Source organism: Streptomyces sennicomposti, from assembly GCF_019890635.1.
In the GTDB taxonomy this organism is placed as follows: domain Bacteria; phylum Actinomycetota; class Actinomycetes; order Streptomycetales; family Streptomycetaceae; genus Streptomyces; species Streptomyces sennicomposti.
The window spans coordinates 57,672-114,153 of sequence record NZ_JAIOAB010000007.1 but is presented as its reverse complement, the minus strand read 5'-3'; the positions used below and the strand labels follow the sequence as shown (position 1 = coordinate 114,153).

Genomic DNA, 56,482 nt, shown 5'->3' with positions numbered 1-56,482 from the left:
ACCGGTTCGCCGTGCCGGTCGTCCAGGACCGGGACCCCGGTGCCGGCCGCCGTCAGCAGCGTCTGCAGGGCCTGGGCGAGGGGCTGGCCGACGGTGACGGGCGCGGGCGGCGCGGCCAGCGGCCCGATCGTCGCCGGGGCGGCGTCGGGCTGTTCCGCCAGCGCCTCGGCCACCGCCTGGGCGGTGACGACACCGACGTAGCCCCCGCCGCCGTCGACGACCGGGAGCGCGCCGTGGCCCGACCGGCTCAGCAGCTCGGCCGCGTCGGTCAGGGGTGTGGTCGCGGGCAGCGGCGAGGGCAGCGGCTCCATGACGCCGCCGACGTGCTGCGCGCCGATCCGCGCTCCGGGCGCGGGCCCGTCGAGGTCGATGCCGCGACGGCGCAGCTTGAGCGTGTAGATGGTGTCGCGGGACAGCAGCCGGCCGGTGGCGGTGGCCAGCACGATGGCCAGCATCAGCGGCAGGATGATCGAGTACTCGCCGGTGAGTTCGAAGAGGATGACCACCGCCGTGATGGGCGCGCGGGCCGCGCCCGCGAACACCGCGCCCATGCCGACCAGGGCGTAGGCGCCCACGGCGCCGGCCGAGCCGGGCAGCAGCTGGTGGACGCCGATGCCGTAGGCCGAGCCGAGCATCGCGCCGATGAACAGGCTGGGCGCGAAGACGCCGCCCGAACCGCCGATGCCGATGGTCAGGCTGGTGGCGAGCATCTTGCCGGCCAGCAGCAGGAGCAGGAAGCCGATCGCGTAACCGCCCTCGGTCGCCTTCTCCAGGACCGGGTAGCCGACGCCGTACATCTCGGGCAGCGCGAGCAGGACCAGGCCGAGCGCCAGCCCGCCGACCGCCGGGCGCAGCCACTCCGGACCGCGCCAGAGCCAGTCGCAGGCGTCCTCGACGAGGTACAGGAAACGCGCGAAGCCCGTCCCCACCACGGCGGCCACCACGCCGAGCAGGGCGAACAGGGCGTACTGCGTGAGGTGGGCGACATGGAAGTCGGGCAGCTCCAGGAAGGCCGCGTCACCGAAGGCGGCCCGCCCGATGACGCTCGCGGTGACGCTGGCCAGCACCGCCGCGCCGAACGCCTCCGCCGAGAACACGCCCAGGATCAGCTCCATGGCGAAGAAGACGCCGGCCAGCGGCGCGTTGAAGGTGGCCGCGATGCCGCCCGCCGCGCCGCACGCCACCAGGAGCTTCGTACGGCCCTCGGCGGCCCGCGTCACGCGGCCGAGCGTGGACCCGAGCGCCGAGCCGATCTGCACGATGGGGCCCTCGCGGCCCACCGAGCCGCCGGAGCCGATGGTCAGGGCCGAGGCGAGCGTCTTGACCACGGCCACCTTCGGGCTGATCCGGCCGCCGCGCTGCGCCACCGCGAGCATCACCTCGGGCACGCCGTGCCCGCGCGCCTCCTTGGCGAACCGGTTGACCAGCGGCCCGTACAGCAGGCCGCCCACCGCCGGGGCGAGGACGACGAAGTACGGCCCCAGCCAGGGCAGGTGCGGATGGGCCGCGCCCGGGGAGGCGGAGTAGTCGGCATGGCCGGAGAGCAGGCGGGTGAAGGTCTGGATGCACCAGCGGAAGACGATCGAGCCCGCGCCCGCCCCGGCGCCGACCACCACGGCCAGCGCCATCACGCCCCACGCCGCGTCGCGCACTCCCGCGAGGCGCGGCGCCCGGCCGAGGCTCTCCGTCGTCCCGTGGCCGGCCCCTCGCTCGCCGTCGGCCGTCACCGGTATGGCGCCCACTGTTTCCCCTTCCTCACTTTTGCATTATGCAAAATAGTACGGTGGGCGCCGCAGAGCGAGACCGCCCGCGTGCCGGACCGCCGGGCGGGCACTCGTCCGGCGAAGCGGCTCCCGTGATCCGTACGACCCCGTAGGTGCGTGTATGCAGCCCCACACCCGTCCGGCCGGCTGGATCGAGGCCCTCGGCTGGTTCAGCCTCGCCGTGGCCTTCGCCTGTGCCCTGGTCATCCTGATCGACGTCTTCGTGCTCGGCTTCCGGCAGAAGATGTGGATCATGAACCTGGTGTATCCGGTCACCGCCCTGTACTGGGGGCCGGTCGCCCTGTGGTTCTACTTCCGCCACGGCAGGCGCCAGTCGAGGCGCGCGGTGGAACGGGAGGGCATGCCGGACCCGGACGAGCTGCCGCGCTGGAACGTGATGTCGAAGGCCGTCAGCCACTGCGGAGCCGGCTGCACGCTCGGCGACATCGGCGCGGAGTGGCTGGTCTTCGCAGTCGGCCTCACCCTCGCCGGCAAGGCCCTGTACGCGGACTTCGCGCTGGACTTCGCGTTCGCCTGGGTGCTCGGCATCCTCTTCCAGTACTTCACCATCGTGCCGATGCGCCAGGTGAGCCGGGCCGAGGGCGTCCGGGCGGCGGTCAAGGCCGACACCCTGTCCATCGTGGCCTTCCAGATCGGCCTGTTCCTGGGCATGTGGCTCTACCAGGAAGTGATCTTCGCGCCGGGCCTGCCGAAGACCTCGGCCGCCTACTGGATGATGATGCAGCTCTCCATGGTCCTCGGCTTCTTCACCGCCTGGCCGGTCAACGCCTGGCTCGTGCGCATCGGGTGGAAGGAGCGGATGTAGCGGGTGTAGCGGATGCGAGGGCGCGGCGCCCGCGCACGTGACCGCCGGGTGACGGCAGGACGGCGGCGCCACCGATGGCGTACGCCGGGTCGCGCCGGGGAGGTCTCCGGGCGAGGCTCGCAACTGGTCGTGCCGGTTCAGGCGCCGGTTCCCGCACGCGCCCGCGAGGAGATCGAGATGCTCCGGAACACCGAGGCCCGTCCCCCGCTCCCGCCCGCCGGGGCCGTCGGCGCGGCGCACGGGAGCGCGGCCGGCCACGGCGGCGGGCCGCACGGCCGATGACCCATCCCGGCGCCCTCGTCCTGATCATGGCGGCCGCCGTCCTCGCGCCGGTCCTCGCCGAGGGGGCCGCCCGCCGGGTCCGTATCCCGCTGGTCATCTTCGAGATCGCCCTCGGCATCGTCCTCGGGCCCGCGGTCCTCGGCTGGGCGCACCCCGACGAGGTCATCGACACCCTGTCCGACCTGGGGCTGGCCATGCTGATCTTCATGGCGGGCTACGAGATCGACTTCGCGGCCGTCCGGGGCGCCGTCCTGCGCCGCGCCACGGCGGCCTGGCTGATCTCGCTCGCGGCCGGCATCGGCCTCGGTTTCCTGCTCGGCGGCGGCCAGACGTACCGGGCCTTCGTCATCGGCACCGCCCTGACCAGCACGGCGCTGGGCACCGTCCTGCCGATCCTGCGGGACGAAGGCGACCTGCACAGCCGCTTCGGCACGATGATGTCCGCCTTCGGGGCGGTGGGGGAGTTCGGGCCGGTCGTCGCGACGGCGCTCCTGCTCAGCGGGCGCAGGCCCGGCCTGTCGGCGGTCCTGCTGATCCTGTTCGCGGCGATCACCGCGGGCGCCGTCCTGTGGGCGCTGCGCAGCCGCCCGCCCTGGTTCACCCGGCTCGCCGAGAAGACCCTGCACAGCAGCGGACAGTTCGCGGTCCGCTTCGTCATGCTGATCCTGGCCGGCATGCTGGCCCTCGCGGAGGCGTTCGGCCTGGACATCCTGCTCGGCGCCTTCGCCGCCGGCGTCCTCACCCGGCTGGTGCTGCACGGGGCCTCGCCGGCGTACAGCGAAGAGATCTTCGGCAAGGTGGAGGCCCTCGGCTTCGGCTTCCTGGTGCCGCTGTTCTACGTGGTCACCGGCATCGAGTTCGACCTGCGCGCGCTGCTGCACGACGGGCGGGCCCTGCTGCTGGTGCCGGTCTTCCTGCTGCTGTTCCTGCTGGTGCGCGGCGGCCCGGTGCATCTCCTCGCGCCGCGCGGCCTGCGGGGCGGCGACCGTACGGCGCTCACCCTGTTCGCGTCGACCTGTCTGCCGCTCGTCGTGGCGATCACGACCATCGGAGTGGACCAGAAGGTCCTCGGCCGGGACGTGGCCGCGGCGCTGGTCGGCGCCGCGATGATCTCCGTGCTCGTCCTGCCGCTCGCGGCGCTGCGGCTGCGCACCGGCGGTCGCGGTGGGCGGCCGTCGCCGTCCGCGGCGGAGTCGGAGGCGTGGTGAGCGCCGCCGGACGCGCCCGGACCCACCGCGCCGACGCCCTGTGTCGCCGACGCCTGGTGTCAGGGACGGTGACGCCTTGAGTCAGGGACGTTGACGCCTTGTGTCAGGGACGTTCGGGTCCCCGGCCCGGGCCGTCCGGCCTCAGCGCGGTGCGGCGGGGTGCGGTGGACTGGAGGCCGGGCCGGGCGGACGGGACGCGAGGCGGCTGCCCGGAGCCCGGGGGTGCGTTCTACGCCTACCCGTCGGGGCAGCCGCTGTTCGGCATGGGCGCCGACGGCCGGACGCGCTCCGCGCACCGCGGCCCGCGGGAAGCCGTACGGTGAGACCACCGGGCGCACCAGGACGGCGCGCGGCACGTCCCGCGAGGCGGGCGCGAGCCGATGCCGGGCCGTGAGGAGCCCCTGCCGGGCCGAGGGAGAGCTGATCGATGAGGCGACGCAGCGTGGGCGATCTGATGACGCCCACCGCCGTGAGCGTGCGGCCGGGCACGCCGTTCAAGGAGATCGCACGCGTCCTCGACGAGTACGACATCACCGCCGTGGTCGTGGTCGACGACCAGGACCGGCCGGTCGGGGTGGTCTCCGAGGCCGATCTGCTGCGCAGACAGACCTCCGGCGGCCGGGGCAGCACCGCACGGGACCTGATGACGAGCCCGGCCGTGGTCGCCGAACCCGGCTGGCACGCGGTGCGGGCCGCGCGGACGATGGAACGGCACCACGTCAAGCGACTGCCCGTGGTGGACGGCGAGGGCCGGCTGATCGGCGTGGTCAGCCGCAGCGACCTGGTGCGGCTGTTCCTCCGCAGGGACCGCGCGATCCAGGAGGAGATCCTGGAGGACGTCCTCGTCAAGACCCTGGGGCTGCCGCCCTCGGCGCTGACGGTCGAGGTCGCCGAGGGGCGGGTGACGCTCAGCGGCACGGTGGAGCGCAAGAGCCTGATCACGGTCGCCGTACGCCTGTGCGACAGCGTCGACGGCGTGGTGGACGTGGTGAACCGGCTCGGTTTCGAGCGGGACGACGAGGAAGGCGGACGGGACGACGAGGAGGGGCGCGGCGGCCCGCACGAAGGCGGCCTCCGGGCGGCCCCGGGGCCGGGGCAGGCTCCGGGCGCGGCCGGCCCCGGCGGCCGGCGGCCGTGACGGGGTGCCCGGGTGACCTGTGCCGGCAGGGTGACTTGCGGCTGGATGACTTGCCGTTCGGGTGACCCGCCGCCTGGGTGAGCTGCGCCTGGATGACCCCTGCCGCCTGGATGACCGGCTGGCCGCGCGGTCTGCCGCCCGGGTGACCGGCTGGGCGTGTGGCCTGCCGGTCGGATGATCTGCCGTCCGGATCGTCTGTTGTCCGCGTGACCGGCCGTCTCTGGTCGCTTCCCGTTGCCCGGGGTCCACGCTGCCGGCTCCGCGCGACCGCGCCAGGCGGGGCGGGCCACGGGACGCCGCCGCCGTGCCTCCGGCCCGCGGCCCGCCGATCGGCGCTGCCGTGGACTTCGGTCCGCGCCCCTCGAGCGCCTCCCGCCTTCGGCTCGCGTCTCCCGAGCGCCGCCGCCGTGGCCTTCGGCTCGCGTCTCCCGAGCAACGCCATCGCGGCCTTCGGCCTGCGCCTCCCGAGCGCCGCCATCGCGGCCCCGGGCGCCGGATGGGCCGGTCGGTCCTCGGTGGGGACGTGCGGCCCCTGCCCGGCCGGTGCGGCGGAAGGGCATGCTCGTGACGGAGCCCGACCCGGCGGCCCGTCCGCCGGGTGGAGCGCCACGCGGCGGTACACGCGTACGGGAGTGTGAGGACGATGGACCTTCCCCTGGTAGTCGGTGTGGACGGCTCCGAGCCCGGCTACCGGGCCCTGGACTGGGCCGCCGACGAGGCCGCCCTGCGCGGCGCGCCCCTGCGGGTGGTGCACGGCTCGCTCTGGGAGCGCTACGAGGGCGCCGCGCTCGCCCGCAGCCTCGGCAGGCCGGACACGCGGGACCTGGCCGAGGAGATCGTCCGCGTCGGCGTCCACCGCGCCCGCGAGCGGCACCCCGAACTGCCGATCAGCCTCGCCGCGCTGCCCGAGGAACCGGAGTACGCGCTCGTCCGCGAGGGCAGGAACGCCTCCCTGCTGGTCGTGGGCAGCCGGGGCCGAAGCGGCGTGGTGGACCTGCTGCTCGGCTCGGTCGGCCTGTTCGTCGCCGGGCACGCCGACTGCCCGGTCGTCGTGATCCGCGGCAACCACGACAACCGCGCGCGTACGCCCGTGCACGGCCGGATCGTCGTCGGCGTCGGGGACCGGTCCGCCGCGGCGGTGCGGTTCGCGGCCGAGGAGGCGGCCCGGCGCGGCGCCGTCCTGCACGCCGTACGGGCCTGGCGGTGCCCCGCCCACGAGACCATCGACCATCCGCTGATCACCGGCGAGCCGGAGCGGGTCCACGAGGAACGGGCCGCGCAGGCGCTGGAGGCGGCGCTCGCCGACCTCCCGCCGGAGGCGAAGACCGAGCGCTCCACCGTCGAGGGGCCGGCCCGCCGGGTGCTGCTCGGAGCCGCCGAGGAGGCCGATCTGCTGGTCGTCGGCGTCCGGCGCCGCCCGGGACACTTCGGGCTCCAGCTCGGCCGCACCGCGCACACCGTCCTGCACCACTCGCCCTGCCCGGTCGCCGTGGTGCCCGAGCGCGACTGAGCGCCGCCACTCGGGACTGAGACCGGCACGCGGGGCTGAGCGCCGCCATGCGGGGGCTGAGCGCCGCCACGTCACCCCGCCCACGTCACCCCGCCGCGCGGCTCCGGTACGGCCGCCTGGCGGCGTCGTGGGTCTCGTACGAGGCTGAAGGGGCCCCGAGGGACGGCGCGCGAAGGAGGCGGACGCGGTGACGGAACCCCTGGTGGTCGGCGTGGACGGGTCCGAGGCGAGCCTCCAGGCGGTGGACTGGGCCGCCGCCGAGGCACTGCGGCACGACGCGCCGCTCCACCTGCTGCACGCGGCGGCGGGGGAGCACGCGGCGTCCGACGTCATCCGCACGGCGAGCGAACGGGCCGCGGCGAGCGCCCCCGGGGCGTTGCTGTCGAGCGAGGTCGTGCACGAGGACGCCGTCACCGCCCTCACCGGCGGCCACGGCGGCGTCCTCGCCCTGGTGGTGGGGGCCAGGGGACTCGGCGACGACCTCCCGGGCATGCTCCTCGGCTCGGTCGGCCTGGCCGTCGCGGCACGCGCCGACTGCCCGGTCGTCGTGGTGCGCGGCTCGGCGGAGCACCGGGCGGGGCGGTACGGGTGCGTCGTCGTCGGGGTGGGGGAGGCGGAGGACGGGGACAGCGACTCGGCGGTGCGGTTCGCGTTCCGCGAGGCCCGGGCACGCGGCTGCCGGCTGCTCGCCGTGCACGCGTGGAACCCCCGGCTCGCCGGCGCCCCGGCGCCCGAGGTGCCGCCCTGGTACGCCATGGAGGCCCATCGGCGCCCGCCCGCGCAGGTGCTCGAGGACGCGCTGCGCGGCCCGCTGGAGCGGTACCCCGGCCAGGAGGTGAGCCGCCTGGTGGTCGACGGGCCGGCCCGCCGGGCCCTGCTGGAGGCGGCCGCTCAGGCGGACCTCCTCGTCGTCGGCGCCCACCGGCGGACGTCCCTGCCGGGACTGCAACTCGGCCTGATCAACCATGCGTTGCTGCACCACGCGCCGTGCCCGGTCGCGGTCGTCCCGCAGGAGTGAGGCGCCGCTCCCGCGGGGGCGCCGGCGGACGCGTGCCGACCTACCGTCCCGCCCCGCCCCGTCCCGTCCGTCCCGCCCCGTCCGTCCCGTCCGTCCCGTACGGACGTGACGGGGCGGGACGGGGCAGGCCGTGCCTCAGCGCCGCTCGGCCGGGACGGCGATGTCCGTGCTGACGGAGACCACCCCGTCCACGCCCCTGCACAGCTGTTCGATCACCGGGACCAGGCTCCGGTCCGTCACGGACCCCGCGAGGGCGACCCGGCCGTCCGTCACCGTGACCGTGAGGTCGGCCGGTGACAGGCCGAGCGTGTGGACCAGGACGTCGCCGGCGATCTCCTCGCGGATCGCCTCGTCGCGCCTGAGGAAGACCCGCAGCAGGTCGGCCCGGCTGACGATGCCGACCAGGACGCCCGTCTCGTCGACCACGGGCAGCCGTTTGACGGTGTGGGCGTCCATCGTGCGCGCGGCCTCCACCACGCTCCACTCCGGGCGGGCGCACACCGGCGGCGCCGTCATCAGTTCCCCGGCGGTGGCCTCCTCGGACGCCTGGCCCAGGACGCCGTCCCGGCGGGGCTCGGCGAGCAGCCCGGCCGGGTCGGGGCGGCCCGCCACCGTGCGCAGCAGATCGGCCTCCGACACCAGCCCGACCGGGCGGCCGAGGTCGTCCACGACGGGGACGGCGGAGACGCCGTTGTCGGCCAGGGTGCGCACGAGGTCCTTGAACGAGGTGTCCCGCCGCACCCGGACCACGGCGTGGGTCATGAGGTCTTCGACCGTTCGGTGGTGCATCGTTGTCTCCTTGGCATCCGGGACCCGGCCGCGCGGCGTGACACGCCGGGTGTCCGCGGCCGGCCCCTCCGTCTCGGCCGGCTTCAGCCGGCCGGGTCGCGCTCCTCGTGCACGACGACGACCGGGCAGGCCGCGTGCTGCGCGCACCGCTGGCTCACCGAGCCGAGCATCGCCCGCGCGAAGCCGCCCCGGCCGCGGCGGCCCACGACGAGGACGTCCGCGCCCTGCGAGGCGCGGATCAGCACCTCCGACGGGTCGCCCTCGACCAGGTGCTCCCGCAGCTCGGCCGGACGCCCGGCGCCGAAGACGGCGTCCAGGCCCTGCGCGAAACGCTCCCGGGCGTTGTTCAGATCGAAGTCGGGATCGATCACCAGCCCGCTCCAGCTCAGCTCGGTCGGCGTGCTCCAGGCGTGGACCGCCTCCACGACGCCGTCCACCAGCCGCGCGTACCGCACCGCCCAGCGCAGCGCCGCGTAGGACGACGGCGAGCCGTCCACGCCGACGACCACCCGGGGATGCGCCTCGGACCCGGGGTGCCCCTCGGATCCCGGGTGCCCCTCAGAAGCCGTCATGACCGCCTCCGCTCGTACGCCACGGTTCTCACTCCCACGCCTTCCTCCCACGCTGCCCGTCCTCTCCGTGCCCCGCCAGCCGGCCTTGTCCCACGCGTCCCGCGTCAGCCGGTCTTCTGGTCCCACTTCGGGCCGACCAGGTCCCACTCCCGGCCCCACTGCTCGCAGCGGCGCCTGTCGAGCCGCCACCGGGCGAGGGCCGCCGTGCCGTAGGCCAGGCCGGCGAAGGACAGGGCGGCCGCACCGCCGTAGAGGCCGGCCTCGGCCCGCGCCGTGGCCGGCCCGGGCGGCTCGGTGGCGAGGACGCCCCGGCCGTCCTGCCACACCGTGACCGTCGCCCCGGCGGGCAGACCGCCCGGCACGAGGGTGCGCGCGGCGCGGTCCGTGCCGTCCGGTGCGGTCCAGCGGACCCGGGCCGACGTACGGGAGCCGTCGCCCGCGGTCGTCGTGCTCACGGGGGCGTCGGTGAGCAGGACGGCCTCGGCGGCGTGCCGGTCGGCGCGCTGCCGGGCGAACTCCTGGTCCGCCGCCCGTGCCGTCACCGTCCAGACGAGCGCGCCGCCGACCAGCATCAGCACCCACGTCACCAGCACGATCCACGCCTCGGCGAGATCCTCGGGGCGGCGCAGCGGACTGCGCCGCCACCGCCACAGCCACCGCCGCCCCGTGGTCCCCTCGCGCCCGGCGCTCCGCCCCCGGTCGTTCCGCTCGGCGCTCATCGGTCCTCACCTCCTTCGCCCCCTCCGCCCCCTCCCTTCCGACGGTGACAGGGGCGGCGGCGGAACCCCATGGGCCGGTCGGCCCCGCCCGCAGGGCCGTCAGGCGCCCCCGGCCCCCGCCCCAAGGGCCCGTCCGCCCGTCCGCCCTGCCGGTCCGGGGACTGTGGGCCGCCCCGGGCCACTGGGCCCCAGCCGCGGGCCGGTCGGCTCATGCGCGCGGCCGTGGCATCGCGTTCACTGGGACGTACAGAGGCGGACTGACGGCAGCCGGCGCGGCTGTCGGCCGAGGAGGCTTCGATGCCGACACGACAGCTCGACGTGGGGACGGTGACCGCGCTGGTCGCCGACGCCACCACCGCCCCCTCGATGCACAACGCGCAGCCCTGGCGGTTCCGCTACCTGACCGGCCCGCGCGTCCTGCGCCTGTACGCCGACCCGGAGCGCGCCATGCGCCGCACCGACCCGGGGAACCGGGCCCTGCACATCGGCTGCGGCGCGGCCCTGTTCAACCTGCGGGTCGCCGCCGCGCACGCGGACCTCACCGCCGCGACGCGCCTGCTGCCCGACCCGGCGGACCCGCTGCTGCTGGCCGAGGCGGCCCTGGGCGACCGGCCCGGAGCGGCGCCGGACGCCGAGCTGCGCCGGCTGTATCCGTTCCTGGCCCGGCGGCACACCAGCCGCCACCCCTTCGAGGACCGGGAGGTGCCGGAGGAGATCCGGGCCGTGCTGCGGGCGGCGGCCGAGTCGGAGGGCGCCGAACTGCTGTTCCCGGGCCCGTGGCACATCGACGCGCTGCGCGCGCTCGTCCAGGACGCGGAGAGCCGGGACGAGCTGGACGAGTCCGCCTTCGAGGACCTGACGCGCTGGACCCGGCTCGGCCCGGAGGCGGAGAACGCCGTGGACGGCGTGCCGGAGTACGCCTTCGGCCCGACCCGGCGCGGCGGCAAGGCCCTGCTGCGGGACTTCGCCGGGCGCCGGCGGGTGCCCGGCCGCGACGGCGCCGACTTCGAGGAGAGTCCCCGGCTGGCCGTGCTCAGCACACGCGGCGACACCCCCGCCGACTGGCTGGTCGCCGGCCAGGCGCTGGAGCGCGTCATGCTGGAGGCCACCGCGGCCGGACTCGCCACCTCCCTGACCTCGCACCCGCTGGAGAGCCCGGAGCTGCGTCCGCTGGCCCGCGATCCCGTCACGGGCCGGGGCCAGGTCCAGATGGTGCTGCGCCTCGGCTACGGACCGCCCGGCCCCGCGACGCCCCGCCGGCCCGTCGCGGACGTCCTCGATGTCGAGCCGGACGCACCGGCGGACTGACCGCCGGCGGACTGACCGCCGACGGCCCTGCGGGACAACACGCCGGGCGACACATGCCGAACGACGGAGAGAGTGCCATGAACATGCCCGTGGTAGTGGGAGTCGACGGCTCGCCGTCGAGCCTGGAGGCCGTCGCCGTCGCGGCGCGCGAGGCCCGGCTCCGGGGACGCGGTCTGAAGGTGGTGCACGCGTTCCTGTGGCCCATCGTGCACGTGCCGCTCGGGCCGTGGCCGATGGGGCAGGCCGTGGACGCGCTGCGGGAGGAGGCCGGCCGGCTGGTCACCGAGGCCGCGGAACACGCCCGCTCCGTGGCCCCCGACCTCGAGATCCGCTGCGCGGTGCTGGCCGGCGGGCCGCTGCCCGTGCTGGAGGCGGAGTCGCACGGCGCCGCGCTGGTGGTGGTCGGCAGCCGGGGGACGGGCGGCTTCATGGGACTGCTGCTGGGCTCGACGGCGGTACAGCTGGCCGGGCACGCGCACTGCCCCGTCCTGGTCGTACGCGACCGCCCGGCCCTGGCCGGCCCGGTCCTCCTCGGCGTCGACGGCTCCCCGGCCGGCGAACCGGCCGTCGACTTCGCCTTCGCCGAGGCCGCGCTGCGCAAGACCGGCATCGTGGCCCTGCACGCGTGGACGCCGTGGAGCGTGCCGGTGACACCGCCGCCGGGACCGTCGGCCCCCCACCAGCCGGACCCGGCCGCGCTCGCGGACCGCGAGCGGCGCCTGCTGGCCGAAGCCCTCGCCGGCCGGCAGGAGCAGTATCCCCAGGTGCCCGTCGACCACGTCCTGGTCAAGGGCGACGCCCGCGAGGCGCTGATCGAGGCGAGCGGACGGGCCGGACTGCTCGTCCTCGGGGCCCGGGGGCACGGCGGCTTCGCGGGCCTGCTCCTCGGCTCGGTCAGCCAGGCGGTCCTGCACCACGCGACCTGCCCGGTGACGGTGGCACGACACTTCGGCGACCGGCGCGCACTCTGAGCGCGCGCCGCGCGGCCGGTACGCCGGTCAGCGCGGGTCGTCGCCCTCCCGCCCAGCCGCCTCGTCCTGGGACAGGGGGCACACCGTCCCGTCGTCCGGCAGCACCACCAGACGCACCGCCATACGGCGTGCCCCGGCGGGGCGTTCGCCCGGGTCGGTCACGTACCTGTGCAGCAGGGCCCGGTACTCCTCGGCGAACTCGGCCGCCTGCTCCTTCGTCAGCCACAGGGCGGCGCGCTGGATGTGGTGCCAGCCTGCCGAAGTGTCGTACCCGGCGTAGGCCTTGACGACCAGGTTCAGGTCGTGGGTCATCTTCAGCGCGCCGATCTTCAGCGCTGCCTCGCGTTCGTCGGCCGTCATCTCCAGCCCTGGTGGCGTGAAGATGTCCGTCATGAGCGATCTCCACCAGCGTTCCCGGCCGTTGGAGCGCTCCTCGATCTCGGCGATCAGCTGGAGATCGGCGAGTTTGCGCAGGTGGTAGCTGGTCGTGCCGGTGCTCTCGCCGAGGGCCTTGGCGACGCTGGTGGAGTTGGCCTCGCCGTGCTCGCCGAGGTAGCTCAGGATGTCGCGGCGTACCGGATGGGACAGCGCCTTGTGGAAGGCCTTGAGATCCTGGCCGGTCAGCACTCGTGTCTCGGGACGCTCAGCCATGCCCCTCAGCGTACTGCAGAGACTCTCTGCAACGGATCGCAGAGAATTTTTGCAGAGCTTCTCTGTAGCGGCTAGGGTGAGACCCGGGAAGGTGCGCACGCCCTGGGTATGGCGGGGGCGGCGCGTACCGCTTCGACATTCTTCGGACTGGAGGGGGCGGCCGTGTCCGACTCACTGGACGCACGACTGCGGGACGAGATAGACGACCAGGTCGCCGAGGCGTTCGACGCGTACCTGGCGGACCGCCTGGCCGAGCCGGGCCCCCTGCGCACCGCGCTGGCCGCCCGGCGCGGCGCGCGGGTGGTCCTGGGCACGATCGGCTTGGGCGCCCTCGCCACGGCCCTGGCGCCGGCCGCGGTCCCGGTCCTGTGTTCGATCTGGGGCGCCATCGCCTTCGTGGACGTGACCTGGCTCCTGACGGCTCAGCACCGGTGAAGAGCCCGGCGCACCACCGCAGCCGCACGGTCCGTATCCGCGCACGCCGAGGACGCGCCGTCGCCCTGGTCGCCTCCGCCGTGGCGCCGACCGGCGCCTGCGCGGCGGACGGGGCGCGCGGCGAGTGGGAGGTGGCCTGCGGTGACCGCGAGGGACCGGTTCGCCGTCCCGGCCGGCAGCCGCTTCACCGCCCGCCTCACCCCGGCGGGAGGGGCGCCGACGGCTTGGTGCTGTGGCGGTTCGACGACGTGCGCCCCGACAACGTGGACGGATACGACGACGACATCGAAGGCTGTGAGGAGTGACAACGCCCAAGGTGTGAGGAACAGGGCCGCTTGGCGACCGTCACCCGGCGGCGCGGCCCCGCGTTCGGGTCACACGTGGTGGCCCTGGGACGCGAGCCATCTGTGCACGCTCTCCTTGTCGGACGGGGTGATCCGGACGGGCCCGTCGACCGACGGGCCCTCGTCGGCGTTGAAGGCGGTGTCCGTGATCCTCGCCGTCACCCAGGTGGCCAGGTCCTGCGCGCTGTCCTCGGCGAGGGCACCGCTCTCCCAGTCCTCTCGCGCCCGCCGGGCGGCGTCCGGATCGTGGCGTTCCGTCTCCGCCAGCCAGACGGGCAGCAGCCGCTCGACCACCTGACGGTCGGGTCCGGACGCCCGCTGCCGCCGCTCGTGTGCTGTCATGCCCGCCGGGTTTCCCCCACGGCGGCGGACGACACGTGACCGCCGTGCCCGTGCCCGTGCCACCGCCCGTGTCCCGGACCGGCCGCGGCGGGCGACCGGGCCGGTGGCTCAGCGGCGGGCGCGCAGCCGCTGGAAGAGGCGTTGCGCCTGGGCGCGGCGGCGCGGGTCGCTCGCGGTGCGCCGCACCTGCTCGATCGTGCGCCGCCCCTGCGGGCTCCGCGCGAACTCCTTGATCCGTCCCAGCACTCCGGCCACGATGCTCCCTCCCTCGCTGACCGGCCCGGCTCCGCGCCGGACCGTCGTCTCCGGTACGGCTGCCCGGCGACCGGGGTTCCAGTCCGCGCGTATCGGACGTGCCGCAGCGCGCAGGCGCCGCGGCTGCCTGATCCGGCCGGGTGCTTCTGTCGGCTCCCGGCCGGGTGTTTCCGTCAGTTGTCGTCCAGCCGGGCCAGCGTCGTCTCCAGGTCGGCCGGGCGGGGCCGGTTGTGGGGGAGCTTCGCCAGTACGGCCGCCATGCCGCAGGTGTCGGTCACCGCGGAGAAGACCAGGCCGCCGGCGATGCCCGCGGACACCAGCCGGAAGGCCGGGTGGACGAACTTCCCGAGCGCCAGGCCGAGCAGGACGGCCGAGCCCGCGGTGAGCCGGACCTGGCGTTCCATGCCCCAGGTCGCCTTCGCGCCGTCCTGGGGGCGCTCCAGGTCGTTGCCCTGAGCGGCCCAGGCGCCGGTGCCGCCGACGAGGGTGGCGGCGGGTATGCCGTGCTCGGCGAGGGTGCGGCAGGCGTTCTGGGAGCGGTTGCCGGAGGCGCAGACGACGAGGACCCCGCCGCGCTCGGCCGCGCTCCGGAGGCCCGGCAGGGCGCGGTCGAGCTGGTCGAGGGGGACGTTGAGGGCGCCGGGGAGGTGGCCGCCGGCGTACTCGCCGGGGGTGCGGACGTCGATGACGGTCAGCTCGTGCAGACGGGCGCGGGCTTCGTCGGGGGCGAGGGCTACGGGGGTGGTGGTCATGGGGGGCGTGTCCTTGTGCGTCGGTGTCGGATCGGTGGAGGTGTCGGATCGGTGGCGGTGGCGGTGGCGGTCAGTATTGGTCGGTATCGGAATCGGTGTCGGGGGCCGGTCGAGGGGACCGCGGCGGGAGTGCCGGTTGTCCGGTCAGACGAGCGCGTCCGCCAGCATGAGCGCGGCGACCGCGAGCAGTACGCAGGCGAAGAGGCGCTGCAGCGCGGTGCCCTTGAGCTTCGCCGCCAGCCGCTTCCCGTCCCAGGCGCCCAGGATCGCCGCCGCGGTGAACGGCGCGACGACGGCCCAGTCCAGCCGCGTACCGGCGCCGGCCCGGGCGCCGAGTGCGGCCAGCGAGTTGATCGTGATGACCAGCAGGCTGGTGCCGACGGCCCGGCGCATGGGCAGGTTCAGTACGCCCACCAGGGCCGGGACGGCGAGGAAGCCGCCGCCCACCCCCAGGAATCCCGTCACCGCGCCCAGCCCGGCGCCGGCCGCGCCGGCCTTCCCGGGACGCACCGCGCCGGTGGCCTCGGTGCGCGCGGGCCGCAGCATGCGCAGGGCCGCGATCGCGGCGACGACGGCGAACGCGACGGTCAGCACGGGCTGGGGCACACGGCCGGCGGCGGCCCCGGCGAGCAGGGCGGGTACGAGGCCCGCCGCGGCGAACAGCAGACCCGTCCGCCACGCGACCTGGCCGTCCTTGGCGTGCCCCACGAGCGCCGTGACCGACGTCAGGGTGACGATGAGCAGACTGGCCGTGGCCGCGGCCGCCGGGGTGAAACCCAGCAGGTAGATCAAGGCGGGCACCGCGAGGACGCTGCCACCGCCGCCGAGGCCGCCGAGGGCTAGGCCGACGACGGCGCCGGCGAGGAGCGCGGGTATCAGAGCGGTCATTCGTCCTGCTCGCGAGCAGGGTCGTGGCCGTCGTGGAGGGGGAGCATCACACAACCTCCCGGTCGGTCGGAGGGGGTCGGGAAAGGTGGACGGAGGCCGGTCGGCCCAGAGCGGTCGTCGGAGACGGGCCGGCGGAGGTCGGAGGTCGGTCGTCAGAGGCCGGTCGTCGGAAGCCGGTCGGCAGAGGCGGGTCGGCGGAGGTCGGCCGTAAGAAGCCGGTCGGCAGAAGTCGCTCGGCGGAGGCGGGTCGGCGGAGGCCGGTCGGCCGAGGGCGAAGGCATCGGGGCGGGCCGTCGGGAACGGGGCCCGCTCAGGCGGTGACCACGGTCAGGCCGGCCTCGCCGGCGGCGTCGAAGCCGTCGTCGACCGCGACCACGTCACGGCCCGCCGCGTCGAGCAGGGACGCGGCGATCGCGGCGCGCATACCGCCCGCGCAGTGCACCCACACGGTGCCCGCCGGCACCTCGCCGAGCCGCCGGTGCACTTCGTGGACCGGGATGTGCACCGAGCCGGCGATGTGCCCGCCGGCCCGCTCGGCGTCGCGCCGTACGTCCAGGACGACGACGCCGTCCGTGCCGCGCTCGGCCAGGTCCGCGAACGTGGCGCGCGGGAAGGAGACGAGCGGCGCGCTCTCGCTCGCCCACCGCTCGGGCGCACCGGTCGCGGCAGCCGCCGGACGGTCGATGCCGACCCGTACCAACTCCCGCTGTGCGTACGCCAGTTGTTCGGCGGATTCGGCGAGCAGGGTCACCGGCTTGCCCCACGGGATCAGCCACGCCAGATACGTGGCGATCTTGCCGTCCGCCTCGAAGTTGAACGAGCCGGCGACATGGCCCTCGGCGAACGCGATCCGGTTGCGCAGGTCCACGACCCACTCGCCGGCCGCCAGCCGGACCGCGATCTCGTCGGCGTCCGCGACGGCCGGCGGCGTCAGGTCCACGGGGGCGGGACCGCCGGCGTTGGCCGGGCCCATGTGCGCGTAGTAGGCGGGTGTGTCGTCCAGTCCGGCCAGCAGCCCGGCGACGAAGGCGTCCACGTCCTGCGTGAACGCCGCGTTCGCGGCCTTCTCCGCCCCGATCGTCGTGGCGTCGCCCTCGGCCTGCGCCGAGGAGCAGAAACTCCCGAAGCCGTGCGTCGGCAGCACGGTCGTCCCGTCCGGCAGCTCGGCCGCCAGCCGGTGCGCGGAGGCGTACTGCGCGCGGGCCAGCCGCTCGGTCAGCCGCGGTTCCACCAGATCCGGGCGGCCCACCGTGCCGATCAGCAGCGATCCGCCGGTGAACACGGCCACCGGCCGCCCCTGCTCGCGCAGCACGTAGGAGGTGTGGTGCGGGGTGTGGCCCGGGGTGGCGACCGCGCGCAGTTCGAGTCCGGCGTCGAGGGCGACGGTGTCGCCGTCGGCGACCGGGACCCGCGCGAACGCCACACGTGCCCCGGCCGGTACGAGGTAGGCGGCGCCGGTCACCCGGGCCAGTTCGAGGCCGCCGGTGACGTAGTCGTTGTGGAGGTGGGTCTCCACCACGTGCGTGATCCGCACGCCCCGCCGGGCCGCCGCCGCCAGCACCTGGTCGATGTCGCGCGGCGGGTCCACCGCGACGGCCGTCCGCGGACCGCCGGCCAGGTAGTGGCGGTTGCCGAGGCCTTCGAGCTCGATGGTGTCGATGAAGAACACGGAGACGCTCCCTTCCGAAGAATTACCCCCCGGGGTATGCAGTCACCGTAACATGGGTACCCCGGGGGGTATTCGGACAGGGGTGTGACGTCCGCCCGAGGAGTCCGCGGGGATATCCGCCCGGGGCATCCGCCCGAGACGTCCGCCCGCGACACCCGCGCCCCGGCCACCCGCACCCCCCGGCCACCCGCACCTCCGGGCCACCCGCACCCCCGGGCCACCCGCACCCCCGCGTCCCTCACACCTCACGCGTGTGTGGCGTCCGGGTCCGCGTGGTCCGCGATCCAGCGGTCGACGCGCGCCCACTGGGCCAGCAGCCACTCGCTGCGGGCGGCGTCGCCCGACGGGACGCGGCTCGCGGGGACCCGCCACCACCGCGCCCGCACGCCCTCCCGCAGCGGCAGCCGGTCCCAGACGGTGCGCGCGGAGTGGAGGACGTCGAGGCCGGTGTGGGCGACGAAGACCACGTCGGCCGTGGGCGCGGCGGCGAGCGCGGCCAGGGCGCCGGCGTCCCGGGGCGGCAGCACGTGGCGCATGCGTTCCGCGCGGGCCGCCCGGCGTCGCAGCCCGCGGCGGCGCAGCGAGGCGATCGCACGCAGGCGGCGGCGCGGGGTGAAGTTGCCGCCCTCCGGGAAGATCACGAGGGCGTCGCCCGGGCCGAGCCCGGCCGCCAGCTCCCCGATCGCGTCCTCGGCGCGGCGGCCGAAGGCCGGCAGGAAGCAGTGGGGGACCCGCCCGACGAGGACGTCGAGGGCGGGGTCGGCGCGCAGCGTCCGCTTCAGCACGGTGTGGGGCCGCAGCCCGGCCGGGCCGAGCAGCACCTGCAGCAACAGGAAGGAGTCGCCGACCCCGGCGTGCCGTACGAAGACCAGCACCGGCGCCGCCGCACCCCCGGACGCGCCGGGCGGCGGGGGCGTCACCGTCACCCGGAGCCGGAAGATCCGCTCGCCCGCCCGCCGCAGCAACCGCAGCAGCCTCTCCAGCAGGGCGAACGCGTCCTCGGCGCGCCGCCGCGCACGGTCGCGCCCGTCGGGCAGCCGTCGCGCCCACAGGAACGCCGCGGCCGTCAGCCCCGCCAGATCCACCAGGAGGTACAGCAGGACGAAACCGAGCATCCGCACCGGCCGCCACGGACCGCGCGTCGCGAGCGAGACCGGCGCGCACAGCACGCCCGCGGCGACCAGGAGCGCGGCCGTCACGGGAACGAGCGCGAGCAGCAGCGCGGTGGCCGCCGTGCGGCGCAGTCCGGTCAGCACCGCGCGGGCCGCGCGGGCCGGGCGGCCGCGTCGTACCCCCGCCTCGGTCATCGCGGGCCGTCGGACACGTCCGGTGCGCCCGGTGCGCCCGGTGCGCCGAGGGCGGTCTCGAGGTAGCGGGAGGCGGCGGCGTAGGCGCGTTCGATGCGCTCGCCGGTACGGCCGAAGCTGCGGTACCGCAGCTGGCGCAGGGTGCCCGCGCCCTCCTCGGGGCCCGAGCCCGACGGCAGGACGTGGACCGTGACGCCGGGCGGCAGATCCGCCATGTCACGGGCGAAGCGGTGCCTGCGGGCGATCTCGAACGCCACCAGGGCCACCTGCCAGGGCGCTCGCGGCGGGGTGAGGGGACGCTCGACGCGGCCGACTTGGAGGACGTAGACCTCGCTCGCGCCGAGGGCCACCGCGCGGCCGACGGGGATGCTGTTGACCAGGCCGCCGTCGACGTAGTGCCCGCCGTCGAGCCGGACGGGCGGCAGCAGCCCGGGCACCGCGCACGAGGCGAGCACGGCGTCCACCAGCGGTCCGGCGGTGAACCAGTGCTCGGCGGCCTGCTCGATCCGCGCGGCCACGCACTGGAACGGCAGGGCCAGCGCCTCGATCCGCGTCACCGGGAGGTGGGTGCACAGCAGGTCGCGCAGCGGGGCGGGGTGGTACAGGTGCGTGCCGCTGCGTACGGCGGTGCCGAGCCGCCCGAGCAGCGATCCGGAGAACACGCCGGCGCGCCCGAGGCCGGTCCACAGGTCGGCGAGCCGGGCCACCGACGCCCGTGACGGGTCGGCGGCGACGGCGGCGCCGTTGATCGCGCCGACGGAGGTGCCGACGACGAGGTCCGGGTGCACTCCGGCGGCGAACAGCGCCTTGAGCATGCCGACTTCATAGGCGCCGAGGGCGCCCCCGCCGCCCAGGACGAAGGCGCGGATCGGTGGGCGGGCGGTCCGGCTGTCCTCCATGGCCGACAGGTGCCCCGGCTCGGCCCCGCCAACCATCGGGCGGGCGCATGGGCCGGGGCGACGCGACGGACGGCTCCGTACTCAGCGCGAGGGACGGGGCGCCGTCATATGGCGACACTCTCCCGGAAAGCCATATGGCGACACTCGCCCGGAAGGCCGGGGTGCCGTCACATGGCGACGTGGGTGTGGACCCGGACGAGGCGCAGCGACGCCAGGTCCCGGCGGCGGATCAGCCAGCTGACGACGCCCAGGTCCAGTTCCCGGACCTCCTGGCCGCAGCGCCAAGTGGCCAGCAGCACCCAGTCGTCGGCGTCCTCCGCCTCCGGCTCGGCGTCCCGCACCAGCGACAGCGGGTCGTCGTGCACGACGACGGGATGGCCGCCGAGCGCGAACGTCCACACGGGCCAGGAACCGCCCACGTGCGTCCAGGCGCTCTCCAGTTCGTCGGCGAGTGCGTACTGCTCGTCGTCGGGGTCCTCCCATCGCGCCTCGGCGAAGCTCTCCGCGTCGGGCGGGGACAGGTGGTGCCACATCGTGCGCATGTCCTGCGGCGCGAACGGCTCGTACCCGGTGTCGGTGCGACGAGCGGCTGTCGGCGTTCCGGCGGGTATGTGGCGCACGGCGTCGGGCACACGGCCCCCGAATCCCAGGTCGGGCTCGGCGAAGAACAGCAGCCGGCCGTCGGAGGGGAGGGGGAGCCCGGCGGCGCCCGGCGGGAGGAGCGCGCAGTCCACCGAGGCCACGAAGGGGAAGGACGGGTCCGGCGCGTCGGCCGGCAGCAGGGGGTCGCCGCCGAGCCGGGCCGAGAGCGGCCCGTCACCGCCCTGCGTCCAGTACACGCCCGGCACGGTCCGCCGTATCCACTCCTCCACGTCGTCCGCCGGCAGCCCCCGCGATGTCGCCTCGGCGCGGAAACGGTTGACTCTGTCGGTGTTCCAGACGTCGATCACGGCGCCACCCTACAAAGGCCCGCCCGGCCTCCGCGCCCGGCCTCCACGCTCGGCCCCCGCGCCCAGGCCCACGTCCGCCCCCCCCGCGCCGGGCCGCCCGCCCCTGGGCCGCCCGCCATCGGGCCGCCCGCCATCGGGCCGCCCGCCCGCCCGGCCCGGGACGCTGTCACCAGGGCAGCGGGCCTGCCAGGTCGAAGAACCCGCCGCTGGGGCCGTCCGGACCCGCCTGCGCCATGCGGACGATGATCTCGGCGCCCTCCTCGACCGTCTGGGTCCCGGTGTTCCCGTTCAGGTCCGTCCTGGTGAAGCCCGGCTCCACGGCGTTGATCCGCATCCGCGGGAACGCCTTCGCGAACTGCACGGTGACCATGTTGACCGCCGCCTTCGACGCCGGATACGCGACCCCCGGGTAGGCGGCGGCGGGATGGTCCGGGTCGGACACGTGGGCCAGCGACGCCAGACCGCTGCTGACGTTGACCACGACCGGCGCCGCCGACCGCAGCAGCAGCGGCAGGAAGGCATGGGTCACGCGCACCGTCCCGAAGACGTTGGTCTCGAACACCTCCCGCATCATGTCGGCGGTCACGTCCGCCGCGCCGCCCACCTCGTTGTTCCGGCCGCGCGCCTCGATGCCGGCGTTGTTGACCAGCACGTCCAGGCCGCCGTCGGCCTCGATGGTCTTCACCGCGGCCGCGACGGACGCGTCGTCGGTGACATCGAGCCGCACGGCCCGCGCCCCCCGGCCCAGCCGCTCCGCGGCGGCCTGGCCGCGGGCCTCGTCCCGGCTGCCGACGTAGACGGTGTGGCCCGCCGCGAGGAGGCGGCGGGCGGTCTCGTGGCCGAGACCCTTGTTCGCTCCGGTGATCAGTGTCGTCGTCATGCCTCCACGATCCGTCCCGCCGGTCCGCGCGGCCAGGTGTCCCGTCTTCCTGGGACCAGCGGTACCAGGAAGACGCCCGGCCGCTGCGGCATACTGGTCGCATGGCGACGGCGGAGTTCGGCAAGGCGGTGCGCCGCTGGCGCGACCGGGTCCCGCCCGAGGCGGCCGGGCTGCCGACGGGCGGACAGCGGCGCGCGGCCGGACTGCGCCGCGAGGAACTGGCCCTGCTCGCCGGGATCTCCGTCGACTACGTCACCCGGCTCGAACAGGGCCGGGCCACCAACCCCTCGTCCCAGGTCGTCGAGGCCCTGGCCCGGGCGCTGCGGCTGGCGGAGGAGGAGCGCGCACACCTGTTCCGGCTGGCCGGGCTCGCGCCGCCGGGCCCGACCACGGTGCCGGCGTACATCACCCCGAGCGTCCAGCGGGTGCTGGACCGGCTGACCGGGACGCCCGTCGCGGTCTTCGACGCGTCCTGGACCCTGCTCCTGGCCAACGCGCCCTACGCGGCCCTGATGGGCGACCCGTCCGCCCGGCGCGGCGACGAACGCAACGGCGTGTGGCGCCACTTCCTCGGCCAGGGCATCGGCGTACGGCGCACCGCGCAGGCGCAGCGAGACCACGAGGCGGCGCTCGTCGCCGATCTGCGCACGGCCGCCGAACGCTACCCGGACGACCGGCGGTTGCACCGGCTGATCGCCGAACTGCGCACGGGCAGCGAGCGGTTCGCCGCGCTGTGGGACACGGGCGCCGCCGGCCGCCACGAGGCCTCCCGCAAAACGATCGACCATCCGCGGGTGGGCCCCGTGACGCTGGACTGCGACATCCTCACCGTGGCCGGCAGCGATCTGCGGCTCATGGTCTACACGGCCGAGCCCGGCACCGAGGACGCCGAACGCCTCGCCCTCCTCACCGTCCTCGGCACCCAGGACCTGGCCCATCCGGCCGGTCGAGACATCTGACCGGCTGAGACGGCGGTCGTGGCGGGCCCGGGGACCGGGGCGCCCGCCGCGGCGGGGTCAGAGCATCAGCAGCAGACGGGTGTTCGGTATGAGCTTGCGGTTCACGCTGGTGCTCTGCACGAAGATGGTGAAGTCGTCGTTGTGGTCGGGCCGGACGCGGACCTCCACGTCGGGCAGGCCGAGCAGGGTCCGGGCCTCGGGGCCCGTGTACACCCGGTCCGTCTTCTTCTCCAGCACCGCGATCCGCTTGCGCGCCTGGACCTTCTCCGACTTGCTCAGCTGGTAGTACGCGCCGCCGGTACGGTAGGTGTGCCCGCTCTCGACGACCCAGTCCCGGATCGCCGCGTCCCGGGTCACCGGGAGCAACTGGTACTCCGACGGGTCCACCGGGGCGAGGCCGGCCGCCTTGACGGTGTCCTTGTTGACCGCCTCCGCGCCCGCGGAGAACACCGCCCTCGATCCCCGGATGCCCTGGGTGCGGCCCACCATGAACTTCTCGGTGGCCTCCCGGATGACCTGCCCGGCCTCCTCCAGTCCCTGCGTGCTCGTGGCGTCCCAGACGGCGACGTTGTCCTTCGGGAAACCGCACTGCACGGCCTCCCGCTTGCCCATCTGGTCCGGCACGAGGACGGCCAGCGTCCAGTTGTCCCGCTGGTCCGCGATCATCTCGGCCACGGCGGCCACCAGCGCGCGCGGGTCCCTGGCGGGGGCGTCCGGGCAGCGGTGGCTGGCGTTCTCCTGGCCGTCCGTCAGGACGAACGTCAGGAAGCTGTGGTCGCCGTACAACTGGGCCGTCCGGGCCAGCTCCCGCTGCGATTTCAGCGTCGCCGCCAGCAGGGCCGTCATCCCGCCGGGCCGGTACAGCTCCCGGAGCGACGGCATCCGCAGCACGTCCTTGTCGTAGACGACGCACTCCACCCGGTCCGCGAACACGTACACCGTGACCCGGGTCTCCTGGTCCAGCTCCCGCGACCGGCGGGCGAGATAGGCGATCTGCTCGTCGGCGACCTCGACGACCTTGCGGCTCAGGTGCGCCATGGACGCACTGGCGTCCAGCACCAGGGCGACGTGATTGATGTAGTTCTGGTTCCCCGACATGGGAGCCCCCTCTTCCCGATCCGTTGCTCCCACCTTCCCACCCACCACTGACAATCGGCTTCGCGCGCCGAGGATAAGCTAGGTTAGGTTAGGCAAACCTAAGTTACCTGCTCCTGGGAGAGCCCGGATGCGCCGTACCCGTTCCCGCGCCATCGCACCCACCGCCGCCGAGCGCGTCCGCTCGGTGCTCGCCGCCGCCCATTCCCTGACCGTGGTGAGCGACGGAGCGCACACCGAAGTGCGCCGTCTCGACGACACGGGGGCCATGGGCCACTTCCATCTGCACGCCCCCTCCGAGGATCCCGTCGTCCGGCCGTCCGGCCGCGTCCCCGTCCGGCTGGAACTCACCGACGTCGCCCCCACCCCGGTCCGCGAACGGCTGCGCGCCCGCGTGACGATCACCGGACTGCTCGGCGCCTCCTACGACCCGGAGCAGACGGAAAGCACCTGCGTGGAGTTCGGGCAGGCGGTCCTGGAGGACGAGCGCGGCCGCACGTTCCTGACCCTCCCGGAGCTGGAGGCGGCCCCGCTCGACCCCCTGGCCCCGTACGAGGCGGGCATGCTGACCCATCTGGCCGACGACCACGGCGCACTCGTCCCGCTGCTGCTGCGGCTCGTCCGCCCGGCGCCCGCACCGGGGGTGCGGCGGGTGCTCCCGGTCCGCATCGACCGCTACGGCCTGACCCTGCGGCTGGAGTACCCGCGCACCCACCGGGACGTGCGGCTCCCGTTCAGGGCGCCCGTGCGCCACATCGACCACGTCGGCCCCCAGATCCACGGTCTCCTGGCTACCGCCCGCCGCCTCTCCCACACGGGCCGTCTGCCGGCCTGAGCGCCGGACACACCTGAGTCCCGGACACACCTGAGTCCCGGACACACCTGGGCCCCGGACACGCCGCCGGGGACGGCCGGAGCCGCTCTCCGTCCGCCCACCCGGGGGGAAACCTTCACGGACGCGTCGGACCGGCGGGTCCACGGCGCGTCAGACCGGCGGGCAGCCGAACCAGTCGACCGTGCCCTTGTCGGCGTCGGTGGTGTAGCCGAGGCATCTGATGGTCCTGTGGTGCAGGGTCTTGGTCCGTTCGACTCCGCCGTCCAGGGTGTCGCCCTTGTAGCGGGTCTGCACGAGCGTGTCGATCTCGACGGTGTACCAGCGCTTCTCGTGCGACGGGATGCTGCAGTGACGCGCGGTCACGTTGCGGCTGGGGCCGTCGTCCCACAGGTCCTGGTCGCCGCGGTCGCAGTGCGCGCCTGCGGCGGCGACGGCGGGGGAGGCGGCGGCGCCGAGCAGCGCCGGCGTGGCTATGGCGATCGCGGCGGCGACGCCGAGGAGACGCCGCGCGGTCAGGTGCTTCACGGTCAGGTGCTTCATGGTGAGGTTCATCGACGGGTCCTTCTGCCGGGGGTGGCGGCCGGCCGGAGTGGCCGGGCCGTCTCTGCGTGATCGTCACACCGCCCCGGGTCTCCCGCCCGGTGGCCGGTGGCCGGTTCCCCCGCCCCGGTGACCTCCGTGCCGCCGATGCAGCAGGACCGGCGGCGGGCCCTCCGGGCTGAGCGGGTGCGGACATGCCGCCGGGGGCGGCCGGAGTCGCACTCCGTCCGCCCCCGGCGGGTCTCCTCCGCGTCAGGCCTCCGCGTCAGGCCTCCTCGACCAGGTACGCGACGCTGTCGACGACGAACTCGCCGTACCGCAGGGCCGAACCGATGGCTTCCATCCGCGCGTACCGCGCCGCGGACAGCGTGATCTCGGCCGGGGCGTAACTGATGGCCTTCAGCAGCACCCGGAACGCCAGGTCCGGGCTGCAGCGGCGCGCGCACTCGGTGAGCGCGGAGCGCACCTCGGCCGGGAGGAGCCGCACCGCCTCGATCTCGGCGACGACCGCGTCGAGGCAGGCGGCGCCTTCCTCGGCGTCCGCCCCCGTGAGCGCGCGCACCTCGGCGTGGGCCGCCAGCCGGGCGTCACACAGGTCGGCGACCGTGCGCGTCCACTCGGCCCCGCCGCCCACCAGGTGGAAGGCCGGCATGTACTGGGACCCGGCCTCCCACAGCACTTCCAGCGTCGAGGAGGGGAGGGCGGCGAGGAGCCGTGCGTCACGGCGTACGGCCAGGGCTTGCTCGTCCTCGGACTGGGCCAGGTACTTGGCGACGACGTCAGCGGCCGTCTCCCCGTCGTGGATCCAGTCCTGATGGAAGAGACTCATGACCGTCGTCACCCCGAAGTCGAACGGCGTGAAGCGCGGCATCACCCCTCACCTCCTCACTTCGGGTAGCACGTCTGGACGTAGAAACCGGCCTTGTGCCCCTTGGCGCGTACGAGCTTGATGTAGAACCTGTTGCCCGTCGCCACGGCGCTTCCGTCCGGATAGTAGGCCTTGCCGAGCGAGTTCCTCGCTCCGAAGGAGCCCTCGAAATCCAGGTCCGGCCTGGTGGACTTCTGGAGCCAGTTCTTGATCCGGTTCGCGTTGTTGGCCAGTGCGTAGTCCACGACCTGCTGTGCGGTCTGCTGGTCGACGAACAGGCTGTTGGGCGTGGTGCGGTTGTACTTCCGTGTCTTCTCGGCGGCCAGCTCGACGGCCCGCTGCGGGCTGACGATGCCGGCCGTGTGCTCGTCGAGCGTGTGAGCCTGCCCGGAGAACTTCTGCGCGTCGGCCACGAGGTCGTTGCAGTTGTGGACCAGGACCGGGCTGTCGCCCGCCACGGCGTAGAAGGTGTGCAGGCCGGAGACGGTCAGGTCGTACACCGTCCGCGGCGTCGCCTCGTGCCGTTCGGCCACCGTGGATACGGCGCGGGTCCCGCCCGGGGTGCGCAGGACGTCGCCCGGGCGCAGGTCGGAGGCCAGGGTCCAGCCGCGGCCGGGCACGAAGAACCGGTGCCCGGGGGTGCTGGTGAGCCGGCCGCCGCCGGCCAGCGTCACGTCCACCAGGTCGTCGGCGCCGTGCCGGAACGTACGGGTGACGGACTCGCCCCGGGTGCGTCCGGTCGCCGGGTCGGTGGCCAGCAGCAGGTCGCCGGCGTGCACGTCGCGCAGCGCCTTGCGGCCGCCGTCGGCCAGGACCACTTCGGTGCCGCCGGGGAAGCTGTTGACCTTGCAGGCGGTCACCAGCTCCTCGTAGACCGACACCTCGCGCTCGATCGCGGCGACCGTCACCGCGTCGATGCCGTCGATCGCCTTGAGCGCCTTGAGGGCGTCGCGGACGCCGACGCCGGTGACGAAGGCGGCGTCCACGGCGCGCAGCGCGTCCGCGATGGGCCGGACGGCCTTGCCCGCGAACATCGAGGCCACGTCCACGGCCGCCCATGCGCAGCCGCCCCAGCTTCCGCTCTGCCCGCCGGGGGTGAGCTTCTGGGCGCACTTGATCCAGCTGCCGAAGAGGATGTCGACCGGGTCGATGTTGCTCTGGTACTCCTCCATCGTGATGGTGTGCGTGACCGTCTGGGACAGTTCCTTGGTCCGGATCTGGCCGATGTAGTCCGTGGCCTCGGACGGGCAGGAGTACTTCTGCGGGTCCAGGTCCTGCGCGCCGCACAGATACAGGTCGAGGACCGCCACGTACCGGATCTTCGAGGTGATCGTGCAGTCGCCCCGGTAGAACAGCTTGTCGATCCAGCCGTCGCAGCCGTCCGTCTTGCTGACGACCTCCGGGTCGCCGACCTTCTCGATGTGGTCGACGACGTAGAACACGTTGCCGATCGAGCCGCCGTCGCCGTCGGGGACGGTGCCCGCGCCGATCTGCTGGGCCTGCGCCGCCTTCTCGGCGCGGTCGGCCGCCGCCTGGGCCTCCTCGGCGTACTGGGCGGCGTCCTTGGCGGCCTGTTCGGCCTCGGTCGCGGCCGTGTCGGCGCGGTCGGCCGCCGCGCGGGCGTCCTTGGCGTCCTGCTCGGCCTGAGCGGCCGCCGAACGGGCCGCCGCGGCGTCGAGTTCGGCGGCGTCGGCGGAGTCGCGGGCGTCCTTGGCGTAGCCCTCGGCCCGGCCGGCGGCCGCGTCGGCCGCCGCCGCGTCCTGGGCGGCCTGGTTGTCGTAGCCGATGGTGCGGGTCAGGGACGCGGAGGCCGCTGCGGCCGCCTTGGCGGCGTCGGCCGCGTAGCCCAGGGCCTCCTTGGAGTAGGTACGGGCGTCGGCGGCGTACTGGGCGGCGCCCGCCGCGTGGGTGTAGGCCTCCTTGGCGTCTCCCTTGGCCTGGTCGGCGGTGTTCTTGGCGGCCTGGGCCTCGGCGGCGGCGTTCTTGGCGTGGGCGTCGGCGACCGCCTGCTGCTGCTCGGCGATCGTCTTGGAGCCCTGTCCGGTCAGGACGACCAGAGCGGCGGCGGAGTCGGTGTCTACGTAGGGCGAGCCGAGCTGGACGGCGTCGTTGGCGGGATCGGCGACCTGTGCGGCGGCCTTGCCGGCGTCGACGGCTGCCTGGGCGGTGACATGGGCGAAGCCGGCCGCCTTGGCGGCGGCGGCGACCGCGGTGACGGCCTCCTTGTTCGCCGCGTCGGCCTGGGCCTTGGCGTCCTTGGCGTGCGCCTGGGCCTCGTCGGCGAGCTCGACCGAGGCCTTGGCCTCCGCCGAGGCGTCCTTGGCCGCCTGGATGGCGTCGGCGACGGCGCTGGTCGCGGTCCTCACGGCCGCGTCGGCCTTCAGCTTGTCGGCCTGCGCGGCGTCCGCGTCCGAGCGGGCCCGCTTCGCGGCGGCCTCGGCGCGGGTGGCCGCGGCGTCGGCGTCGGCCGCCGCCTTGGTCGCCGCGTCCGCCTCCGAGCGCGCCCTGGTCGCGGCGGCCTCGGCGTCGCCGGCCGCCTTGTCGGCGTCGTCCGCGGCGGCACGGGCCGCGTCGGCCGCGCCGCCGGAGTCCAGGGAGTCGGCGTAGGCCTGCTTGGCCGCGGCCTTCGCCCGCGCCGCCTGGGCCTTCTGCTCGGCGTCCAGGGCGTCGTCGCGCATGGCCGCGGCGTGGTCCTTCGCCTTGACCGCGTCGTCACGCCTGTCCTCGGCGGTCTTCTCCGCGGCCTCGGCCCGCGCCTTGGCGTCCTTCGCCCTCGTCGCCTCGGACTCGGCCTTCTCGCGGTGGTCGGCCGCCTCGGCCCGTCTGGCGGCGGCGTTCTCCTTCTCCGCCTTCGCCGTCTTCTCCTCGGCCTCGGCGGCGAGCCGCTTGGCGTGCGCGTCGGCGGCGGCCGCCTTCGCGTCCGCCTCCGCCCGCACCGCGACGGCGAGCTTGGCCTCGGCGGTCTCCTTGTCCTTCTTGGCGTTGTCCCGGTGCACCTTGGCCGCGTCCGCGGCTGCCTTGGCCTGCGCCTCGGCGGCCTCCGCGGCCTTCTTGCGGAACTCCGCCTTCGACTGCGCCGCCTGCGCCAGCGCCCGCTGCGCGATGGTCGCGCTGTCACCGGCCGAGGCACGGGTCGCGGCCTCCGCCGTCTCACCGGCCTTCTCCAGCGCCTGGAGCGCGGCGGCCGCGCCCTTGGTCACCTGGTCCTTCTGCTGCCCGACCAGCAGACCGCGGCCCCGGGGCGCGCCGTTCGCGTCCGCGATGCCGTACGCGGCCTGCAGCGCCGTGTCCGAGGCGGTCGCGGCCTTCTGCGCGGTGGCGAGCTGCGTCTTGAGGACGGTCAGCTGCGCCTTCGCCGCGGTCTGCGCGGCGGCGATCCCGGCCTTGGCCTGGTCGAACTGCGCCTTCTTCGGGTAGGACAGCGCGCCGTCGCCGGTGTGCGTCTTGGGCACGACGCGGAACGTCTGGGCGCTGGAGCCGTTGCAGGTCGACTGCACGGCGTCCCTGCTGTTGTCGAACCCGGGCAGGTGCAGGCACTTGCCGGTCGCCGTGTTGCGCAGCGCGCCCGGGCTGCGGACGTCGAAGGCCCAGAACTGGGTCTTGGTCGAGGCGCAGTCCCGGATCTGGATCTTGGCGCCCTCGGCGCTGCTGCTGCCCGCCACGTCCAGGCACTTCATGCCGGCGTTGGGGTTCATCAGGCGGTAGCCGCCGTTCTCCGATCCCCACAGCTGCCACTTCTGGGCCGCGCCGCTGTTGCAGGTGTAGATCTGCACCGGGGTGCCGTTGGTCTTGGCGCCCCCGGCCACGTCGAGACACTTGCCGCTGGCTCCCGGCACCTGGATCTCCAGCTGGCCGTCACCGATCCAGCCGAAGCCGCCGGCGCTCCAGTAGTCCTGCCAGCGGGTGAGGTGGTCGGCGATCCAGGACTGGCCGAGCATCTCGGCCATCGTCTCGGCGCCCTTGGTGAGCGCCGTGGTGGCGTCCCGGCTCGCGTCGAGGATCTGGTTGCGCCGGGTGGCCTGGGAGGCGATCTCCTGCTGCCACTCCTGCGCGGCGGTGTCCTCCGCCTGGCGGAGCGTCTTGTTCGGGTCGATCGGATCACGCCAGGCACAGGTGGCGAAGCGGGTCTTCAGGTCCTCGACCGCGATCCGGTACTCGGTGCTGCCCGGCTCCGGCGCGGTACGCGGCCAGCCACCCGAGGCGAGGAAGACACGGGCGTTGTCGGCGCCGGCGTGCTCCGTGGCGAAGCCGTGCAGCCACTCGAAGGCGTTGCGCTCGTTCAGCGCCCGGTTCCACTGGTCGGAGGGCAGGCCCGGGTCCGGGTCCTGGCCGTAGAGGGGGGCGCCCAGGTCGTCCACGGCCTTGAGCGTCTTCGCGTCGGCCTCGGGGGTGGGGTCGTAGAAGTCGAACTTGTCGTTCCAGTCGGGGCTCGCCCACTTGCCGAGGCCGGTCTGGTCGTAGAAGTCGCTTCCCTCCTCGCCGCCGCGCACCCAGTGGAACCCGGTGTGGGTGAAGCCGCCCGGATCGGGCAGGCCGTCCAGCGGCTTCTCCCACGCCGCCTCACGGGCGTGCAGGCGCTCCCAGTTGGCGTCGGTGGCGGCCTGGTCCCGGTTGTAGGCGTCGTGCAGCGGGCCGTTGTACGCCCCGTCGAGCGTGGCCAGTTCCCGCAGTTTCTCCGGGGTCTGGTTGAGGGCGTTCTGCGCGAAGGCGTACATGTCCGTGCCGCCCAGGCGCAGCGCGTCGGTCATCAGGCACTGGTCGAAGCGCAGTTGCTCGTCGCCGGTGGTCTCGTACCAGTCGTCCGGCCGGTCGCTGGAGTGGGCGCCGGCCAGTTCCGGGGCCAGTCGGGGCTGCACCGCGAGGCCCGTGAACAGCGCAAGCGCGGTGACGGAGGTGACGGCGGTGGTGAGGGCGGCGGCGCGCCCGCCCGGTCTGCCCGCTCCGCCGGGTCTGCGCGACCCGGGCGTGCGGAACCATGCTCTGGGGTGCACGAAGCATCCCTTTCTACGTTCGTGGGGGGTGACGTCCCGGCCGCCGCGACGGCCGGACGAGGAAGCGGCGGTGCGCCGCACACACCGCTGACGTGACGTCAGAAAGGCGTGACCACAGCCGAATCGGCGTGCGTGGGACCACGACGCGCATGCGACGGCAGCACGGACGCGGCCCTCCTCCCCGTGAGCGACGGCGGTTCCCCCGGTCGCTGAGTGGCATGCGCTCGGCTCGAAGCGGAATGGTCAGGTTCCCGCCAAGCGCGGCGCCACCTTACGCGGGCGCCCGTGGGCCCGTACAGAGACTTGATCTTGGTTGTCGGCCGTGGCCGGAAACCTCCGGCCACCGAATCAGCGGCGTCCGTGGCCCCGGCGGCCCGATGTTCCATGGATTTTCTGTGTGTCCGCTGTGAGCGGAGCGAGGAGGTGGCCGGGATCCGATCAGCTGGATATGGCCGAGTCTCGCCCATGGTCGCCGTGGTCGTCCGCCGCCGCCCACGGCCGGCGGGGACGGCGCGGTGCGGCCGAACCGCCGCTCACGCCCCGGCCAGCGAGTCGATGAGCGCCAGGGCGTCGTCGACCGAACCCGCCGGGTCGTGGAGCGGATACAGCACGCCGCGTACCGTGCGGGACGCGTCGAGGACGAGGGTGAGGCGCTTGAGGCGGTCTACGCCCGACGCCCGGAAGGTGGGCAGCCGCAGCGATCCGGCCAGTTGCAGATCGGCGTCCGACAGCAGCGGGAACGCGATCCGCGCGTGCTCCGCGAACGCGGCGAGCTGGTCGGGGCGCTGGGTGCTGACCCCGTGCACGCGCGCGTCGCGCTCCGCGAAGTCCGCCATCCGGTCGCGGTACGTGCACGATTCCAGCGTGCAGCCCCGGGCGCCCGGGATCCGCTCCCAGCCCGGCGGGTAGTCGTGCCCGCCGGGCGCGTAGGCCCCGGGGAAGCAGTACAGGACCGTCCAGGCCCGGTCCGCGGCGACCGGGTCCACCGGCGCGCCCTGCGGGCCGGCGAGTTCCAGTCCGGGAAGACGCCGCCCCACCAGGGCGTGCACGCGCCGGGTCTCGGCGGAGTCGTCCGCGCTGGTGGCCGAGAGCGCGCCGTCGCCCATCACATGGCGGGCGCCCCAGTCCTGGAGGGCGACGAGGACCGGCAGCAGGCCCCGCCCGGCCGGCGTCAGGTGGTACTCGAAGCGGGCGGGGCGCGCGCTGTAGAGGCGCCTCTCCAGGACGCCGTCCGCGACCAGGGTCTTCAGACGGCCCGTCAGAACCTTGCGGCTGATGCCGAGTTCGCCCTGCAGGGCGTCGAACTGGTGCGTTCCGCCCGCGATGTCGCGGATGAGGAGCAGCGTCCACGGGTCGCCGACCACCGCCAGCGCCTGTGCGATCGCGCAGTCCGGGTCGTCGATCTCTGTGTACCGCATGATCCATGAGTATAGTCAGTTCCCTAAAGAGACTCACTCGGCGGAGTGACTCACTCGGCGAGCGCAATGGGGGCGGGCATGACGACGGCCGTGCAGGGACCGGGAGACGAGGAGAGGCAGGCGGACGGCGCCTCGCACGCGGCGGCGTTCTGGCGGTACTGGGGCGCGTCCACGGCGAGCGGCATCGGCGACGCGGTCACGGCGGTGGCCCTGCCGCTGCTCGCCGTCCTCGTGCTGCACGCCTCGGCGTTCGAGGTCAGCCTGATCACGGCCGCCTCCTACGCCGCCTGGCTCCTGATCGGCCTCCCGGCCGGGGTCCTCGTGCACCGCCTGCCGTTGCGCGGGACCCAGGTGGCGATGGACCTCACCCGGGCCGTCGCCGTGGTCTCGGTGCCGGCGGCCGCCGCGCTCGGCGTCCTGGGCCTGCCGCAGCTGATCGTCGTGGCGCTGGTGGTCGGACTCGCGTCCGTCGTCTTCGACGTCGGCAACTCGACCTTCCTGCCCTCCATCGTCACCAAGGAGGAACTCACCGCCCGCAACAGCCTCACCTCCGGCACGCATGCGGCGACCCAGCTCGGCGGTCCGTCCCTCGGCGGCGTCCTGGTCCAACTGCTCGGCGCGGCCACGTCGATCGTGGTCGACGCGGTGAGCTATCTCGTCTCCGCCGCCCTCATGAGCAGCCTCCCGCGGGTCCCGCACCCCGCCCACCAGGGCTCGCGGCGCGGCATGGCCGAGATGATCCGCGAGGGCTGGCGGTACGTCACCCGGCACCCCGTGATCGGCCCCTGCGCGGCGGACGCGACCGCCGTCAACTTCGTCTGCGGCGGCCTGATGGCGCTCACCCCGGTCTTCCTGGTCCGCACCCTCGACGCACCGCCCGCCCTGGTCGGCGTGCTCATCGCGGCCGACGGCCTCGGCACCCTGGTCGGCGCGGCGCTGACCCCACGGATCGTGGCCCGGCTGGGCAGCGGCCGGGCGCTGCGCCGGGCCGCGGTGGCCTCCCCGTGCTTCGCCGTGCTGATGGCGCTGTCCGGCCACTCCGCGGGGCTGGCGCAGTTCGCCCTGGGCAACGCCGGCTTCGGCGCCTGCGTGGTGGTCACGAGCATCGTGACCCGCACCTACCGGCAGACCGCCACGCCGCCGGAACTGCTGCCGCGCGTGATGGCGACGGTCCGCTTCGTCTCCTGGGGCGCGATCCCGTTCGGCGCGCTGGCCGCGGGAGGCGCCGCCGCCCTGAGGAACGAGCGCGCCTCGTTCGTCCTCATGGCCGTGCTCTCCCTGGTCAGCCCGGTGGTGCTCCTGGCGAGCCCGGTGCGCCGCATGCGCGAACTGGCTTGAGCGGCACCCCGGTTCGGGGCGGGCGGCGGCTACCGTGGCGGGCATGGTCGAACACGATGCCCTCGGCGCCACCCGCGATGCCTACGACGCCGTCGCCTCCACCTACGCGCAGCTGTTCCGCGACTCGCTGCGCGACAGCCCCCTCGACCGTGCGATCCTGGGCGTCTTCGCCGAGGTCGTACGGGCGAGCGGCAACCGCGAGGTCGCGGACCTGGGGTGCGGACCCGGTCATGTCACCGCGTATCTCGCCGAGTCGGGGCTGGAGGCGTTCGGCGTCGACGCCTCGCCCGCGATGATCGAGCTGGCCCGGCAGGACTTCCCGGGACTGCGCTTCGAGGTCGGCTCGATGGCCGCGCTGGACATCGCCGACGGGGCGCTGGGCGGCATCCTCTCGCGGTGGTCCGTCATCCACACCCCGCCGTGGGAACTGCCCGCAGTCCTCGCCGAGTTCCACCGCGTCCTGGCGCCCGGCGGGCACCTGCTGATCGGCTTCTCGGCGAGCGAGGGGCCGTCCCGCCCCACCCAGCGCTTCGACCACGCGGTCGCACCGGCCTACCGGTGGGCGCCCGACCATCTCGCCACGCTGCTGCGGGAGTTGGGGCTCACCGAGGTCGCCCGCACGGTCCGCGAGCCCCAGCCCACCGACCGCCGCCAGTTCAAGGAGGTCCACCTCCTCGCCCGCAAGGCGGAAACGGGGACCGCCTGATCGGGATGATCGTCGGCCGGCGGCCCGCCCGATACCTCACACGTGCCTCAGCGGTGTCGCACGTGCCTCAGCTGTGCCACACGTGCCTCAGCTGTGTCACACGTGGCTCCGGTACGTCACACGTGGCTGCGGTACGTCACGCGCGCCTGTCGTGGCGGCCGCGCCGGCCGCGGCCCGGCTCCGTGGGCCCCGCCAGCAGCAACGCCGCCCACAGGGCGGCCTGGACCGCGAGGCCGAGCACGGTGCGCACCGCGGCCCCGGTGGCGACGGCGGAGGCCAGCAGACCGGTGGAGAGCACCAGGAACGCGAGATAGGCCAACTGGGCGGAGCGCAGGACCGCGCCCGTCCAGACGGAGGAGCGCGAGGCCCGCTGTTCGGCACGCGGTGTCATGACACCGCCCGGACGATCATCCATGTCACCATCCCGAGGAAGCACATCCCGACCAGCCGCGTCATCGGGTAGCCGCGGGCGGTGGGTTCGGTCGCGTCGTAGTCCTCGACGAACGGCCGTTGCAGCGGCCGGTTCGTCTTCCACAGCAGCCGCGGTCTGAGCACCTGCGCCAGACCCATGGCCGCCATCAGACACAGCAGAACAAGGAACACGCGACGTCCCCTCCCGTGCTTCCGCCCTACCGGGCCCCCGCCCGGCCGGCGGAACCCGTGGTGCGGATACGGGTGCCCCGGGGGACGGGACGGACACCCGCCCGGGGGACTCTTCGCCTACGGCCGGGTCGGCGTGATCATCGCGAACGGGGCGCCCTGGGGGTCGGCGACCACGGCCATCCGGCCGGCCATCATGTCGAACGGCGGGGCGAGGACCGTTCCGTTGCGCTTGACCAGGGCGTCGACGGTGGAGTCGACGTCGTCGACGGCGAAGTAGCTCAGCCAGTGCGCGGGAGTGCCGGGCGGATCGTCGGCGAGCAAGGTGACCCCGCCGACCGCCCGGCCGCCCACGCGCAGTTCCCAGTAGGCGTCCGCGCCGTCGAGCGGTTCGATCTCGATGCCGAACGCCTCGCCGTAGAAGGCGGTGGCGGCGGGCACGTCGGCGGTGTGCAGCTCGTTCCAGGTCAGGGCGCCCGCCTCGTTGACCACCCGCGCGCCGAAGAAGTCGCCCGGCTGCCAGACGCCGAACACCGCGCCCTGGGGGTCGGCGGCGACCAGCATGCGGCCGAGGGTGCCGACGTCCATCACCGGGACCAGCAGGGTGCCGCCCGCGGAGACGATCGCGTCCTGGGACGCCTGGGCGTCCGTGCTGGCCAGGTAGGTGGTCCAGACCGTCGGCGGCTCCGGCATCCCCTCGGGGGCCATCGCCGGGCCGATGCCGGCGGCGGCCATGCCGCGCAGCTCGCAGACCGCGTATCCGCCGTACTCGGCCGGGCCCGGTCGGCCCTGCCAGCCGAACAGATCACGGTAGAAGTCCAGCGCGCGCTGCTGGTCCTTCGCCATCAGATCGACCCAGCAAGGGGTGCCGGTCGCGTACGGAGCGGTGACTTCGGGCATCCTTCGTCCTTCCACGAGGTGTCCAGCCACCTTTGCCTTCCGAAGACGGCCTCCTCCGTCGACACGCCGCCGGCCCCCGCGACCCGGTGAGGCCGTGGCCCGCCGGAGTGAGCGGGAGGCTGCCACGACGCGTCGACATGGAGTTTGTCCGGTTCACCTCCGGACGGCCGGGAGTTGCCCGTACCGTGTGGGGCACGGTCCGGACGGGTGACACGGATGACAGGGGTGGGCACGGTGGAGCCGATTTCCATGGCCTTGCTGGTGGCGCTGGCCGGTGGCGCCGGGGGCGAGGCGGGTCAGCGGGCGTGGGACGCGCTGAGCACGCTGGTACGCCGCCCGTTCCGGCGCGGCGAGGACACTCCCGCGGTGTCCTCGGGGGAGGCCGAGCTGGCGGCGCTGGCGCGGGCCCCCGGCCCCGAGCGCGCGAACGCGCTCAGGGACGCCCTGGCGGCTCGGGCCGTGCTCGACGCGCGGTTCGGCGCCGACCTGCGGCAGTGGCACGAACAGACCGGAGCGCTGCGCACCGGTGATGGTGAAGTGCACAACACCATCAGCGGCGGCACCTTCCACGGACCGCTGGTCCAGGGCCGGGACTTCTCCGGCATCACCTTCAACACCGCCGCCGCACCGCCCTCCCCCACCCCGACGGATCCCCCCGCCCGGCAGGACTGAACGTCGGCTCCGGGACATGGATCCCGGTGGCCCGGGACCGTCGGCCCACGACACCGGTCCGTCCCGGATCCCTATACCGGCCCTCCCTCCGGGTCCGCTCAGCGCCGCCGGGAGAGCCATCCGAAACGCCGCCGCCTGCCGCCGTCGGACGCGGCGGCCGCCGACGGGGTACCGGGCGACGGCAGGGCTCGCACGCCCTGGGCCGGGGCCAGCCGGGCCGCCTCCTCGGTCCGGCCGAGCATCGTGTACACCGAGACCAGCTCGTCGACGGCCTCGGACCGCAATCCGTCGTTCCCCGCCTCCGCTGCGCACTCGACGGCCTCGCGCAGGACATCGACGGCCCGGTCCCGGTGGCCGAGTGCCCACACCGCGCGGCCGTACACCTTCAGCGTCGAGGCCAGTCCGGCCAGGTTCTCGTGCTTGCGGAAGTGCTCGCTCGCCCGGTGGAGGGGGATCAGGGCCAGTGCCGGGGCGCCGAGGGCGAGCAGAGCCGAACCCTGGCAGAGGCATGCCTCCGCCTCGGAGATCTCGTCCCCCACCGGCTGCCAGAAGCAGTTCGCCGCCTCCCGGCTGAACTCCTCGGCCTCCTCGAAGCGCCCCAGCCGCAGCAGAGCGTCGCCGAGATCCTTCAGGGCGTGCGCCCTGCTGGTCATCCGCCCGCCCTGCCTCTCCAGCCGGTCCACGGCGACGCGGAGGATCTCGACGGCTTCCTCGTACCGGCCCTGGCGGACGAGGACCGTGCCGAGATGGCTCCACGCGACGTTCTCGCGGAAATCCTCGTCCACCTGCCGAAAGCACTTCACCGCCTGGCGCGTGGCCACGGCCGCCTCCACCAGACGGCCCTGCTCCTGCAACGCGAGGCCGAGGAGGTCCAGGGCGATGCCGGTGAGCTCCACGTCCCCGAGGGACTGCCCGGCCGAGACCGCCCCTTCCAGGAGGCCCGTCCACTGGGGAAGGACACGGCGCAGGCGCAGATAGCCGCTCAGCGCGACGGGCAGGACGACCGAGAGCGCGTCGTGTCCCTCTTCCTGCGCGCGCACGGCCGTCGCCACCAGATTGGCGTACTCCTCGTCCAGCCACGCGATGCCGGCGCCCGGGTTCGTCAGGAAACGGGTCAGCGGCCCGTCGTTGCTCATCCGGACGAGGTCGTTGAGGTGGAGCGCGGCGTCCGCGGCCGTCTCCAGATAGTAGCTGTTCAACCGCCCTTGGGCTGCCCGCAGTTCCTCGTCGGTGTCGGCCGAGGCCCGCTCCTCCGCGTAGAGGCGGACCAGATCGTGGAAGGTCCAGCGGCCCCACCGCGGAGCCTCGATCAGGTGCGTCCGGGCGAGCGACTCGAGCAGCCTGTCGACCGCCGCGTTCGCCAGTCGGCCGGCCGCCTCGGTGGACACGTCCGGCCCTGGATTGAGTGCCAACAGCCTGAAAAGCCGCGCCTGGTCCGGCCGCAGCCGCTGGTACGAGAGGTCGAAGGCGGCCCGGACGGTGCGTTCGTCCCGGGACAGGGTGTCGAGCCGGCGATGCGCCTCGGCCAGTTGCGCGGCGAACTCGGCCAGCGGCCTGACGGGAAAGTCGGCCAGCAGGGCCGCCGAGATCCTCACCGCGAGCGGCAGATGGCCGCACAGGTCCGCTATCCGCTCGGCCGAGGCGCGGTCGCCGTCCACTCTCGCGTCGTCGGCGCCGAGTTCCCGCCGGACCAACTCGACCGCGCCGTCGGTGTCCAGAGGGCGCAGGACCATCCGCGCTCCGCCGAGCACCAGTTTGTGGCGTGAGGTCACCAGCGCGGCGTGGTAGTCGTCGGCGGGGAGCAGCGCCTCGGCCTCGTCCTCGCCCGACGTGTCGTCCACCACGACGAGGAGACGCCGGTTCCGCTCGGCGTAGGCCGCCAGAACCGAGCGGTAGAGTCTGGTCAACGCCTGTTCGTCGTCCCGGACGGTCTCGATCGGCACCGCGAGGGCGGTCAGCGACTGGGCGAGTGCCTGCCGGGTCGAGACCCGGTTGCGGTTGTCGTAGCTGTGCAGCTCGAAGAAGAGCACCCCGCCGGGGAACCGGCCCTCGTCCTTCCACGCCCGCCAGGCGGCCTCCACCGCCAGCGCGGTCTTGCCGACCCCCGGCATGCCGACGATCGTCACCACCGGGCCGCGTTCCCACTCTCCTGCGATGGTGGAGAGTTCCTCGCGGCGTCCGGAGAACGTCCGGTCGCGCCTGGGCAGCCCGCGCAGGGCGGGGGTGATCTCCGGGGGGAGGGTCACCGTCACTCGCTGCCCCATGATGACCGTACCGAAGAAAACCCCGCCACTGATGTGATTGCTCACCCGGCCCCCTTCCGCCCTGCGGTCACGCTAGGCCAGGGGAGACCGGTGCGCGGTCGTTTCGGCGGGATACGCGGGCCTCGTCCCCGGCCGTATCCGCCGGGAAAGGACGAGGCGCCGCGTCGGCCCTCGTCGCTACGCCCTGCTGTCCGTCGCCGTGTCCGCCGAGAGGCGCTGGGCCAGGTGGATCGGCAGGACGGACAGCAGGACGAGGACCGCCGCGACCACGTTGACCACCGGGGCCTGCTGCGGGCGGGTCATGTTGCCGAAGATCCACACGGGCAGGGTCTCCACCCCCGGGCCGGCGGTGAACGTGGTCACCACGATCTCGTCGAAGGACAGGGCGAAGGCCAGCAGCCCGCCCGCGAACAGCGCCGAGCGCACCAGCGGGAAGGTGATGTCGGCGAAGACGCGGAAGGTGTCGGCGCCGAGGTCCATCGCCGCCTCCTCATAGGAGGGCGAGGTGCGGCGCAGCCGGGCGACGACGTTGTTGAAGACCACCACGACGCAGAAGGTGGCGTGGCCGACGACGACCGTGAACAGGCCGAGCCCCACCCCGAGCGGCTTCAGCACCGTGGAGAACGCCGAGTTGAGGGCGATGCCGGTGACGATGCCGGGCAGCGCGATGGGCAGGACCACCACGAAGGAGATCGCCCCGCGGCCGAAGAAGCGGTGCCGGGCGACCGCGAACGCGGTGAGCGTGCCGAGCACCAGGGCGATCGCGGTGGCGCCGAGCCCGGCCTTCACCGACGTCCACAGCGCCGCGCGGGCACCGGAGTTGGCCCAGGCCACCGACCACCAGTGCAGGGTCAGGCCGGGCGGCGGCCAGCTCGCGCTGCGGTCCGGGTTGAGGGAGTTGACGAGGACCAGCAGCAGCGGGACGTAGATCACCGCGAAGCCGAGGGCAGCGGCGGTGCGCAGTGCGATGCGCACGCCGCGGGTGAGCCGCATGGCGTGGAACACCCCCTGGGGACTCGGTGGAGCGGATCAGGGACTTCGGTACGGCGGTTCACAGGCTGCTGAGGGCGCCGGTGCGGCGGATCGCCAGCAGGTAGAGCACGATGACGACGACGGGGACCGTGCCAAGGGCCGCGGCCATGGGCAGGTTCAGCTCGATGTCCGAGTAGACGAGGTTGCCGATCAACTGGGTCTTGCCGCCGACGATCTGCACGGTGATGTAGTCGCCGAGGCTGAGCGAGAAGGTGAAGACCGAGCCGGCGGCGAGGGACGGCAGCACCAGCGGCAGGACGACCGACCGGAAGGTACGGCCCGGCCGCGCGCCGAGGTCCGCCGACGCGTCCAGCAGCCCGTCGGGCAGTTGCCGCAGCGCCGTGTGCAGGGGCAGGACCATGTACGGCAGCCACAGATAGGTGAGGGTGAGGACGGTCGCCGGGAGCCCGAACCCCGGGCCGCTGAGCCCGAACGGCCTGAGCATCCAGTCGGCGAGTCCGCCCTGGGACAGGATCAGCCGCCAGGCGTACACCTTGACCAGGTAACTCGCCCACAGCGGCGTGAGGATGGCCACCACCAGCAGCGGGCGCCACCGGGGCCGGGCCACGCGCGCGGTGTAGAACGCCAGCGGGAAGGCGATCACCGCGCACAGCACGGTCACCGCCAGGGCCACGCCGACGCTGCGCACGATCACCTGACGGTAGACGGGGGTGGTGACCAGCGCGTGGAAGTTGTCGGCCGACCACACCCGCACGACCGCCGACGTGAAGGAGTCCGTCGTCCAGAACGCGGAGACGAACAGCACGCTCAGCGACCCGAGATAGAGCACGGCCAGCCACAGCAGCGGGGCGGTCAGCAGCAGGGCGAGGCGGAGCCGGGGACGGCGGTGCAGCGCCCCGGCCGCGCGGCGCAGCGGCCCCTGGGGTCGGCGTTCGGCGCTCCGGGCGGCCGGTGCGGTGGCGGTCACGGCTCAGCCCTTGATCTCGGTCCAGGCCTGCACCCACTTCGCGTACGGGACGCACTTCACCTCCGTGCGGCCGTCCAGGCACTGCTCGATGGGCGTGTTCCAGAACGCGATGCGCTTCCAGTAGGCGGTGTCGGCGGCGTGGTAGGTGGCGCAGAAGTCCTTGTCGGCGGTCTGCGCGCAGGCCTTCGCGTTGGCGGGGGCCTCGCCGAAGTACTCGGCCACCTGGGCGTTGACCTTCGGCGAGACGATCCAGTCCAGCCATTTGTAGGCGCAGTTGGGATGCTTGGCCTCGGCGGCGACCATCCAGGTGTCGGACCAGCCGGTCGAACCCTCCTTCGGCACCGACGCCTTGACCCGGGCGCCCTCCGAGGCGGCGAGGTTGGCGATCACCTGCCAGGTCGTGCCGATCACGGAGTCGCCGCTCTTGAAGGCGGAGACCTCCTTCAGGTAGTCGCTCCAGTACTCGCCCACGGACGCGTTCTGCTTCTTCAGCAGGGCCACGGCGGCGTCGAACTGCTTCTGGTCCAGCGCGTACGGGTCCTTGATCCCCAACTCGGGTTTGGTGGCCTTGAGATACAGGGCCGCGTCGGCGATGTAGATCGGCGAGTCGTACGCGGTGACATGGCCCTTGTACGCGGACGCCCCGTCGAAGACGGCGGACCAGGAGGTGGGCGCCGGTTTCACCTTCTCGGTGTCGTACATCAGCAGGTTGGCGCCGCGGCCGTGCGGGATGCCGTACGCCGTGCCCTTGACCGAGTTCCACGGCTGCATCTTCAAGTCGGGGAACACGTCACGGTAGTTGGGGACGAGGTCCGTGTTGACCGGGGCGGCGTCACCGGAGGCGATCAGGCGCAGGGAGGCGTCCCCGGAGGCCGACACGGCGTCGTAGTCACCGGTCTTCATCAGCTTGACCATCTCGTCGGAGCTGGCCGCGACCTTGGACCGCACCTGGCAGCCGGTGCGCTGCTCGAAGCCGCTGACCCAGTCGGCCTTGGGATCGTTGGAGCCGTCCTCCACGTATCCCGCCCAGGCGATCAGGTTCACCTGCCCCTCGCCCGCGCCGAGCCTGGTCGGCGCCTTCAGATCGGGCGGGTTGAGTCCTCCGGACGGGGCGTCGCCCCCGCCGGAGGAGCCGCAGGCGGCGGCGGTCAGCAGCAGCGCGGCGGTGGCCGCCGTTCGGCGGATTCGGGTGAGGCGCACGGCGTGACTCCCAACGGTACGGGGGCGGTTCAGCGGGCGTCGGGGACCTGGGCGGTGCCGGGGGACTTGGCGGGATCGGGACGGTCGGGACGACCGGCGGTGCCGGGGGACTCGGCGGGAGCCGAGGTGTTCGTGGCATCGGGGGCGTCCGCGGTGCCGGTGGTGTCTGCGGCGCCGGGGCGGGGGGCGGATTCCTCGGGGATCGGGACGGTGTGGCGGCGGTGCCAGGCCAGACGCACCCGGGCGCCCCGGTAGGCGGCCACGTCCTCGGCGGAGGTCTCCAGATTCTGCTGGAGGGCGGTGAGACGGCCCCCGGCGTCCAGGTCCACCAGGAATCGGGTGGCGTCGCCCCGGTAGACGACCTCGGCGACCGTGCCGGCGGCGGAGACGACCCCGGGCTCGTCGACGCAGGCGGACTCGTCCAGGACGCGGATCTTCTCCGGCCGGACGCTGTGGGCGCCGCCCGTACCCAGGACGCGCCGGGCCGTCTCGCCCCGCAGCAGATTGGAGGTGCCGACGAAGGAGGCCACGAAGGCGGTGGCCGGACGTTCGTAGATCTCGGCCGGGGCACCGACCTGTTCGAGGCGGCCCTGGTGGAAGACGGCGACGCGGTCGCTCATCGTCAGGGCCTCCTCCTGGTCGTGGGTGACGAACACGAACGTGATGCCGACCTCGCGCTGGAGCGCCTTGAGCTCCAGCTGCATCTGCTCGCGCAGCTTGAGGTCGAGCGCGCCGAGCGGTTCGTCGAGCAGCAGCACGCGGGGGCGGCCCACGAGGGCGCGGGCGAGCGCGACCCGCTGACGCTGGCCGCCGGACAACTGGGCGGGGCGGCGCGAGCCGTAGCCGTCCAGGCGTACGCCGGCGAGCGCCTCCCGGGCGCGGGCCAGCCGCTCGGCCCGCGGCACCTTGCGGACCTTCAGCGCGTAGGCGACGTTCTGCTCGACCGTCATGTGCGGGAAGAGGGCGTAGTCCTGGAAGACGGTGTGCACGTCCCGCTCGAACGGCGCGAGACCGGTGACCTCCTGGCCGGCGAGTTCGATCCGCCCCGCGGTGGGCGTCTCGAAGCCCGCGATCAGGCGCAGCACCGTGGTCTTGCCCGACCCGGACGGGCCGAGCATGGAGAAGAACTCCCCGTCCCGGATCTCCAGGTCGACGCCGGCCACGGCGACCGTCTCCGAGAACGTCTTGCGCAGCCCCTGTAACCGGACCGCCATTCCCTCCATACGGGAACCCTTCTGACGCGCACGGACGTTGAACGAAAACCTATGAAGTCATAGTTCAAAGCTCAAGACCGCCTCCGGGCAAAGCTTGGGTCAACTGGCAGGGTGGGGGCCGTGAAACGACGACACACCGGGAGCGAGGCCGTGGCGGCCATGGACCGCGGCCGCGGCACGGACGGCACAGGCGACACGGGCGGTACGGGCGATACAAACGGCACAGGTGGCACAGGCGGCACAGGTGGCATAGGGGAGGGCGCGGGGGACACGGGCGGCACGGGCGGCATACGCGGGGGCGCGCGCGGGGCGGTGTTCGCGCCGGTGGAGCGCCGGGCGCGGGTGGACACGGTGGTCCGCAGGATCGGCGACGCCATAGAACTCGGCCTGCTCGCCGACGGGGAGCAGTTGCCCGGGGAGAGCGAACTGGCCGGGCGGCTCGGCGTCTCCACGGTGACGCTGCGGGAGGCGCTGATGGCGCTGCGGCAGCAGGGACTGGTCACCACCCGCAGGGGCCGCGGCGGCGGCAGCTTCGTCTCCCGGCCCCGTCCGCCCGCCGAGGACCGGCTGCTCGGCCGGCTGCGCGACTGGAGCAGTACGGAACTGCGCGACCTCGGCGACCACTGGGCCGCGCTGTCGGGAACGGCGGCACGGCTCGCCGCGGACCGCACGGAACCCCACGACCTGCGCCGCCTCCGGCGGACGGCCGAGGAACTGGCGGACGCCGGGGACGCGGCGGCCCGCGGCCGGGTCTACGGGCGCTTCCATGTCGAGCTGGCGGCCGCCGCGCAGTCCGCCCGGCTCACCCGCGCGCAGATCGCCCTGCAGACCGAGGTCGGGGCGCTGCTGTGTCTCGTGCTCGGCGACGACGCATATCGTGAAGAAGTCGCGGACCGGCACCGCGCCGTGGTCCGCGCCGTGCAGGATGGGGCCCCTGAACCGGCCCGAACGCTGGCCGAGCGGTGCGTCGAGGAGTCGGCGGGACGGCTCGCCGCCCTGCGGCTGACCCTCTAGCCGCGGCGCCCGGCCGGCCGGGCCCCCGTCCGCTGGAGGGCGCCATGGACCCGAGCCCGGCACTCGTCACCCCGCCGCCGGCGGCAGCCGGCACGCCGCCCGCGTCCCCGCCCGCGTCCCCGGCCGCCGAGCCGGTGGCGGAACAGGCGGTTGGGCAAGTGGCTGGGCAGGTGGCCGAGCAGGCGGCCGGGCAGGTGGCTGAGCAGGTGGGCCGCGTGCTGGAGGCCGTGTTCGAGACGGTGGCCGAGATCCGCTCCGACACGGCGGCGCTGCTGGCCCGGGTGCGGGCCGAAGGACGACGGCCCGTCAGCGCCGACCTCGCCGCGCTGCGGCCCGGACTGCACCGGCGGCTCGCACGGCAGGAGTCGGTCTCGGGCGTCGGCTTCATCGCGGCGCCGGGACTGCTGGACGACGTCCCGGCGTGGCTGGAGTGGTGGCAGAGCACCGCCTCGGGAGAGGTCCGGCCACTGCTGCCCGACCTCGACCCGGGCCGCTCCGCGTACGCGGACTACACGCACTGGGACTGGTTCGCGCTGCCCCGGGACACCGGCCGCCGCGCCGTGGCGGGCCCCTACGTCGACTACCTCTGCTCCGACCAGTACAGCCTGACGCTCGCCGTGCCGGTGGCGGCGGCGGGCGGCTTCGCGGGGGTGGCCGCGGCCGACGTGTACCTACGGGACTTCGAGACGGCCGTACTGCCCCTGCTGCGCGGACTGCCCGCCCCCGCGTACCTGGTCAACGCCCGGGGCCGGGTCGCCGCCTCCGCCGATCCGGCGCACCTGGCGGGAACCCTCACCCGGGGACCGGACTTCGCGGCCGTACTGGAACGCGCGCGGCCCACCGGACCGGCCCCGGAGCGGCTGCTGCCGTGCGCGGGCGTGCCGCTGGTGCTGGTCGTGGGCGGGGCGTGAGGGCGGCCCGTGGGGGAGGGAAGCGGCGACCCGTACGGGAGGGGCGTGCGCGGCGGCCCGTAGGGGGAGAGGCGTGAGCGGCCGCCCGTAGGGGAAGGGGCGTGCGCCCGGGCCGGGGGCGTGCGCCCGAGGGGGCGCGGGTGCGTCGGGCGGCCCGCCTGAGGGGGGCGGGCGCGGGCGGTCTCGCGTTCGCGCCCCCCGCTCGGCCGCTCTTCCGCGTGGCGCGGCACCCGCAACTCCGGTCATACGGTGACATAAGCTCTGCGTCCGCGGCGAGGTGAGCCTCGCGGTCCTGGCCGGACGGGTCCTGGCCTGAGCGGTCCCGGCCGTTCCGGCCGGTTCTCGGCATCCGCCGCGCCACCCCTCGTTCCGACACCCGTCCGTGCGACGCGCACAGAACGGAGCCAGCGTGGAAGCCAGCGTGGAAACAGCGGGTCTTCGGCACGGCTCCGCGGACCGCCGGACCGGCGAGCGGGCCGATGAGCGGACGGTCGAGCGGGCCGGGCCTTCGCGGATCGGTGAGCGGACGGGCGAGCAGGCCGCGCCTTCGCGGGGCGGCGCGGGGACCCCGCGCCTCCGAGGCGTCGAACGGCTCCCGCGCCCCGGGACCGGCGTCCGGCGGCGTACCAAGGCCGCCGCCGCCGTCCGTCTGCTGGACCCCAAGGAAGCGGTCGCGCTGCCGTTCGTCGCCCTCGTGGCCGTGCTCGCCGTGAGCCGTCCCGCCGCGGTGACGCACCCGGACTCCCGCGCCGCGCTCGCCCTCTCCGGGGCGCTGGTCGCCGTGTGGTGGGGCCTGGCGGCCCGGCTGCCGACGTGGCACGCGCCGCGGCCGCACCGGTGCCGGCGGGTCCGCGATCTGATCGCGGTGCTGTCCTGCCTGGCCGTCTACCCGAGCCTGCGCTGGGCGGTGCCCCTGGTGCATCCGGGGCACTGCGACCACCTGCTGGCGGCGGCCGACCGGTGGCTGTTCGCCGGCCACGACCCGGTGCCCGTGCTCGACCGCCTGGTCGATCCGGTCACGACGGCCGTGATGGCGCTGGCGTACGCCTGCGAGTGGGCGCCGCTGCTCGCGCTGGGCGGGTTCCTGTGGGTGCGCGGACGGGACCGCGAGTGGTCGGATCTGCTGCTGGGGCTGGTGATCGTCCAGTGCCTGGGCTACGCCGGGTACTTCTCGCTGCCCGCGGTCGGCCCGTGGCGCGGGCTGGCCGGCCGGTTCACCGTCCCGCTGGGCGACGTCCTCGGGATCAGGCGCTACTACCTGGACCACAGCACCGGCGTCGACGCCTTCCCGAGCCTGCACGTCGCGACCATCGTCCTGATCGCCCTCTTCGCCTGGCGGGACTGCCGCGGGCTGTTCTGGCTGACCTCCCCTCTGCTGGTCGTCATCCCGGCGTCCACGCTGTACCTGCGGTGGCACTACGTGACGGACCTGGTCGCCGGGGCGGCGGTGGCCGTGCTCGCGCGGGCGTGCGCGCCGCGCGTCAACAGGGCGTGGGACGCGGCGCACCGGGCGGTGCCGCCGCCGCGCCGGTCACGGACCGGGCGACGCCGGACCCGGGACCGCCGACGGACCATCGGCCCGGTCACCCCGGGACCTCGGGCGCCCCGGCGGACCGCCGGCCCGTGCCGCGAGAGACCTCGCCCCGGCCCCCGGTGATCCACTTCTCGAAGGCGGGGAGCGGCTCCCGGGGTGATCCTGGAGGGGTGTTCGGGCTCCCAGCCGGTCGGTTCCCCCGGGACTACGCAGCCCCCGGGCGCGACGCGGTCCGCATCACCCTGGTCGTCGCAAGCGTCTTCTACCTCTTCCGCTACGGCCTCGACCGCCCCGTCACGGCCACCTACGCCCTCTTCGCCGCCATCGCGCTGGGCGGACTGTCCAAGATCCCCGGCACCGGGCGGCAGCGGGCCCGGACCGTCGTGCGCCTGCTGCCGGTGAGCTGGGTGCTGGTGGCCGTCGGCACGTATCTGTCCGTACGCACCTGGAGCGCCGTCGCCGGCATGCTGGTCGTCGGCTTCCTCCTCGCCTTCTCCGCCGTGGGCGGGCCCCGCTGGGCGGGGGCGGCGCCGGGTCTGCAACTCCTGTACATCCTGCCGTCCTTCCCGCCGTACGACCCCGGGACCCTCGGCGCGCGCCTGACCGGGACGACCGTCGGGCTGGCCCTGCTCGCCGCGTCCGAGGCGCTGCTCTTCACCGGCCCCGACCCGCCGTCCTACCGGGAGCGGGCCGCGGCCGCCGCGCGGCGCGCCGCGCGCTGCGCGACGCTCCTCGCGGCGCCGCCGTACACCCTGGGCGACGCCGAGATCGAGGCGGCGCGGGAGACCGGTCAGACGCTGCGCTCCCTGAACGTGCCGGAAGCGGAGCGCCCGGCCGGGCCCGGGGTGCGCGACCGGGCCCTGTCCCAGACCGGTCTGGCCCTGCGCGCCCTGCTCAACCGGCTGGCGCTGCTCACCGGTCCGCCCTGCGGCCCGCCCGTGCCCGCCGTGACGGACGTGCTGAATACGGTGGCCGCGCTCGCCACGGCCACCGCGAGCCGCCTGGGATCGGGCCCGCCGCCCACGACGGCCTACGACGCCCTCACCGGCGCACGCGCCCGCCTGGCGACCTTCACGGCGGCCCACCCGACCCCGCCGCCCGCGAACCAGCCCGCGAACCCGTCCGCGTCCACCGCCCCGGGCCTCCCGCCTGCCGGCGCACCCGAGTCCGGACCGCACCTCCCGTCCGCGGACGCATCCGAGTCCGCGGACGCATCCGAGCCCGCGCCCGATTGCGAGTCCGCGCCGGACTTTCCGCCCGCCGTGCTGCGGGAGCACGCCGCCGTGCTGGACGTCGCCGATGCCGCACTCGCCATGACCATGGCGGCCGATCTCGCCGTGGGCGGGCGGAAGAGGGCCCTGGGGGCGGCCACGAGCCGTTTCTGGTACGCCACGGCCCGGCCCCCGGCCCTGTGGTGGCACCGGGCCTACGGCCACGCCGGGCGCCGGTCGGTGTTCTTCCAGAACGCGGTCCGCTTCGCCCTGGCCCTCACCGCCGCGCGCCTCGTGGCCGGGGTGGACACCCTCCCGCACGGATTCTGGGCGACCCTGGCCGCCCTCACCCTCACCCGGACCACCCTGGACGAGACGCGCAGCACCATCCGCCGCGCCCTGACGGGCACGCTGGCCGGAGCGCTGGTGACCGCGGGACTCCTCGCCCTGGTGGGCGCCCATACGGTCGTCTACGCCGCCGTGCTCCCGGCGGTGATGCTGATCGCCTTCACCGTGGGGCCGGTCAAGGGCGTCGGCTGGGCTCAGGGCATGTTCACGCTGCTCGTGGCCCTGGTGTTCGCGCAGCTCGCGCCGACGACCTGGCGGCTGGCCGAGGTCCGGCTGCTGGACGTGCTGGTCGGCAGCGCGATCGGCGCGGTCATCGGCCTGCTGGCCTGGCCCCGCGGCGCACACGACGAGCTGCGCCGCGTCACCGCCGAACTCATGCGCCGCGCCGCCGAGATCGTGGTGGCGACCAGCGCCTCGGTGGCCGGCGGCACGACCGCGGCAGCGCCACCGGCCGCGCCCGGCCACCGTTCGCTGCACCATGAGCTGGTCCTCGCCGAGTCCGCGTACGCCCAGTACCAGAGCGAACCGGCGGCCTTCGGCGGCGGCCGGGGCCGGCCGGCCAGACCCGCGGTGGACTGGCAGGCGGCGCTGATGGCCGCGCACCACACCCTCTGGGGCTCCGCCCGACTCCTGGAGCCGCCCGGGACGGGACTCGGCCCGGCGGCGGCCGGATCGCTCGGCGCCCTGGGGGACCGCGTGGCCGGGCGGATGCTCCAGGTCTCCGCGGCCCTGGACCCCGGCGGCGACACCCCGGCCGCGCCGGTGCCCCTGATCGACCCCTCCCTCGCGGACTTCACCGCCCAGCCGCCCGGCGCGCCCCGCCGCTACTACGCGACGGCGTCCTGGCTCGCCTCCCTGATGACCGACCTCACCCGCATCGCCGGCACCGGGCACGGGGGCGACGGCGCGCCGGGGCCGCGGGACCGCCGGTAGGCGGGACGGCGGCGGCTCGGCGAGCCCGGCGCCTCGGCCCGCGTGCCACCCCAGCGCACGGGGCGGCTTGGCCTGGGCGGACCCTGGCGGGCCTGGCGCCTCGTCCCGCGTGCCGCCTCGGCGGACGGGGCGGCTTGGCCTGGGCGGACCCTGGCGGGCCTGGCGCCTCGTCCCGCGTGCCGCCTCGGCGGACGGGGCGGCTTGGCCCGGGTGGACCCTGGCGGGCCTGGTGCCTTGGCCCGCGTGTCACCCCAGCGGAGGGGGCGGCTCGGCCCGCGCGGCACCCTGGCGAGCCCGGCATCTCTGCCCGCGTGGCCACCCGGCGCACGCCGCGCCCCTGGCGCACCCGCGCCCCTGGCGCACCCGCGCCCCTGGCACGCCCGCACCCCTGGCACACCCGGACGCCCGGACGCCCGGACGGCGGAACCCGGGCGCGGCGGAGCCGGACCGGCCGCCCGGACCGCCCCCGATACGACATACGTGTGAGGCTGCCGCCGACTGCTGCGCAGTCCGCCCGCGGGCGGAGGGAGGCCGGGTCGTGGCGTTCACGGAGCCGGGCGGCGCCGACGGGCCGGCGCCCTCCGCCGAGCCGGCCGGGAAGCGCGGTCCGCGGTCCCCGGCGCCGCTCCTCGCGGTGTGCGCCGGGTACTTCATGGTGATCCTGGACGTCACGATCACCAACGTGGCCGCCCCGGCGATCGGCCGCGACCCGGCCGTCTCCGCCACCGGCAACCAGTGGATCACCGACGGGTACACCCTGGCGTTCGCCGGGTTCCTGATGACGGGCGGCGCGCTCGGCCACCGGCTGGGCGACCGGCGGGTGTTCTGCGCGGGCGTCGTGGTGGCTCCGCCGGGCAGGTGCGGGAACGCCTGGCACGGTACGCGGCCGCCGGCGCCCGGCACCTCGTCGTCCGTCTCGCCGCCCTGGACCTGCGCACCCAGAGCGACCAGCTCGAACGGGCCGCGGACCTGATCCCCGCCCTCCGGGCCGCGACGCCACACACCCCCGGCCGGGAGGCTCCCGGACAGGTACCACAGCGGACCGGTCGCCGCGCGTGAACCCGCGTACAACCATTCGCGGACCTGATCGGTCTCCTCTCCGACCAGGATCTTGGTCGTGCCTCAGAGGAGAACGTCATTTCCGCCATACGCAACACCCTGGCCGCCACCGCCGTCGCCACGGCGGTCCTCGCCGGTACCGCCGCCTGCGGCACCGTGGAGAACCTGACCGCCGGTCAGAAGCTCGACCGCGCCGTCGACAAGCTCGGCGAGCAGCGCTCGCTCACCTTCGAACTCGGCCTGGACACCGACGCGGCGACCCTGAAGGCGCTCGACGCCGAGGCCAAGCCCGAGGACAAGATGCCCGACGAGGCCGCCGAGTTGCTCAGCGGCGCCCGGATCTCCGTCTCCGTGGAGTCGAAGAAGCCCCTCCAGGACTCCGGCGACAAGGACTTCAGCGCCATGGCCCTGAAGTTCAGCGGCCCCAAGGGCGACTTGTTCGAGTACCGGCTCATCGGCGACGACGCCTACATCCGCGTGAACATGGACTCGTTCACGCAGCTGTCGGGTGCCCCGATGCCCGGCGCCGACCAACTGCCCGCGCAGGCCGGGGCGCTCAAGAAGCTGTTCGCCGGTGACTGGATCAAGGTCTCCGCCGCGGATCTGCGCAAGACCGGCGAGGAGATGGCCCGGGGGGAGGACGACGGGGACGGCGAGTCCGCCGCGAGCGGCAAGCCCACGGCGAGCCCCTCGCTCGACCCGCAGGCGCAGAAGAAGCTGATGAAGGACCTGCGGCGGGTCGTCGTCAAGGAGGTCGAGTTCAAGTCGGCCGGCGGCTCGGACGGCACCGAGCACGTCACGGCCACCGCGCCCTTCCGCACCCTGCTGTCCGAACTCCTCGACGAGATCCGGCCGTTGACCCGGCAGCTGCCCTCCGGAGGCGGACTGCCCACGGACGACGACCTCAAGGACGCCCCGAACAAGAAGGTCACGGCCGACTTCACGCTGAAGAACGGCGCCCTGAGCGATGTGTCCGTGGACCTCGCGCCGCTGACGGAGAAGGTGAAGGGCAAGAAGCTCGCCCTGGTGCTGCACACCGTCAAGGGCACCAGGACCACGGCGCCCGCCGGAGCCACCGAGGTCCGCATGGACGAGCTGATGGAGGGCTTCTTCGGCGGCATCATGGGCGGGGCGCTCGACGAGGGGGACTACACGGACGACGAGAGCTGAGCCGGACGGACGGGAGCCGGGCCGGACGACGAGTGCCGAGCCGGGCGGCGGGGCCGTGCCCGGCGCCGCGCGCGGCCCCGCCACGCTCGGTCGCGGTCGCGACGGGGGCGCGACCACCGCCACGACGGGCGGGGCCGACCGCCGTCACGACCAGCCGCTCGCGGTCACGGGCACGGTCACGACCCGCCGCGCCCGCCGTCCGCCGTCCCGCGCACGACGGTGACCGAGACCCGGCCGCCCGAGGCGGCCAGGACACGCGCCCGGCCCGCCGGGTCGCGCCGCACCGTCGCCTTCCCGCGCACCGTGATCCGCCACCGCCCGGGCGGCAGGGACAGCTCGGTCACCCGTGATCCGCGCCGCGCCGCGGTGTACGTCAGCCGGTACACGCCGCTGGTGGCGTCGTACGCGGCGGAGCGCACCGTACCCGCCACCGCCTCGGCGTACGGCTCGGCGGTCAGTTCCTTGTTCGGACGGAAGTTCCCGGCGGCGTCCAGCGCGCAGTACCCGCCGCCGCGGCACCACACATAGCCCGCCCAGCCCGAGCTGTAGCGGCCCAGGGAGGCCATCGCCTCGCGGTAGAAGCGGTTCATGTGCGGCAGGGCGCTGTTCAGCGGCCCCCACTCGCCGACCACGACCGGCACCCCGTACTGCGCGGGGTACCGGGTGACGGCCGCCTCGTACGCCTCGATCCAGCCGGACGCCGGATCGTAGTCCGCGCCCGCCTCCATGGCGGTGTTGTAGAAGTGCGGCGCGTACACCACCCTGGGGTCGTCGATCCGCCCGAGGCCGGTCGGGACGCCCTCGCCCACGATCGGGGTGGGCTCCACGAACAGCCAGGCGTCCGGATCGGCCGAACGGACGCTGTCGGCGAGGCGGTTGTACATCGGGGTGAGCTGGTCGCGCTCGATGCGGCGGGCCGCCGCGGCCAGGTCCTCGCCCGGACGGAGCTCTCCCATCGGCTCGTTGATCAGGTCGTAGCCGAGGACGGCCGGGTGGCGGGCGAAGCGGGCGGCGAGCACGTGCCAGGCCCTGGCCTGCGCGCGCCGCAGGTCCTCGTCCTCGTAGAGGTGCGTGAAGGCGCGCTGGACGGCCGGCTCGAAGTACTCGGCGAACCAGTCGTCCGGGTGCGCGGTGAACGGCAGCGCGTCGGTCCTGGTCGCCCACGCGGGGATGCCGCGGTGGCCGAACGCCGGCCCGAACACGTCCTGGTGGAGGTCGAGGACGACCCGTACGCCGTAGCGCTCGGCCCAGTCCAGGACGCGCCCGATGCGGCGCAGATAGTCCTCGCTGTAGCGGCCGGGGCGCGGCTCCAGGTCGTCCCAGAACACCAGCAGCCGGGCGAAGTCGAAGCCGTGGGCCCGCAGTTCCCGGAAGTCCCGCTCGGTGACGGCCGTCAGGGCCTCGTCGCCGCGGTGCGCCTTGTCCTCGACGTTCCAGCCGCGCAGGGTCAACTCCCGCCCGTAGCGGTCGGTGAGGCGGGGCGCCTCCTGCCCGGACGGGCGGGCGGCGGCGGCCGGGGCGGCGTCCTGACGGGCCGCCGGCCGGGTGTGCGGGGCCGCGGGGGCGAGCAGCGCGGCGACAACCGCGCCCGCCGTCAAGGTGGTTCGCAGCACGGGGACCTCCGGCTCGTCGGTGTGCACGGTGCCGCGCATCCCATCAGCCGCCGGGGCGCGACTTCAAGACGTCGTACCGGACGTCCTGTCGCCAGTTCTCGCCGGAGGTATTCCCAAAGCCCCTACCGACCAGTAAGAACCGTGGGTAACCCCACACGACCAGGAGGTGCCCGTGAGACGCTCCCGGTACAGACTCCGGTGGACCCTCGCCGCCGCCGCGACGGCCGGCCTGCTCGCCACGGCCGGGGCCGCCGTCCCCGCCACGGCGGCCCCGGCCGCCGCCGGCCAGGTGTCCGCCACCGCGCTCCCGCCCGACCTGGAGGCCGTCCGCGCCGCGGAGGCCACCGCGCTCTACGGCGACGCGGCCGTACGCCCCCTCGCCGACCGCAAGACCGCGCTCATCTCGCTGGGCGACAGCGAGATCTCCGGCGAGGGCGTCGGCGCCTACGAGTCGCCGACCAACGGCCCCGCCAACTGGTGCCACCGCTCCCCGGACGCCGCGATCCACCGCACCGGCATCCCCGCCGACCTCACCTACAACGTGGCGTGTTCCGGCGCCTACACCGGCAACATCCGCATCGGCGGCGCGAAGCAGTACGCCGACGAACTGGTCCAGAGCGACAGCCTGGCCGTCAAGGCCCGCAACACCCGCATCAAGATGGTGCTGTTGGTGGCGGGCGCCAACGACGACCTCCAGTTCGGTCCCGTCATGACCGACTGCGTCGAGCGCTATCTGCTCTCCCAGGGCCCCTGCGAGCCCAAGTACGCGCCGGGCTGGCAGGCCCGCGTCGACGCCCTGGTTCCCAAGGTCGAGCAGACCGTCCGCGACCTCAAGTCCGTGATGCGCGACGCCGGTTACGCCGACGGCGACTACAAGCTCGTCGTCATGAGCTACCCGAGCCCCATCGGCCCGGACTTCCGCGACAACCCGGACTTCCCCGGCAAACTCGCCTGCGGCGGCCTCGGCTACGACGCGGACACCGCCTGGGGCCGCAACGTGGCCGTGCCCGCCTTCGAGCGCGGCATCCGCAAGGCCGCGGCCGACACCGGCGCGCTCTACCTCGACGACTCCCGCCTGTTCCACGGCCACGAGGTGTGCACGGAGAACACCTGGGCCCGCGGCCTCTTCATCGACCTGTCCAAGCCGGGCCTGCCCGACGAGAACTCCGTACGGCAGTCCTTCCACCCCAACGCGCGCGGCCACGCCGCCTTCGCGTCCTGCCTGACCCAGTTCTACGACTCCGGTCTGCGCGAGGCCGCGTGCGCCGACGTCGACTCCCTGGGCAGCCCGTCCCTCTTCCCGCAGGCCTGGGACGACGCCTACCGTCCGGTGCGCAACCAGGCGACCGACAACTGCGTGGACGTCGACTCCTCGCAGAGCGCCGACGGCACCGCGGTGCTCGGCTGGGACTGCGGCGGCACCCGCAACCAGGACTGGTGGTACGACACCTCCCGGCACACCTTCCACACCGCCCTGACCCAGGACCGGTGCCTGGACGTGCCGGGCGCCCGCTACCAGGCGGGCGCCGCGCTGATCATCTGGAACTGCTCCGGCGCGGCCAACCAGAAGTTCGTCCGGGACGGCGCCACCATCCGACCGCAGGCCGCGACCGGACTCTGCCTGACCCAGACCGCCGCCCGCCAGCCCCTGCGGCTGCAGAACTGCGACGGCTCGGCAGGCCAGCGCTTCACCGCGTGACCCCGGGCCCGCGGGCGGGGCCCGGCTCGACGCCGGGAGGACCCGCCCGCGAGCCGCGGGCGACGCGGGCGCGGTGACTCAGTAGTCGATCAGGCCCGTGGCGCGGCTCGTCCCCGCGAACTGCAGGTAGAACTGGGTGCCGTCGAGCACGTCGCTGGCGGCGAGCCCCCAGCTGCCGGCCCGCAGCGTCCGCCAGCCGTTGCAGCCGGACGTCTTGAAGCAGGTCCGCACACTGCGGGTGCCGTCCAGCTTCAGGTTGATGTCCTTGCACCTGCTGGTGGTCTTCGCGTAGGTGCCCCTCGCGGGCCAGAACGCGGGGTCGCTGCTGCTGGTCCCCGGCGAACTGGTGAAACGCGGCGCGCCCGACGTACAGGCGCGCGCCGCGCCGGCGGAGGCGTCGGTGGAGGCCGCGGCCGGTCCCGCCGTCGCGGCGATCACGCCGCTGCCGAGCAGCACGGCGGCCGCCGCCAACGATACGATCCTGGGCTGTCGCACGGGATTCTCCCTCTGTCGTCCCAAGTGGTGCGGTCAGCAAGGAAGTTATCGACGGCTCCCCTCGCAGCGCGTCCCGCGCCCGGTTGACCTTCGCCTCCACCCGACGCGTCAGCCGGTGAACCAGGACGGTACCCGGCGCCCGGATCATCCAACGTGCGCGGTACGGCGGAGTGTTGAGCCGCCGTGGCTCGTCGTCGCTCAGTGCCTCAGTGCCTCAGTGACGACGGGGGCACTGAGAAGGCCCGGGAGAAGGCGTAGGAGAACGCGGCCGGGGAGGAATAGCCGAGGAGAGCCGACACCTCCGTCACGGACTTGTGGCGCAGCAGCGGAATGGCGGCCAGCAGCCTGGCCCTGGCCCGCCAGGCGGCGGGGCTCACGCCCGTCAACTGCCGGAAGCGGCGCGTGAAGGCCCGCTCGCTCATCGAGGCGGCCCGCGCCCACGCGGCGTTCGTCACCGCGATGTCCGGGCCGGCCAGATAGCGGCGGCACAGCTCGGCGAAGGGGGCCTCGTGCGGCAGGGCGATGTGCAGGGGCACCTCGGTGAGCGTCGCCAGCTCGCAGAGGATCAGCGCGACGAGCGCCCCGTCCCGGTCGCGGGCCGCGTAGCCGGCGTCGAGGTCCGCGGCGGCGAGGAGCAGTTCCCGCAGCAGCGGCGCCACCTCGACCACCCGGCAGGACCGCGGCCACCAGGGCACCGCGTCCGGCTCGATGTACAGGCTCGACGTCCGCACGTCCAGCATCCGCACCTGATGGCGCGTACCGGGCGGGATGAGCACGGCCCGCTCGCCCGGCACCGTCCAGGCGCCCTCGTCGGTCTCCACCAGCATCGTCCCGGTGGCGGCGTACAGGAACTGCGCCCGCCGGTGCTCGTGCCAGGTCAGCAGGGTGCCGGGTGGGTAGTCGGTCGCGATCGGCAGCACCTCGGCGGGCAGACGATCCAGCTCGGCGAGCGAGACATTGCGCATCCCGGCAGCCTATGGCCGAAACTCGAAAACATCGATTCCTCCTTCGATTGTCGGCGTCCCGGACCGCCCGCTGAACTTGACCGGGTGAATGTCGTACTCCTCCTTCTCGTCATCGGCGTCCTGACCGGGCTGACCACCGTGCTCTTCGGGTTCGGCGGCGGCTTCGTCACCGTTCCGGTCATCGCCTGGGCCGACGCCGCCGCGGGCCCGTCCGCCTCGACGGTCGCCGTGGCGACCTCCTCCCTCGTCATGGTCGTCAACGCGGCCGTGGCGACCGCCGCCACGCCGAGGCCGCTGCTGACCGGCCTGCGGCGCAGCGTCCCGTCACTGGTGCTGCTCGGCGCCGGAGGGCTCGCCGGGGCCGTCGCGGCCACGTTCGCGCCCCCGTGGCTGATCACCTGGGGCTTCGTCCTCTACCTGACCGCCACCCTCGTGGACGTGCTCGTCCGGCCGGGCTTCCTGCGCCCCGCGCACGGCGGCCCGGCCGGGGACGG

At 74.5% G+C, this 56,482-nt stretch carries 52 protein-coding genes (2 of these 52 only partly in view); 22 read left to right on the top strand and 30 right to left on the bottom strand.

Annotated elements, in window-relative coordinates; all coding sequences use genetic code 11:
- Window positions 1-1,628 carry the 5' portion of a chloride channel protein gene (locus tag K7787_RS06715; protein WP_197073943.1) on the bottom strand. The gene continues 52 nt to the left of window position 1, outside the view, so only the first 1,628 of its 1,680 coding nucleotides appear in the window; its start codon is at window positions 1,626-1,628; its stop codon lies beyond the left edge, outside the window.
- Window positions 1,629-1,884: 256 nt separating this feature from the next.
- Here K7787_RS06715 and K7787_RS06710 point away from each other — a divergent pair, with 256 nt between their 5' ends.
- The 5 genes from K7787_RS06710 (at window position 1,885) to K7787_RS06690 (ending at window position 7,745) form a co-directional block, all read left to right on the top strand.
- Window positions 1,885-2,589, top strand: a complete 705-nt coding sequence (locus K7787_RS06710; protein ID WP_009192732.1) for a DUF4396 domain-containing protein — start codon at window positions 1,885-1,887, stop codon at window positions 2,587-2,589.
- 278 nt (window positions 2,590-2,867) lie between these two features.
- Window positions 2,868-4,079 carry a cation:proton antiporter gene (locus tag K7787_RS06705; protein WP_223000795.1) on the top strand — a complete coding sequence of 404 codons (1,212 nt, stop codon included), beginning with the start codon at window positions 2,868-2,870 and terminating at the stop codon, window positions 4,077-4,079.
- Between the two features lie 427 nt (window positions 4,080-4,506).
- The gene (locus K7787_RS06700; protein ID WP_247720611.1) at window positions 4,507-5,217 is read left to right on the top strand and encodes a CBS domain-containing protein; all 711 of its coding nucleotides are present in this window, start codon (window positions 4,507-4,509) and stop codon (window positions 5,215-5,217) included.
- A gap of 643 nt (window positions 5,218-5,860) precedes the next feature.
- The gene (locus K7787_RS06695; protein WP_223000794.1) at window positions 5,861-6,727 is read left to right on the top strand and encodes a universal stress protein; all 867 of its coding nucleotides are present in this window, start codon (window positions 5,861-5,863) and stop codon (window positions 6,725-6,727) included.
- A gap of 187 nt (window positions 6,728-6,914) precedes the next feature.
- Window positions 6,915-7,745 (top strand): universal stress protein, encoded by an 831-nt coding sequence (locus tag K7787_RS06690; protein WP_223000793.1) that lies wholly within the window; start codon window positions 6,915-6,917, stop codon window positions 7,743-7,745.
- A gap of 135 nt (window positions 7,746-7,880) precedes the next feature.
- On the opposite strand, the gene K7787_RS06685 is transcribed toward K7787_RS06690, so the two are convergent.
- The 3 genes from K7787_RS06685 to K7787_RS06675 form a co-directional block, all read right to left on the bottom strand.
- Entirely contained in the window at window positions 7,881-8,534 is a 654-nt protein-coding gene (locus tag K7787_RS06685; protein ID WP_019984200.1) for a CBS domain-containing protein, read from the bottom strand.
- A gap of 83 nt (window positions 8,535-8,617) precedes the next feature.
- Complete coding sequence (locus K7787_RS06680; protein WP_223000792.1) at window positions 8,618-9,106, bottom strand: universal stress protein; 489 nt, start codon at window positions 9,104-9,106, stop codon at window positions 8,618-8,620.
- Between the two features lie 104 nt (window positions 9,107-9,210).
- Window positions 9,211-9,825: an Rv1733c family protein gene (locus K7787_RS06675; RefSeq protein ID WP_223000791.1), complete on the bottom strand. Its 615-nt coding sequence runs from the start codon at window positions 9,823-9,825 to the stop codon at window positions 9,211-9,213.
- A gap of 297 nt (window positions 9,826-10,122) precedes the next feature.
- On the opposite strand from K7787_RS06675, the gene K7787_RS06670 reads away from it, so the two are divergent.
- Window positions 10,123-11,133, top strand: a complete 1,011-nt coding sequence (locus K7787_RS06670) for an Acg family FMN-binding oxidoreductase (RefSeq protein WP_223000790.1) — start codon at window positions 10,123-10,125, stop codon at window positions 11,131-11,133.
- 77 nt (window positions 11,134-11,210) lie between these two features.
- Entirely contained in the window at window positions 11,211-12,104 is an 894-nt protein-coding gene (locus tag K7787_RS06665) for a universal stress protein (RefSeq protein WP_223000789.1), read from the top strand.
- Window positions 12,105-12,131: 27 nt separating this feature from the next.
- Here the strand turns inward: K7787_RS06665 and K7787_RS06660 are convergent, their stop codons facing one another.
- Window positions 12,132-12,755 carry an ArsR/SmtB family transcription factor gene (locus K7787_RS06660; RefSeq protein WP_223000788.1) on the bottom strand — a complete coding sequence of 208 codons (624 nt, stop codon included), beginning with the start codon at window positions 12,753-12,755 and terminating at the stop codon, window positions 12,132-12,134.
- Between the two features lie 162 nt (window positions 12,756-12,917).
- Here K7787_RS06660 and K7787_RS06655 point away from each other — a divergent pair, with 162 nt between their 5' ends.
- Both K7787_RS06655 and K7787_RS06650 read left to right on the top strand, forming a co-directional pair.
- Window positions 12,918-13,190 (top strand): hypothetical protein, encoded by a 273-nt coding sequence (locus K7787_RS06655; RefSeq protein ID WP_223000787.1) that lies wholly within the window; start codon window positions 12,918-12,920, stop codon window positions 13,188-13,190.
- Window positions 13,187-13,495, top strand: coding sequence for a hypothetical protein (locus tag K7787_RS06650; RefSeq protein WP_223000786.1), 309 nt, complete (start codon window positions 13,187-13,189; stop codon window positions 13,493-13,495). The genes K7787_RS06655 and K7787_RS06650 overlap by 4 nt, the downstream gene beginning before the upstream one ends.
- Before the next feature lie 69 nt (window positions 13,496-13,564).
- On the opposite strand, the gene K7787_RS06645 is transcribed toward K7787_RS06650, so the two are convergent.
- The 9 genes from K7787_RS06645 to K7787_RS06605 form a co-directional block, all read right to left on the bottom strand.
- A complete protein-coding gene (locus tag K7787_RS06645) occupies window positions 13,565-13,876 on the bottom strand; it encodes a hypothetical protein (RefSeq protein WP_169437244.1) in 312 nt (103 codons plus the stop codon).
- Window positions 13,877-13,984: 108 nt separating this feature from the next.
- Window positions 13,985-14,131: a hypothetical protein gene (locus tag K7787_RS06640; protein ID WP_019984206.1), complete on the bottom strand. Its 147-nt coding sequence runs from the start codon at window positions 14,129-14,131 to the stop codon at window positions 13,985-13,987.
- Window positions 14,132-14,304: 173 nt separating this feature from the next.
- On the bottom strand, window positions 14,305-14,883 hold the full coding sequence (locus tag K7787_RS06635; RefSeq protein WP_019984207.1) for a rhodanese-like domain-containing protein: 579 nt from the start codon (window positions 14,881-14,883) through the stop codon (window positions 14,305-14,307).
- A 144-nt stretch (window positions 14,884-15,027) separates the two neighbouring features.
- Window positions 15,028-15,771, bottom strand: a complete 744-nt coding sequence (locus K7787_RS06630; protein WP_223000785.1) for a sulfite exporter TauE/SafE family protein — start codon at window positions 15,769-15,771, stop codon at window positions 15,028-15,030.
- A 310-nt stretch (window positions 15,772-16,081) separates the two neighbouring features.
- Window positions 16,082-17,440 carry an MBL fold metallo-hydrolase gene (locus tag K7787_RS06625; RefSeq protein WP_223000784.1) on the bottom strand — a complete coding sequence of 453 codons (1,359 nt, stop codon included), beginning with the start codon at window positions 17,438-17,440 and terminating at the stop codon, window positions 16,082-16,084.
- 245 nt (window positions 17,441-17,685) lie between these two features.
- Window positions 17,686-18,747, bottom strand: a complete 1,062-nt coding sequence (locus K7787_RS06620) for a lysophospholipid acyltransferase family protein (RefSeq protein WP_223000783.1) — start codon at window positions 18,745-18,747, stop codon at window positions 17,686-17,688.
- Window positions 18,744-19,646: a patatin-like phospholipase family protein gene (locus tag K7787_RS06615; protein WP_223000782.1), complete on the bottom strand. Its 903-nt coding sequence runs from the start codon at window positions 19,644-19,646 to the stop codon at window positions 18,744-18,746. Before K7787_RS06615 ends, K7787_RS06620 begins: the two co-directional genes overlap by 4 nt.
- 167 nt (window positions 19,647-19,813) lie before the next feature.
- Entirely contained in the window at window positions 19,814-20,596 is a 783-nt protein-coding gene (locus K7787_RS06610; protein ID WP_223000780.1) for a DUF1963 domain-containing protein, read from the bottom strand.
- A 166-nt stretch (window positions 20,597-20,762) separates the two neighbouring features.
- A complete protein-coding gene (locus tag K7787_RS06605) occupies window positions 20,763-21,476 on the bottom strand; it encodes an SDR family oxidoreductase (RefSeq protein WP_019984213.1) in 714 nt (237 codons plus the stop codon).
- Window positions 21,477-21,577: 101 nt separating this feature from the next.
- Between K7787_RS06605 and K7787_RS06600 the strand changes: the two genes are divergently transcribed.
- The gene (locus tag K7787_RS06600; RefSeq protein ID WP_223000778.1) at window positions 21,578-22,435 is read left to right on the top strand and encodes a helix-turn-helix transcriptional regulator; all 858 of its coding nucleotides are present in this window, start codon (window positions 21,578-21,580) and stop codon (window positions 22,433-22,435) included.
- A 57-nt stretch (window positions 22,436-22,492) separates the two neighbouring features.
- Here the strand turns inward: K7787_RS06600 and K7787_RS06595 are convergent, their stop codons facing one another.
- Window positions 22,493-23,533: a vWA domain-containing protein gene (locus tag K7787_RS06595; protein ID WP_009192750.1), complete on the bottom strand. Its 1,041-nt coding sequence runs from the start codon at window positions 23,531-23,533 to the stop codon at window positions 22,493-22,495.
- Window positions 23,534-23,660: 127 nt separating this feature from the next.
- Here K7787_RS06595 and K7787_RS06590 point away from each other — a divergent pair, with 127 nt between their 5' ends.
- On the top strand, window positions 23,661-24,365 hold the full coding sequence (locus K7787_RS06590; protein WP_164387853.1) for a DUF2470 domain-containing protein: 705 nt from the start codon (window positions 23,661-23,663) through the stop codon (window positions 24,363-24,365).
- A gap of 150 nt (window positions 24,366-24,515) precedes the next feature.
- Here K7787_RS06590 and K7787_RS06585 read toward each other — a convergent pair whose 3' ends face one another.
- The 4 genes from K7787_RS06585 to K7787_RS06570 form a co-directional block, all read right to left on the bottom strand.
- Window positions 24,516-24,917: a hypothetical protein gene (locus tag K7787_RS06585; protein ID WP_223000777.1), complete on the bottom strand. Its 402-nt coding sequence runs from the start codon at window positions 24,915-24,917 to the stop codon at window positions 24,516-24,518.
- A 253-nt stretch (window positions 24,918-25,170) separates the two neighbouring features.
- A complete protein-coding gene (locus tag K7787_RS06580; RefSeq protein ID WP_223000776.1) occupies window positions 25,171-25,776 on the bottom strand; it encodes a hypothetical protein in 606 nt (201 codons plus the stop codon).
- A 14-nt stretch (window positions 25,777-25,790) separates the two neighbouring features.
- The gene (locus K7787_RS06575) at window positions 25,791-30,764 is read right to left on the bottom strand and encodes an RICIN domain-containing protein (protein WP_223000775.1); all 4,974 of its coding nucleotides are present in this window, start codon (window positions 30,762-30,764) and stop codon (window positions 25,791-25,793) included.
- A gap of 533 nt (window positions 30,765-31,297) precedes the next feature.
- On the bottom strand, window positions 31,298-32,182 hold the full coding sequence (locus K7787_RS06570) for a winged helix-turn-helix transcriptional regulator (RefSeq protein ID WP_223000774.1): 885 nt from the start codon (window positions 32,180-32,182) through the stop codon (window positions 31,298-31,300).
- A 78-nt stretch (window positions 32,183-32,260) separates the two neighbouring features.
- On the opposite strand from K7787_RS06570, the gene K7787_RS06565 reads away from it, so the two are divergent.
- Window positions 32,261-33,520: an MFS transporter gene (locus K7787_RS06565; RefSeq protein ID WP_223000773.1), complete on the top strand. Its 1,260-nt coding sequence runs from the start codon at window positions 32,261-32,263 to the stop codon at window positions 33,518-33,520.
- A 43-nt stretch (window positions 33,521-33,563) separates the two neighbouring features.
- Entirely contained in the window at window positions 33,564-34,226 is a 663-nt protein-coding gene (locus tag K7787_RS06560) for a class I SAM-dependent methyltransferase (RefSeq protein WP_223000772.1), read from the top strand.
- Window positions 34,227-34,362: 136 nt separating this feature from the next.
- On the opposite strand, the gene K7787_RS06555 is transcribed toward K7787_RS06560, so the two are convergent.
- The 3 genes from K7787_RS06555 to K7787_RS06545 form a co-directional block, all read right to left on the bottom strand.
- Window positions 34,363-34,617, bottom strand: a complete 255-nt coding sequence (locus tag K7787_RS06555; protein WP_164391589.1) for a hypothetical protein — start codon at window positions 34,615-34,617, stop codon at window positions 34,363-34,365.
- Entirely contained in the window at window positions 34,614-34,829 is a 216-nt protein-coding gene (locus tag K7787_RS06550) for a DUF6199 family natural product biosynthesis protein (protein ID WP_223000771.1), read from the bottom strand. Before K7787_RS06550 ends, K7787_RS06555 begins: the two co-directional genes overlap by 4 nt.
- A gap of 117 nt (window positions 34,830-34,946) precedes the next feature.
- A complete protein-coding gene (locus tag K7787_RS06545; protein WP_223000770.1) occupies window positions 34,947-35,726 on the bottom strand; it encodes a VOC family protein in 780 nt (259 codons plus the stop codon).
- Between the two features lie 249 nt (window positions 35,727-35,975).
- Here K7787_RS06545 and K7787_RS06540 point away from each other — a divergent pair, with 249 nt between their 5' ends.
- Window positions 35,976-36,398, top strand: a complete 423-nt coding sequence (locus K7787_RS06540; RefSeq protein WP_247720610.1) for a hypothetical protein — start codon at window positions 35,976-35,978, stop codon at window positions 36,396-36,398.
- A 98-nt stretch (window positions 36,399-36,496) separates the two neighbouring features.
- On the opposite strand, the gene K7787_RS06535 is transcribed toward K7787_RS06540, so the two are convergent.
- From K7787_RS06535 to K7787_RS06515, 5 genes are all read right to left on the bottom strand, one after another.
- A complete protein-coding gene (locus K7787_RS06535) occupies window positions 36,497-38,662 on the bottom strand; it encodes a tetratricopeptide repeat protein (protein ID WP_223000769.1) in 2,166 nt (721 codons plus the stop codon).
- Between the two features lie 177 nt (window positions 38,663-38,839).
- Window positions 38,840-39,655 carry an ABC transporter permease gene (locus K7787_RS06530; protein WP_223000768.1) on the bottom strand — a complete coding sequence of 272 codons (816 nt, stop codon included), beginning with the start codon at window positions 39,653-39,655 and terminating at the stop codon, window positions 38,840-38,842.
- Window positions 39,656-39,713: 58 nt separating this feature from the next.
- Window positions 39,714-40,622, bottom strand: coding sequence for an ABC transporter permease (locus K7787_RS06525; protein WP_372456612.1), 909 nt, complete (start codon window positions 40,620-40,622; stop codon window positions 39,714-39,716).
- 3 nt (window positions 40,623-40,625) lie between these two features.
- Window positions 40,626-41,822 (bottom strand): ABC transporter substrate-binding protein, encoded by a 1,197-nt coding sequence (locus tag K7787_RS06520; RefSeq protein ID WP_223000766.1) that lies wholly within the window; start codon window positions 41,820-41,822, stop codon window positions 40,626-40,628.
- Between the two features lie 29 nt (window positions 41,823-41,851).
- Window positions 41,852-43,045, bottom strand: a complete 1,194-nt coding sequence (locus tag K7787_RS06515; protein WP_223000765.1) for an ABC transporter ATP-binding protein — start codon at window positions 43,043-43,045, stop codon at window positions 41,852-41,854.
- A 333-nt stretch (window positions 43,046-43,378) separates the two neighbouring features.
- Here K7787_RS06515 and K7787_RS06510 point away from each other — a divergent pair, with 333 nt between their 5' ends.
- From K7787_RS06510 to K7787_RS06485, 6 genes are all read left to right on the top strand, one after another.
- On the top strand, window positions 43,379-44,050 hold the full coding sequence (locus K7787_RS06510; protein WP_308036297.1) for a FadR/GntR family transcriptional regulator: 672 nt from the start codon (window positions 43,379-43,381) through the stop codon (window positions 44,048-44,050).
- 158 nt (window positions 44,051-44,208) lie between these two features.
- Window positions 44,209-44,961, top strand: coding sequence for a PDC sensor domain-containing protein (locus K7787_RS06505; protein ID WP_223000764.1), 753 nt, complete (start codon window positions 44,209-44,211; stop codon window positions 44,959-44,961).
- A 409-nt stretch (window positions 44,962-45,370) separates the two neighbouring features.
- Complete coding sequence (locus tag K7787_RS32240) at window positions 45,371-46,618, top strand: phosphatase PAP2 family protein (RefSeq protein ID WP_223000763.1); 1,248 nt, start codon at window positions 45,371-45,373, stop codon at window positions 46,616-46,618.
- A gap of 47 nt (window positions 46,619-46,665) precedes the next feature.
- Window positions 46,666-48,987 (top strand): FUSC family protein, encoded by a 2,322-nt coding sequence (locus tag K7787_RS06495; RefSeq protein ID WP_223000761.1) that lies wholly within the window; start codon window positions 46,666-46,668, stop codon window positions 48,985-48,987.
- Window positions 48,988-49,525: 538 nt separating this feature from the next.
- A complete protein-coding gene (locus tag K7787_RS31615; protein ID WP_247720609.1) occupies window positions 49,526-49,960 on the top strand; it encodes an MFS transporter in 435 nt (144 codons plus the stop codon).
- A 242-nt stretch (window positions 49,961-50,202) separates the two neighbouring features.
- Window positions 50,203-51,216, top strand: coding sequence for a hypothetical protein (locus K7787_RS06485; protein WP_223000759.1), 1,014 nt, complete (start codon window positions 50,203-50,205; stop codon window positions 51,214-51,216).
- 176 nt (window positions 51,217-51,392) lie between these two features.
- Here K7787_RS06485 and K7787_RS06480 read toward each other — a convergent pair whose 3' ends face one another.
- Entirely contained in the window at window positions 51,393-52,868 is a 1,476-nt protein-coding gene (locus tag K7787_RS06480; protein WP_247720608.1) for a cellulase family glycosylhydrolase, read from the bottom strand.
- 133 nt (window positions 52,869-53,001) lie between these two features.
- Here K7787_RS06480 and K7787_RS06475 point away from each other — a divergent pair, with 133 nt between their 5' ends.
- Window positions 53,002-54,528, top strand: a complete 1,527-nt coding sequence (locus tag K7787_RS06475; RefSeq protein WP_223000758.1) for a ricin-type beta-trefoil lectin domain protein — start codon at window positions 53,002-53,004, stop codon at window positions 54,526-54,528.
- A gap of 78 nt (window positions 54,529-54,606) precedes the next feature.
- Here the strand turns inward: K7787_RS06475 and K7787_RS06470 are convergent, their stop codons facing one another.
- Window positions 54,607-55,023 carry a hypothetical protein gene (locus tag K7787_RS06470; protein WP_234021849.1) on the bottom strand — a complete coding sequence of 139 codons (417 nt, stop codon included), beginning with the start codon at window positions 55,021-55,023 and terminating at the stop codon, window positions 54,607-54,609.
- Between the two features lie 206 nt (window positions 55,024-55,229).
- Window positions 55,230-55,988 carry an AraC family transcriptional regulator gene (locus tag K7787_RS06465; RefSeq protein WP_164393860.1) on the bottom strand — a complete coding sequence of 253 codons (759 nt, stop codon included), beginning with the start codon at window positions 55,986-55,988 and terminating at the stop codon, window positions 55,230-55,232.
- 84 nt (window positions 55,989-56,072) lie between these two features.
- On the opposite strand from K7787_RS06465, the gene K7787_RS06460 reads away from it, so the two are divergent.
- Window positions 56,073-56,482, top strand: partial view of a sulfite exporter TauE/SafE family protein gene (locus K7787_RS06460; protein WP_223000756.1) — the 5' portion only. Its footprint extends 406 nt past the window's final position; 410 of the gene's 816 nt are visible here — the first part of the coding sequence; it begins with the start codon at window positions 56,073-56,075; its stop codon lies off the right edge, out of view.

Coding starts and splice junctions, on each gene's coding strand:
- K7787_RS06605 (WP_019984213.1), bottom strand. CDS start 21,476: ATGACGACGACACTGATCACCGGAGCGAACAAGGGTCTCGGCCACGAG.
- K7787_RS06670 (WP_223000790.1), top strand. CDS start 10,123: ATGCCGACACGACAGCTCGACGTGGGGACGGTGACCGCGCTGGTCGCC.
- K7787_RS06675 (WP_223000791.1), bottom strand. CDS start 9,825: ATGAGCGCCGAGCGGAACGACCGGGGGCGGAGCGCCGGGCGCGAGGGG.
- K7787_RS06515 (WP_223000765.1), bottom strand. CDS start 43,045: ATGGAGGGAATGGCGGTCCGGTTACAGGGGCTGCGCAAGACGTTCTCG.
- K7787_RS06545 (WP_223000770.1), bottom strand. CDS start 35,726: ATGCCCGAAGTCACCGCTCCGTACGCGACCGGCACCCCTTGCTGGGTC.
- K7787_RS06705 (WP_223000795.1), top strand. CDS start 2,868: ATGACCCATCCCGGCGCCCTCGTCCTGATCATGGCGGCCGCCGTCCTC.
- K7787_RS06600 (WP_223000778.1), top strand. CDS start 21,578: ATGGCGACGGCGGAGTTCGGCAAGGCGGTGCGCCGCTGGCGCGACCGG.
- K7787_RS06540 (WP_247720610.1), top strand. CDS start 35,976: ATGGCCTTGCTGGTGGCGCTGGCCGGTGGCGCCGGGGGCGAGGCGGGT.
- K7787_RS06695 (WP_223000794.1), top strand. CDS start 5,861: ATGGACCTTCCCCTGGTAGTCGGTGTGGACGGCTCCGAGCCCGGCTAC.
- K7787_RS06530 (WP_223000768.1), bottom strand. CDS start 39,655: ATGCGGCTCACCCGCGGCGTGCGCATCGCACTGCGCACCGCCGCTGCC.
- K7787_RS06535 (WP_223000769.1), bottom strand. CDS start 38,662: ATGGGGCAGCGAGTGACGGTGACCCTCCCCCCGGAGATCACCCCCGCC.
- K7787_RS06615 (WP_223000782.1), bottom strand. CDS start 19,646: ATGGAGGACAGCCGGACCGCCCGCCCACCGATCCGCGCCTTCGTCCTG.
- K7787_RS06635 (WP_019984207.1), bottom strand. CDS start 14,883: ATGACCACCACCCCCGTAGCCCTCGCCCCCGACGAAGCCCGCGCCCGT.
- K7787_RS06560 (WP_223000772.1), top strand. CDS start 33,564: ATGGTCGAACACGATGCCCTCGGCGCCACCCGCGATGCCTACGACGCC.
- K7787_RS06465 (WP_164393860.1), bottom strand. CDS start 55,988: ATGCGCAATGTCTCGCTCGCCGAGCTGGATCGTCTGCCCGCCGAGGTG.
- K7787_RS06620 (WP_223000783.1), bottom strand. CDS start 18,747: ATGACCGAGGCGGGGGTACGACGCGGCCGCCCGGCCCGCGCGGCCCGC.
- K7787_RS06665 (WP_223000789.1), top strand. CDS start 11,211: ATGAACATGCCCGTGGTAGTGGGAGTCGACGGCTCGCCGTCGAGCCTG.
- K7787_RS06555 (WP_164391589.1), bottom strand. CDS start 34,617: ATGACACCGCGTGCCGAACAGCGGGCCTCGCGCTCCTCCGTCTGGACG.
- K7787_RS06480 (WP_247720608.1), bottom strand. CDS start 52,868: ATGCGCGGCACCGTGCACACCGACGAGCCGGAGGTCCCCGTGCTGCGA.
- K7787_RS06590 (WP_164387853.1), top strand. CDS start 23,661: ATGCGCCGTACCCGTTCCCGCGCCATCGCACCCACCGCCGCCGAGCGC.
- K7787_RS06710 (WP_009192732.1), top strand. CDS start 1,885: ATGCAGCCCCACACCCGTCCGGCCGGCTGGATCGAGGCCCTCGGCTGG.
- K7787_RS06585 (WP_223000777.1), bottom strand. CDS start 24,917: ATGAACCTCACCATGAAGCACCTGACCGTGAAGCACCTGACCGCGCGG.
- K7787_RS06595 (WP_009192750.1), bottom strand. CDS start 23,533: ATGTCGGGGAACCAGAACTACATCAATCACGTCGCCCTGGTGCTGGAC.
- K7787_RS06645 (WP_169437244.1), bottom strand. CDS start 13,876: ATGACAGCACACGAGCGGCGGCAGCGGGCGTCCGGACCCGACCGTCAG.
- K7787_RS06565 (WP_223000773.1), top strand. CDS start 32,261: ATGACGACGGCCGTGCAGGGACCGGGAGACGAGGAGAGGCAGGCGGAC.
- K7787_RS06685 (WP_019984200.1), bottom strand. CDS start 8,534: ATGCACCACCGAACGGTCGAAGACCTCATGACCCACGCCGTGGTCCGG.
- K7787_RS06680 (WP_223000792.1), bottom strand. CDS start 9,106: ATGACGGCTTCTGAGGGGCACCCGGGATCCGAGGGGCACCCCGGGTCC.
- K7787_RS06660 (WP_223000788.1), bottom strand. CDS start 12,755: ATGGCTGAGCGTCCCGAGACACGAGTGCTGACCGGCCAGGATCTCAAG.
- K7787_RS06570 (WP_223000774.1), bottom strand. CDS start 32,182: ATGCGGTACACAGAGATCGACGACCCGGACTGCGCGATCGCACAGGCG.
- K7787_RS06580 (WP_223000776.1), bottom strand. CDS start 25,776: ATGCCGCGCTTCACGCCGTTCGACTTCGGGGTGACGACGGTCATGAGT.
- K7787_RS06700 (WP_247720611.1), top strand. CDS start 4,507: ATGAGGCGACGCAGCGTGGGCGATCTGATGACGCCCACCGCCGTGAGC.
- K7787_RS06630 (WP_223000785.1), bottom strand. CDS start 15,771: ATGACCGCTCTGATACCCGCGCTCCTCGCCGGCGCCGTCGTCGGCCTA.